This window comes from Devosia geojensis (genome assembly GCF_000969415.1).
Lineage (GTDB): Bacteria > Pseudomonadota > Alphaproteobacteria > Rhizobiales > Devosiaceae > Devosia > Devosia geojensis.
The window spans coordinates 1-56057 of record NZ_JZEX01000039.1 but is presented as its reverse complement, the minus strand read 5'-3'; the positions used below and the strand labels follow the sequence as shown (position 1 = coordinate 56057).

The 56057-nt window shown below is 66.0% G+C and carries 54 protein-coding genes (1 of these 54 running past the window's edge); 28 read left to right on the top strand and 26 right to left on the bottom strand.

The window, feature by feature from the left end; all coding sequences use genetic code 11:
- The 4 genes from VE25_RS02490 to VE25_RS02475 all read right to left on the bottom strand — a co-directional run.
- Positions 1 to 540, bottom strand: the 5' portion of a protein-coding gene (locus VE25_RS02490) for a carbohydrate ABC transporter permease (RefSeq protein WP_046107004.1). The gene continues 375 nt to the left of window position 1, outside the view; the window shows 540 of its 915 coding nt (coding positions 1–540); the start codon lies at positions 538 to 540; its stop codon lies beyond the left edge, outside the window.
- Positions 541 to 807: 267 nt separating this feature from the next.
- Positions 808 to 2079, bottom strand: a complete 1272-nt coding sequence (locus VE25_RS02485; protein ID WP_046107003.1) for an ABC transporter substrate-binding protein — start codon at positions 2077 to 2079, stop codon at positions 808 to 810.
- Positions 2080 to 2096: 17 nt separating this feature from the next.
- Positions 2097 to 3710 carry an FAD-dependent oxidoreductase gene (locus tag VE25_RS02480; RefSeq protein ID WP_046107002.1) on the bottom strand — a complete coding sequence of 538 codons (1614 nt, stop codon included), beginning with the start codon at positions 3708 to 3710 and terminating at the stop codon, positions 2097 to 2099.
- On the bottom strand, positions 3707 to 4741 hold the full coding sequence (locus tag VE25_RS02475; protein WP_046107001.1) for a LacI family DNA-binding transcriptional regulator: 1035 nt from the start codon (positions 4739 to 4741) through the stop codon (positions 3707 to 3709). Before VE25_RS02475 ends, VE25_RS02480 begins: the two co-directional genes overlap by 4 nt.
- Before the next feature lie 213 nt (positions 4742 to 4954).
- Between VE25_RS02475 and VE25_RS02470 the strand changes: the two genes are divergently transcribed.
- Positions 4955 to 5227: a hypothetical protein gene (locus VE25_RS02470; RefSeq protein WP_046107000.1), complete on the top strand. Its 273-nt coding sequence runs from the start codon at positions 4955 to 4957 to the stop codon at positions 5225 to 5227.
- 5 nt (positions 5228 to 5232) lie between these two features.
- Here VE25_RS02470 and VE25_RS02465 read toward each other — a convergent pair whose 3' ends face one another.
- The 4 genes from VE25_RS02465 to tsaB form a co-directional block, all read right to left on the bottom strand.
- On the bottom strand, positions 5233 to 6033 hold the full coding sequence (locus VE25_RS02465; protein WP_052731676.1) for a lysophospholipid acyltransferase family protein: 801 nt from the start codon (positions 6031 to 6033) through the stop codon (positions 5233 to 5235).
- A 3-nt stretch (positions 6034 to 6036) separates the two neighbouring features.
- The gene (locus tag VE25_RS02460; protein ID WP_244466848.1) at positions 6037 to 6432 is read right to left on the bottom strand and encodes a Fur family transcriptional regulator; all 396 of its coding nucleotides are present in this window, start codon (positions 6430 to 6432) and stop codon (positions 6037 to 6039) included.
- Positions 6433 to 6535: 103 nt separating this feature from the next.
- Positions 6536 to 7018, bottom strand: coding sequence for a ribosomal protein S18-alanine N-acetyltransferase (gene rimI / locus VE25_RS02455; protein ID WP_046106998.1), 483 nt, complete (start codon positions 7016 to 7018; stop codon positions 6536 to 6538).
- Positions 7018 to 7626, bottom strand: a complete 609-nt coding sequence (gene tsaB / locus VE25_RS02450) for a tRNA (adenosine(37)-N6)-threonylcarbamoyltransferase complex dimerization subunit type 1 TsaB (protein WP_046106997.1) — start codon at positions 7624 to 7626, stop codon at positions 7018 to 7020. Before tsaB ends, rimI begins: the two co-directional genes overlap by 1 nt.
- 135 nt (positions 7627 to 7761) lie before the next feature.
- On the opposite strand from tsaB, the gene lnt reads away from it, so the two are divergent.
- From lnt to VE25_RS02425, 6 genes are all read left to right on the top strand, one after another.
- On the top strand, positions 7762 to 9360 hold the full coding sequence (lnt, locus tag VE25_RS02445) for an apolipoprotein N-acyltransferase (RefSeq protein ID WP_046106996.1): 1599 nt from the start codon (positions 7762 to 7764) through the stop codon (positions 9358 to 9360).
- Between the two features lie 138 nt (positions 9361 to 9498).
- Complete coding sequence (gene metK / locus VE25_RS02440; RefSeq protein WP_046106995.1) at positions 9499 to 10755, top strand: methionine adenosyltransferase; 1257 nt, start codon at positions 9499 to 9501, stop codon at positions 10753 to 10755.
- Between the two features lie 67 nt (positions 10756 to 10822).
- Positions 10823 to 11080: a DUF433 domain-containing protein gene (locus tag VE25_RS02435; RefSeq protein ID WP_201776031.1), complete on the top strand. Its 258-nt coding sequence runs from the start codon at positions 10823 to 10825 to the stop codon at positions 11078 to 11080.
- Position 11081: 1 nt separating this feature from the next.
- Positions 11082 to 11378 (top strand): DUF5615 family PIN-like protein, encoded by a 297-nt coding sequence (locus VE25_RS23665; RefSeq protein WP_160299941.1) that lies wholly within the window; start codon positions 11082 to 11084, stop codon positions 11376 to 11378.
- Between the two features lie 15 nt (positions 11379 to 11393).
- Positions 11394 to 12101, top strand: coding sequence for a tRNA (guanosine(46)-N7)-methyltransferase TrmB (gene trmB, locus VE25_RS02430; RefSeq protein ID WP_046106994.1), 708 nt, complete (start codon positions 11394 to 11396; stop codon positions 12099 to 12101).
- A 253-nt stretch (positions 12102 to 12354) separates the two neighbouring features.
- Complete coding sequence (locus tag VE25_RS02425) at positions 12355 to 12711, top strand: winged helix-turn-helix transcriptional regulator (protein WP_046106993.1); 357 nt, start codon at positions 12355 to 12357, stop codon at positions 12709 to 12711.
- Between the two features lie 115 nt (positions 12712 to 12826).
- Here VE25_RS02425 and VE25_RS02420 read toward each other — a convergent pair whose 3' ends face one another.
- From VE25_RS02420 to VE25_RS21620, 3 genes are all read right to left on the bottom strand, one after another.
- A complete protein-coding gene (locus VE25_RS02420; protein WP_046106992.1) occupies positions 12827 to 13099 on the bottom strand; it encodes a hypothetical protein in 273 nt (90 codons plus the stop codon).
- Positions 13100 to 13315: 216 nt separating this feature from the next.
- Complete coding sequence (locus VE25_RS21625; protein ID WP_052731674.1) at positions 13316 to 13639, bottom strand: alpha/beta fold hydrolase; 324 nt, start codon at positions 13637 to 13639, stop codon at positions 13316 to 13318.
- Complete coding sequence (locus VE25_RS21620; RefSeq protein ID WP_052731673.1) at positions 13621 to 14013, bottom strand: alpha/beta hydrolase; 393 nt, start codon at positions 14011 to 14013, stop codon at positions 13621 to 13623. The genes VE25_RS21625 and VE25_RS21620 overlap by 19 nt, the downstream gene beginning before the upstream one ends.
- A gap of 195 nt (positions 14014 to 14208) precedes the next feature.
- Between VE25_RS21620 and rimP the strand changes: the two genes are divergently transcribed.
- From rimP to infB, 4 genes are all read left to right on the top strand, one after another.
- Positions 14209 to 14823 (top strand): ribosome maturation factor RimP, encoded by a 615-nt coding sequence (gene rimP, locus VE25_RS02410; RefSeq protein ID WP_046106991.1) that lies wholly within the window; start codon positions 14209 to 14211, stop codon positions 14821 to 14823.
- Between the two features lies 1 nt (position 14824).
- Positions 14825 to 16423, top strand: coding sequence for a transcription termination factor NusA (gene nusA / locus VE25_RS02405; RefSeq protein ID WP_046106990.1), 1599 nt, complete (start codon positions 14825 to 14827; stop codon positions 16421 to 16423).
- Between the two features lie 29 nt (positions 16424 to 16452).
- Positions 16453 to 17067, top strand: a complete 615-nt coding sequence (locus VE25_RS02400; RefSeq protein WP_046107047.1) for an RNA-binding protein — start codon at positions 16453 to 16455, stop codon at positions 17065 to 17067.
- A 79-nt stretch (positions 17068 to 17146) separates the two neighbouring features.
- Positions 17147 to 19894 carry a translation initiation factor IF-2 gene (infB, locus tag VE25_RS02395; protein ID WP_046106989.1) on the top strand — a complete coding sequence of 916 codons (2748 nt, stop codon included), beginning with the start codon at positions 17147 to 17149 and terminating at the stop codon, positions 19892 to 19894.
- 135 nt (positions 19895 to 20029) lie between these two features.
- Here infB and VE25_RS02390 read toward each other — a convergent pair whose 3' ends face one another.
- The 3 genes from VE25_RS02390 to VE25_RS02380 are packed head-to-tail and all read right to left on the bottom strand — an operon-like array spanning position 20030 to position 24104.
- A complete protein-coding gene (locus VE25_RS02390) occupies positions 20030 to 22297 on the bottom strand; it encodes an ATP-binding cassette domain-containing protein (RefSeq protein WP_046106988.1) in 2268 nt (755 codons plus the stop codon).
- A 54-nt stretch (positions 22298 to 22351) separates the two neighbouring features.
- Positions 22352 to 23104: an ABC transporter permease gene (locus VE25_RS02385; RefSeq protein WP_046106987.1), complete on the bottom strand. Its 753-nt coding sequence runs from the start codon at positions 23102 to 23104 to the stop codon at positions 22352 to 22354.
- Positions 23105 to 23144: 40 nt separating this feature from the next.
- Positions 23145 to 24104 carry an ATP-binding cassette domain-containing protein gene (locus VE25_RS02380; RefSeq protein WP_046106986.1) on the bottom strand — a complete coding sequence of 320 codons (960 nt, stop codon included), beginning with the start codon at positions 24102 to 24104 and terminating at the stop codon, positions 23145 to 23147.
- 181 nt (positions 24105 to 24285) lie between these two features.
- Here VE25_RS02380 and VE25_RS02375 point away from each other — a divergent pair, with 181 nt between their 5' ends.
- Positions 24286 to 25062: a TetR/AcrR family transcriptional regulator gene (locus VE25_RS02375; protein WP_046106985.1), complete on the top strand. Its 777-nt coding sequence runs from the start codon at positions 24286 to 24288 to the stop codon at positions 25060 to 25062.
- A 121-nt stretch (positions 25063 to 25183) separates the two neighbouring features.
- Here the strand turns inward: VE25_RS02375 and VE25_RS02370 are convergent, their stop codons facing one another.
- The 6 genes from VE25_RS02370 to VE25_RS02345 all read right to left on the bottom strand — a co-directional run bounded on the left by VE25_RS02370 (position 25184) and on the right by VE25_RS02345 (position 32094).
- Positions 25184 to 25978, bottom strand: coding sequence for an alpha/beta fold hydrolase (locus VE25_RS02370; RefSeq protein WP_046106984.1), 795 nt, complete (start codon positions 25976 to 25978; stop codon positions 25184 to 25186).
- A gap of 98 nt (positions 25979 to 26076) precedes the next feature.
- Positions 26077 to 26703, bottom strand: a complete 627-nt coding sequence (locus tag VE25_RS02365; protein ID WP_046107046.1) for a L,D-transpeptidase — start codon at positions 26701 to 26703, stop codon at positions 26077 to 26079.
- Positions 26704 to 26914: 211 nt separating this feature from the next.
- Positions 26915 to 29044, bottom strand: a complete 2130-nt coding sequence (gene pnp, locus VE25_RS02360) for a polyribonucleotide nucleotidyltransferase (protein ID WP_046106983.1) — start codon at positions 29042 to 29044, stop codon at positions 26915 to 26917.
- Between the two features lie 358 nt (positions 29045 to 29402).
- Complete coding sequence (rpsO, locus tag VE25_RS02355; RefSeq protein ID WP_046106982.1) at positions 29403 to 29672, bottom strand: 30S ribosomal protein S15; 270 nt, start codon at positions 29670 to 29672, stop codon at positions 29403 to 29405.
- A 177-nt stretch (positions 29673 to 29849) separates the two neighbouring features.
- Positions 29850 to 30269, bottom strand: coding sequence for a VOC family protein (locus tag VE25_RS02350; RefSeq protein ID WP_046106981.1), 420 nt, complete (start codon positions 30267 to 30269; stop codon positions 29850 to 29852).
- A gap of 82 nt (positions 30270 to 30351) precedes the next feature.
- Complete coding sequence (locus tag VE25_RS02345) at positions 30352 to 32094, bottom strand: sensor histidine kinase (protein WP_046106980.1); 1743 nt, start codon at positions 32092 to 32094, stop codon at positions 30352 to 30354.
- A 191-nt stretch (positions 32095 to 32285) separates the two neighbouring features.
- Between VE25_RS02345 and VE25_RS02340 the strand changes: the two genes are divergently transcribed.
- Complete coding sequence (locus tag VE25_RS02340) at positions 32286 to 33470, top strand: serine hydrolase (protein ID WP_046106979.1); 1185 nt, start codon at positions 32286 to 32288, stop codon at positions 33468 to 33470.
- A 116-nt stretch (positions 33471 to 33586) separates the two neighbouring features.
- Here VE25_RS02340 and VE25_RS02335 read toward each other — a convergent pair whose 3' ends face one another.
- The gene (locus VE25_RS02335) at positions 33587 to 34759 is read right to left on the bottom strand and encodes a hypothetical protein (protein ID WP_046106978.1); all 1173 of its coding nucleotides are present in this window, start codon (positions 34757 to 34759) and stop codon (positions 33587 to 33589) included.
- Between the two features lie 17 nt (positions 34760 to 34776).
- Complete coding sequence (locus tag VE25_RS02330; protein WP_046106977.1) at positions 34777 to 35757, bottom strand: aldo/keto reductase; 981 nt, start codon at positions 35755 to 35757, stop codon at positions 34777 to 34779.
- A gap of 218 nt (positions 35758 to 35975) precedes the next feature.
- Here VE25_RS02330 and VE25_RS02325 point away from each other — a divergent pair, with 218 nt between their 5' ends.
- The 10 genes from VE25_RS02325 (at position 35976) to alaS (ending at position 48905) form a co-directional block, all read left to right on the top strand.
- Positions 35976 to 37019 carry a GntR family transcriptional regulator gene (locus tag VE25_RS02325; protein ID WP_046106976.1) on the top strand — a complete coding sequence of 348 codons (1044 nt, stop codon included), beginning with the start codon at positions 35976 to 35978 and terminating at the stop codon, positions 37017 to 37019.
- Positions 37020 to 37052: 33 nt separating this feature from the next.
- Positions 37053 to 38588 carry an ABC transporter substrate-binding protein gene (locus VE25_RS02320; RefSeq protein WP_046106975.1) on the top strand — a complete coding sequence of 512 codons (1536 nt, stop codon included), beginning with the start codon at positions 37053 to 37055 and terminating at the stop codon, positions 38586 to 38588.
- 62 nt (positions 38589 to 38650) lie between these two features.
- The gene (locus VE25_RS02315; RefSeq protein ID WP_046106974.1) at positions 38651 to 39826 is read left to right on the top strand and encodes a M24 family metallopeptidase; all 1176 of its coding nucleotides are present in this window, start codon (positions 38651 to 38653) and stop codon (positions 39824 to 39826) included.
- Between the two features lie 43 nt (positions 39827 to 39869).
- Positions 39870 to 40850 carry an ABC transporter permease gene (locus VE25_RS02310; RefSeq protein ID WP_046106973.1) on the top strand — a complete coding sequence of 327 codons (981 nt, stop codon included), beginning with the start codon at positions 39870 to 39872 and terminating at the stop codon, positions 40848 to 40850.
- Positions 40851 to 40856: 6 nt separating this feature from the next.
- Entirely contained in the window at positions 40857 to 41711 is an 855-nt protein-coding gene (locus tag VE25_RS02305) for an ABC transporter permease (protein WP_046106972.1), read from the top strand.
- Positions 41712 to 41729: 18 nt separating this feature from the next.
- Positions 41730 to 42674: a succinylglutamate desuccinylase/aspartoacylase family protein gene (locus VE25_RS02300; protein WP_046106971.1), complete on the top strand. Its 945-nt coding sequence runs from the start codon at positions 41730 to 41732 to the stop codon at positions 42672 to 42674.
- A 185-nt stretch (positions 42675 to 42859) separates the two neighbouring features.
- Complete coding sequence (locus tag VE25_RS02295; protein ID WP_046106970.1) at positions 42860 to 43861, top strand: ABC transporter ATP-binding protein; 1002 nt, start codon at positions 42860 to 42862, stop codon at positions 43859 to 43861.
- Positions 43854 to 44825 carry an ABC transporter ATP-binding protein gene (locus tag VE25_RS02290; RefSeq protein WP_046106969.1) on the top strand — a complete coding sequence of 324 codons (972 nt, stop codon included), beginning with the start codon at positions 43854 to 43856 and terminating at the stop codon, positions 44823 to 44825. Before VE25_RS02295 ends, VE25_RS02290 begins: the two co-directional genes overlap by 8 nt.
- 9 nt (positions 44826 to 44834) lie before the next feature.
- The gene (locus VE25_RS02285) at positions 44835 to 46070 is read left to right on the top strand and encodes a metal-dependent hydrolase family protein (protein ID WP_046106968.1); all 1236 of its coding nucleotides are present in this window, start codon (positions 44835 to 44837) and stop codon (positions 46068 to 46070) included.
- A 192-nt stretch (positions 46071 to 46262) separates the two neighbouring features.
- Positions 46263 to 48905 carry an alanine--tRNA ligase gene (gene alaS / locus VE25_RS02280; RefSeq protein ID WP_046106967.1) on the top strand — a complete coding sequence of 881 codons (2643 nt, stop codon included), beginning with the start codon at positions 46263 to 46265 and terminating at the stop codon, positions 48903 to 48905.
- Positions 48906 to 48966: 61 nt separating this feature from the next.
- Here the strand turns inward: alaS and VE25_RS02275 are convergent, their stop codons facing one another.
- On the bottom strand, positions 48967 to 50592 hold the full coding sequence (locus VE25_RS02275; RefSeq protein ID WP_046106966.1) for an aminotransferase class V-fold PLP-dependent enzyme: 1626 nt from the start codon (positions 50590 to 50592) through the stop codon (positions 48967 to 48969).
- 195 nt (positions 50593 to 50787) lie between these two features.
- On the opposite strand from VE25_RS02275, the gene VE25_RS02270 reads away from it, so the two are divergent.
- From VE25_RS02270 to VE25_RS02250, 5 genes are all read left to right on the top strand, one after another.
- On the top strand, positions 50788 to 51045 hold the full coding sequence (locus tag VE25_RS02270) for a hypothetical protein (protein WP_046106965.1): 258 nt from the start codon (positions 50788 to 50790) through the stop codon (positions 51043 to 51045).
- The gene (locus VE25_RS02265; protein WP_046106964.1) at positions 51045 to 51344 is read left to right on the top strand and encodes a hypothetical protein; all 300 of its coding nucleotides are present in this window, start codon (positions 51045 to 51047) and stop codon (positions 51342 to 51344) included. Before VE25_RS02270 ends, VE25_RS02265 begins: the two co-directional genes overlap by 1 nt.
- An 83-nt stretch (positions 51345 to 51427) precedes the next feature.
- Positions 51428 to 51760 carry an I78 family peptidase inhibitor gene (locus tag VE25_RS02260; protein WP_052731671.1) on the top strand — a complete coding sequence of 111 codons (333 nt, stop codon included), beginning with the start codon at positions 51428 to 51430 and terminating at the stop codon, positions 51758 to 51760.
- A 115-nt stretch (positions 51761 to 51875) separates the two neighbouring features.
- Positions 51876 to 52454: an ATPase AAA gene (locus tag VE25_RS02255; protein WP_046106963.1), complete on the top strand. Its 579-nt coding sequence runs from the start codon at positions 51876 to 51878 to the stop codon at positions 52452 to 52454.
- Positions 52455 to 52462: 8 nt separating this feature from the next.
- Positions 52463 to 53701, top strand: coding sequence for an NAD(P)/FAD-dependent oxidoreductase (locus VE25_RS02250; RefSeq protein WP_046106962.1), 1239 nt, complete (start codon positions 52463 to 52465; stop codon positions 53699 to 53701).
- A gap of 134 nt (positions 53702 to 53835) precedes the next feature.
- Here the strand turns inward: VE25_RS02250 and VE25_RS02245 are convergent, their stop codons facing one another.
- The 3 genes from VE25_RS02245 to tolQ are packed head-to-tail and all read right to left on the bottom strand — an operon-like array spanning position 53836 to position 55978.
- Positions 53836 to 54843 (bottom strand): energy transducer TonB family protein, encoded by a 1008-nt coding sequence (locus VE25_RS02245; RefSeq protein ID WP_046106961.1) that lies wholly within the window; start codon positions 54841 to 54843, stop codon positions 53836 to 53838.
- On the bottom strand, positions 54844 to 55275 hold the full coding sequence (gene tolR, locus VE25_RS02240) for a protein TolR (protein ID WP_046106960.1): 432 nt from the start codon (positions 55273 to 55275) through the stop codon (positions 54844 to 54846).
- Between the two features lie 16 nt (positions 55276 to 55291).
- Positions 55292 to 55978, bottom strand: coding sequence for a protein TolQ (gene tolQ / locus VE25_RS02235; protein ID WP_046106959.1), 687 nt, complete (start codon positions 55976 to 55978; stop codon positions 55292 to 55294).
- Between the last annotated feature and the right edge of the window lie 79 nt (positions 55979 to 56057).

Below are 56057 nucleotides of genomic sequence, written 5' to 3'. Positions count from 1 at the left end.
GCCGACGTTCTTGAACACCTGGACGACGACGACCGAGATCATCGCGGTCGTCGGCGTGCGCAGCCAGTTCGGCCCCTCGATGCCGAAGGCCGAGAGCATGCCGTTGATGCCGCCATTGTTCTGGAGGAGGAAGCTCCAGACGATCGTCCAGGCGACGAGCGAGACGACGACGGGCGAAAAGAAGAGGGTGCGGAAGACGACGATGCCCTTGAGCTTCTGGTCGAGCAGCACGGCGAGCAGCAGCGCGAGGCTCAGGTTGAGGACGACGAGGCCGGCCGAGAAGATCGCCGAAGCGGTGAGGACCTGCGGGAGCGATGGGTCGGCCAGCAGCATCTGGTAGTTGGCGGCGCCGACATAATTGAAGCTGTTGGCGAGGACGTTCCACTCGTGCAGCGAGTACCAGAAGACGAGGCCCAGCGGGATCAGCACGAAGATGACGATGCCGATGAGCTGCGGGGCGATGAAGAGATAGCCCGCCGCCGCATCGCGCCGGGCGATGGTCCAGAAGGGGCGGGTTTCTTTTTCGGTGGCCAAACTCATCTATCGGTTCCTTCGTCTCCCTCCCCCTTGTGGGGAGGGATCAAGGGTGGGGGTGGCGACTTCATCGAAAGCCGCGGCATACCCCCACCCTGCTCGATCACGGACTTAGCTGGAGCTAAGTCCTATCTCGCTTCCCTCCCCACAAGGGGGAGGGTGAGTGCGGTGGGTGTGGCACGATTGTGCCATTGCACCGGGTTCCACCTCCCCCTTGATGGGGGAGGCCGGGAGGGGGTGGGGCAGTGTGCACGATGCCGACCCCCACCTCGATCAGCGCGCCAGCAGCGGGCCGACGCTGTCGCAGACGGACTGCAGCACGGCGGGCACGTCCGCGTCCGGCACCCACATGGCATCGAGACCCGAGCGGACCGTCTGCTGGATCTGGGCGAAGTTGGTGTGGCCGGGGAGCACCGTGCCGGTCGAGATGCCGGCGATGACGACAGTCTCGAGCTGCTCGGCCGAGAGCAGCGGGTTGGTGGCCGCGAGGGTGTCGGCATTGAGGAGGCTCGCCCGGGCCGGCGGGAAGAACTGCGCGAGCTTCTGGCTGTTCTCCGGGTTGGTCATGTAGGCGAGGAACTCGACAGCGACCTGCGTATTCGGGCGGTTGGCGAAGGCGCCGACGCCGGCCTGGCCGACGACGGCATAGGCGCCGATCGGGCCTTCCGGCAGCGGCACCAGATCCCAGTCGAACGGATCGTCCTTCGGCAGGAGCGAGGCGCGCGAGATCTGGGTGATGGTCATGGCGGCGTTGCCAGCGAAGAAATCGACGTTCTCACCGGGGCCGGGCATGGCGCCTTCGGCAAAGATCGCCTCATGGATGCGGGTCAGCGCCTCGACCATGGGCGCATCGGTGAAGGCGCAGGTCTTGCCGTCCTCGCTCCAGGGCGAGGCGCCCCAGCCGTTCCAGATCGAGGCGAGGTTCTGCCAGGTCTGGTAGTTGAAATCGCGAACGATGAGGCCGTCCGCCTGCCCGCCGTCGGCGACCGCCTTGGCGGTGGCGAAGGCGTTCTCCCAGGTCCACTCGCCGTTGGCGATGAGCTCGGCCGGAGCCGTCGCGCCGGCGGCGGTGACGAGGTCGTTGTTGACGAAGATGGCGAAGGGAGAGGTGGAGAACGGATAGGCGTAGAGCTGCCCGTCGCGGGTCCAGAGCGCCGTCGCCTGCTCGGTGACGTCTTCGAGGTCATAGCCCTCGGTCGCCGCGAAAGCGTCGGTCAGCGGAGCGAGGGCGCCGGAGTTGACGAAATCGGCGGCGGTGGTCTCGAGGATCCAGGCGAGATCCGGCGGGTTGCCGCCGGCGATCTGGGTGGTCAGCGTCGTCGTGTAGTTCTCGAACGGGATCGGCTCAAAGGTCACGGTGACGTTGGGGTGCGTCTCCTTGAAGCCCGCGGCGATCTCGTTGAACATCGCCAGGTGCGCTTCGTTGGCGCTCCAGATGGTCATGCGCAGGTTGACCGCATCCTGCGCCCACGTGACGCCGCTGGCGGCGAGGGGGACGAGTATGCCGGCTAGGGCCGCCGAGGCCTTGAGATAGGTGAGTTTCATGAGTTCCTCCTTTGATCTTAGTATCCACGCACGTCCGGCCAGCGGATCTCGATCCCCTCGCCGTAGAGACGGGCCTGGAAGTCGGTGAGACGGGCATCGTTTTCCTGCACCTGATGCGGTGTGAGCCCGTTGTTGAGGCAGTGGGCCGCCAGGAGCCCGGCGACTTCGCCGACGTTCCACTCGACCGGGTGCAGCCGGTAGCAGCCATTGGTGATGTGGGTGGTGCCGAGACTCTTGCCGGCCGGCAGCAGGTTCTTCATCCGCCGCGGCAGCAGGGCGCCGAGCGGGATCTCGAACGGGGCGGACTCGACGTCGACATAGTTGTCGCCGCCCGTCGAAGGGTGGAGGTCGATCCGGTACATGCCGATGCCGACGCTGTCGCGATAGCTCTTCGACAGCGCATTGCCATGGACCGACATCGAGACGTCCTGCTCGACGATGCGGGTGACGGGCAGGATGCGCCGGCTCTCGCGGATATAGGGCGCCATGGCGAGGCCGTGGCCGGTGCCGGTGACGTCGCCGCGCAGCCGCAGGCCTGGGAAGCCGACGCCGCCATCGGTACGCGGCGCCTCGGTCTGCAGCCAGTAGAAGACCGAATAGGAGAGCTCGGCGGCGGCCTTCAAATGCCGCGCCTTCTCCTCCTCGGAAACGTCGATGATGGTGCCGTCCATGTAGTCGATCATCGGCCAGTTCACGAGGCAGATGTCCGACGCATAGGCGCCGGGCATGAAGTTGCGGCGCGCAGCGATGCGGCGGAAGGTCCAGAGGTTCCCGTCGCCCGGATTGCGGCGCTGGTCGGCGTCGACCAGCAGCGGATCGTCGTCCGGATTGGGCGTGAACGAGCGCTCGACGATGTCGAGCGTGCGCGGGTGCGGCGCCCTCCAGCCGAGCAGGGGGCCACCCCAGAACTCGGGCTGGTAGGCGCGCCAGTAGTCGTAGTTAGCGGGCTTTTCGATGACGTGGCTGCCCTCGAGGTGGTCGATGGCAAAGCAGACCGAAACGGCCTGCACGTTGTCGGGCTGCGCCTCCGCCGGAGCGCTGGGCTCGCCGGTGTCGGACTGGGCTTCGAACCCCTTGGCGTATTCGGTGCCGGTCAGCGGCAAGAGGTCGCCGAGCTCGGTGGCGTCGATGACATAGGATGCCGAAACGGTGATGCGCTCGCCGCTGTCGCGGTGGACAAGGGTGATGGCGCGCACGGTATCGCCATCGACGTCGGCGGCGACGGGGCGGTAAGGCTGCAGGACGGTCAACTGCCCGCCGCCCCGCCAGGGCGCGAGCATGGCTTCGAGCACGGCAAGGCCGACGCGCGGCTCGGCGCAGAGGCGGCTCACCCACCCGGCGCCGGGATTGAGGTCGCCCCAGGCGCGGCTCTCGGCGGTCAGCGGATAGTGGTCCCGGTAATACTGGCGGATGCCGTTCCTGAGCTTCCTATAGGAGCGGGTGACGCCGAACTGCTCGACCCAGGAATGCTCGTCGGGCGGCACGGCCTGGCTCGTCAGCTGCCCGCCAATCCAGTCGTATTCCTCGCTCATGATGACGGTGCGCCCCGAGCGCAAGGCGCCGAGCGCCGCGGCGACGCCGCCGAGGCCGCCACCGACGATGAGGATGTCCGCGGAAAGTTCTTTGCTCATCTGGTCTTCTTGGATCCTGGAGTAATCGGGCCGAGGGTATCGCCCTCGAAGGGTTCGCACGGGAGCAGCACCTGCTCGATGGGCGCATCGCCTTCGACGCGCCGCACGAGCATTTCGGTGGCGGCGTACCCCATGGCCTCGCGCGGAATCGCGAAGGAGGTGAAGCGCCGGCCCGGTTCGTCGGCGCGGATGTGGTTGCCGAGGACGACGATGGAGAGATCGCCGGGTACCGAGATGCCGCGCTCGCGCGCCACCGCCTCGATGCGGATGGCATCGGCAAGCTCGGTGACGAAGACGCAGGTGGCTTTGGCCGCGAGGAGCATGTCGAGCGTTTCGGCGGGCGGGCTGGCGACGGCAAAGTGCGTGGCGACGAGCTCGGCGCCATCGAGCGCGCGGTTGAAGCCGAGCCAGCGGTCGATAGTGGATTCAGCGCCCTCCGAAAGGCCGACATAGCCGATGCGGCTGTGGCCCAGCGCCTTGGCGCGCGCAACGAGAGCGAAGGTCGCCGGCGCGTAGTCGCCGCCGACATAGGGCACGGGCCCGCCGGCATCGTCGCGGCGCCCGACCGCGACGAAGGGGAAGTCGCCCGAAACCAGCCGCGCCAGTTCATCGCGGTCGAACTGCCGGCCGAGGATGATGCAGCCGTCGGCGAGGCGCAGGCGCACGTTCTCGCCGAAGATCCTGCGGTTGCTGCCCGCGCCGGTGAGCAGCAGCAGGTCGTAGCCGAGGGCCTGCGCCGCCTCCTCGATGCCGAGGAGGAAGGGCGTGAAGAAGTCCGCCTGGGCCGAGGGGAAGGCCGGCTCGTAGGTGAAGACGCCGAGGATGCGGTTGAGCCCCTTGACCATGCGGCGCGCCACGGGATCGGCGACGTAGCCGGTGTCGCGGATCACCTTTTCCACGCGTTCGCGGGTTTCGGCCGGAATGCGCGACTGCGCGGCGGGCGCGCCGTTGAGGACGAGCGATACCGTCGCCTGGCTGACCCCAGCCAGTTGCGCGATATCCTTTTGCGTCAGTCGCTTAGCTGCGGCCATCGCCTCTCTCGTTGTTGCTAATACGTATTATCAGCTAATGCGTATTAGCCACGAGGCAAGCCTTGTGTCAAGCGGGCTGAAGAAGTCGCCACGGCGCTTCCGGGAAACTGAAGGGGTGCGTTGTGTCATTCAGGCTGAACGCTCGGTTAACTTTCCGCCAGTTTTTGGTGCCTAGAGTGCGACTCTGGGGGCTCCTTCACGGGAGCTTGAGACTTGACGTTCAAACTCATAGACATCGCGGTATCGGAGCGGCACGCCCATGCGCGTATCGAAGGGCGCGTGGTTGGCGTGGTGCGTGCGGTGCTCAGCGAAGTGCAGGAAGGCTACGCCCAGGAACACGACATCCATGTGAATGTGTGGGCCGAAGTTACGCCGGAAATGAGCGAGGACGATATCGACATGGCCCTGATGCTCAAGGCCAGCGACATCATCACCCGCGTCAAGGCGCGCCTCGATCCAGGCAAGCCCCCGCTGGCCGCCGAGTAGGCTCTCTAAGCCTTGACCGGCAGCGGCAGCCCCCGGTTGAGCGCAACCAGCATGTGCCGCACCTCGTTCTCGGCCGTCTTGCTCACCGCCTTGCGATTCGTTCCCTGGGTGAGGGGCATCGGCGCGCCGAAGGCGACCGTAACTTCCTTGGTGCCGCCGGTCAGGATTTCGCGGATGTTCTGCTTGACCGATTTCGACTTGATCCAGGCGATGAGCGACCGCTCGTTGCGCGAGACCGGCAGTCCCTGGAGCTTGGTATAGGCGACGGTCAGCGGCTGAATCAGCACGTCGCCGGCGCCGGCCTCTTCCATGGCATGCTGAGCCGCCCCGATCAGTGCCGACCGGAAGGGCAGCACATGCGTGCCGATGTCGGACTGACCCTCGGCAAAGAGCAGCACGGCGTTGCCCGCCGCCATGTGCGAGCCCATCTCACGGCTCGTGCGTCCGGCATCGCTCCGCTTGGTGCGGTCGACGTAGATGGTCTTCTGCAGGTTCGCCATGAACCCGACGAACGGCCATTGCCCGACCTCCCGCTTGGCTACGAACGTCACGTTCGCGACCGACCCGATGGCGATGATATCGGTCCATGAGATGTGGTTGGAAACCAGGAGTGTCGGACGGCCGGTCGCCGGCTGTCCGATGACGGTGACCTTCAGCCCTAGGAATATGCAGCCGACTCGATGAAAGGCGCGCGGCAGCACCTGCCAGAACGGCAGCCGCAGGGCGACGATCACGGCCTGCGACGGGATGACCACCAGCATGAACGGGATATAGATGAAAATGAAGAAAAGGCTGCGGAAGACCACCTGCTATCTCTCCTTGTCCGCCCCGCTCTTGGGCTCGATCGGCACTGCATAGAGTTCGAGCCGGTGATCGACAAGCCGGTAGCCGAGCTTGCGCGCGATCACCTCCTGGATGGCCTCGATCTCCTCATTGCGGAATTCGATGACCTTGCCGGAACGGATGTCGATGAGGTGGTCGTGGTGCTCGTCGGGGATGAGCTCGAAGCGGGCCCGCCCGTCCTTGAAGTCGTGCTTGGTGACGAGCCCGGCCTCCTCGAAGAGATTGACCGTGCGGTAGACCGTCGAGAGCGAAATGCGCGGATCGACCGTCGAGGCGCGCCGGTAGAGCTCCTCGACGTCGGGATGATCGGTGGCCGCCTCCAGCACCTGGGCGATCACGCGCCGCTGGTCGGTCATGCGCATGCCGCGCGCCGTGCAGGCTTCTTCCAGGGTGAGGTCCGGGTGGGTCTTGGTCACCTCGCGGCCCTCCATCATTGGTTCAATATGGTAGTCTTCACTCAGCGGGTTAGCCAAGATCGCGGCTCATGACAAGCGCAGTCGCCGCCGTGCCGTCGGCCCGCGCGTAATAGCCGCGCCGTTCGCCCACGCGCGAGAAACCCTCGCGCTTGTAGAGGCGCACGGCGGCCGCATTGTCCTCGTCCACCTCCAGGAACATGCGCGTTACCGGTGTATAGGAGAGATCGTCGAGCGCCGCGTGCATCAGGGCGTGTCCGATTCCCTTTCCCCGCCAGCGCGGCGTGACGGCGATTGTGAGCAGTTCCGCCTCGTCGGCGGCAAGCCGCAGCATGGCAAAGCCCGCGATGCGGTGGCCGGCATCGCACGCGACATAGGCCGGCGTGGTGCGCGGATCGGCGAGATAGGCGGCGAATTCCTCCCGCGGCCAGCCGCGGTAGAAGGCGGCCGCATGAAGTTTGGCCAGCGTCTCGGCGTCCGCGGCGGTTCCTGGTTCGATATGCAGCCCGTTGGGGGCGATCCAGAGCCTGTCCACTAGAGTCTCGCGATGCGCTTGGCGGTCTGCGGTTTGGCATCCGCATCGCGGATATAGGTCGCTTCGGGCGGAAACGCCACCGGGTCGGCTTGGGCGGCGAAACGTGTGACGAGCGCGATGTCGGGGTAGGGGGTCTCGATCACCGTTCGGCCTTCGGCAAGGGCCCGTGCCCTGGTCATGGGCAGGATCTGGGCCGGGGTCTCCGGCACGCCGGGCGCGGCAAAAGCCTGGAAATAAGCTTCCTCCCGCCGCGCATCGAGGAGGACGCAAAGCGGCTTTTCTGCCGTTCCGGAAAGCGAAACGGCAAGGAGCGAGGGGATGCCGATGGCGGGAACGCTGCGGGCAAGCGCGATGCCGCGTGCCGCGGAAAGCCCGATTCTGAGCCCCGTGAAGGAGCCGGGTCCCGTCGTTGCCGCAACCCGTTCGAGGTTTTCGTAGCCGAGCCCATTGCGCCTAAGAAGCGTGGCGATTCGCGCAAAGATCAGTTCGGCGTGGCCGGTGCCGATCTCGTCGATCGAAACATCGACCGTCCCGTCGGCCTTGAGCAGCGCCAGCTGCAGACGGGGCGCCGCAGTATCGATGGCAAGGGTGACGGGCGGGTGCTGCAAGGTCGTGACGCTCCTGTCCGGCTGGCTTACCCCCGAGCCAATCGCTCTGCAAGGGGCGGGTGCCCGCCTTGACGCTGGCACGACCGCCAGCGACCTTGCGGCCATGCGCGCTGATTCGCTTATCGGTTTTCCGCGATGACCTGGCTGGCCGAAACCGCCATGCTCGCTCATGGCTGGCGGCGGTTCCTGCTGCTCCTCGTCGCGGGCGCTATCGCCGGGCTCTCGGTGCCGCCGCTTTTCGTTCTGCCGGCGCTTTTCATCGCGATGCCGCTCTGGGTGTGGTGCCTCGACGGCGCCGAGAGGCGTAAAGGCCTCGCCCGCCTTTTCGGTCCCGCCTTCGTCATCGGGTTCGCCTTCGGCTGGGGCTATTTCACCGTCGCCTTCCACTGGCTAGGCGCCGCCTTCTTCGTCGATGGCGGGGTGATGCTCGTCCTCATGCCGTTCGCGATCCTCGTGCTTGCCGCGCTCATCGCATTCTTCTGGGGTCTCGCCTCGGCCTTTGCCCACATCTTCTGGTCGCACGGCCCCTGGCGCATCGTGACGCTGGCGACGTTCCTGACGATTGCGGAATGGGCGCGGGGTCACTTGCTGACCGGCTTCCCCTTCGATCTCCTGGGCTATGCCCTCACCCCCACTGCCGAGATGATGCAGCTCGCCTCGGTCATCGGCATCTATGGGCTGACTTTCCTCGCCGCGCTCCTGGGTTTGACGCCGGCGCTGATCTGGTCGGCGGACGGGCGGCCACTGACCCGCCGTCTCGCCCCTTTTTTCCTGGCGCTGGCCGTCATCGCCGCGCAACTGGGCTATGGCTACAACCGGCTCGAGGGCACGCCGGTCGTCGAGCGCGACGATTTGCGCCTGCGTCTCGTGCAGCCGCTCGTCTACGAGCATGCCGATTGGGGGAACGTGAACCCGGCCGCGATCATCGACCGGTTGATCACGCTCTCCGAAATGCGCATGGGGCCGAATGATCCCGGCATCGAGGCAGCGACCCATGTCGTCTGGCCGGAATCGGCGTTGCCCTTCTTCCTCAGCCAGTACCCGGAGGCCCTGGCGCGTATCGGCCGCATGCTGCCGGACGGCGTCACGCTCCTCACCGGCGCTTCGCGCGTGCCCTTCGAGGCTGCGCCCGGTACGCCACCGTTCAATGCCATCCTTGCCATCAACGACGCCGGCGAGATCGTTTCGAGCTACGACAAGGCGCACCTCGTGCCCTTCGGCGAGTTCCTGCCCTTCCAGGAGTTCTGGGCGCAGTTGGGCATCAAGCAGTTCGTGCCCGGCGCCGAAGGCTGGGCGGCGGGGGATCCGCGCCGCCGGCTGATGCAGGTGCCCGGCACGCCACCCTTCCTTGCTCTCATCTGCTACGAGATTCTCTTTTCCGGCGACCTCGGCGATACGCAGGAAACTCAGTTCCTCTTCAACATCACCAACGATGCCTGGTTCGATGGTTCGATCGGACCGGCCCAGCATGCCCATCATGCGCGCGTGCGCGCCGTCGAGGAAGGCATGAGCCTCGTGCGCGCCGCCAATTCCGGGGTGACCTTGGCCACCGATCCGCTGGGGCGCGTGACCGGTGCGCTTGCCCCCCGCGAGATGGCGGTGATGGAGGCCGTCGTCCATGAGCGGCTGGAGCCGACCCTTTTTGCCCGGTACCGCTACTGGCCGCTCTTGGTGATCCTTGTGCTAGGCCTCCTCGTTGCGGTCGCCAGCTCCCGCCGGCGCTCGCGGCAATGAGCATGGCTTTCCAAATCCTGCCTGCTGATCATATCAAGCTTTCTTTATATCCGGCTTGACCGCGAGCCGCTTGAGTGCCAAAAACCATGCCGAACTGGGCGAAATGTCGCCTTTGGGCGCAATTTTGAGGGTCTTGGCGTGGCACGCTCCTCCTATCTCTTCACCTCCGAGTCCGTTTCCGAGGGTCATCCGGACAAGGTCTGCGACCGCATTTCCGATGAGATCGTCGACCTCATCTTCAAGGAAGCCAAGAAGACCGGCATGGATCCGGCCCAGGTTCGCATCGCCTGCGAGACGCTGGCGACCACCAACCGTGTCGTCATCGCAGGCGAGGTGCGGGTGCCCGAAACGCTGCTGAAGAAGGACAAGGACGGCAAGGTCCTCAAGGACGCGGCCGGGAACCCGGTGGTCAATCCGGCCAAGTTCAAGTCCACCGCCCGCAAGGCCATCCGCGCCATCGGTTACGAGCAGACCGGCTTCCACTGGAAGACCTGCCGCATCGACGTGCTGCTGCATGGCCAGTCCGCCGACATCGCGCGCGGTGTCGACGAGGCCGGCAACAAGGACGTGGGCGCCGGCGACCAGGGCATCATGTTCGGCTATGCCGCGCGCGAGACGCCCGAGCTCCTGCCCGCCCCGATCTACTATGCCCACAAGATCCTTTCGGTCTTGACCGATGCGCGCAAGGCCAACAACGGGCCGGCGGGCGTGCTCGGCCCCGATGCCAAGAGCCAGGTGACGGTCAAGTACGAGAACGGCGTGCCGGTCGGCGTCACCCAGATCGTGCTTTCGACCCAGCATCTCGACGAGAACCTGACTTCCGCAGACGTGCGCAGGATCGTCGAGCCCTATATCCGCGAGGCCTTGCCGCAGGGCTGGATTTCCGACGAGACCATCTGGCACATAAACCCGACCGGCAAGTTCGTCGTCGGCGGGCCGGATGGCGACGCGGGCCTCACCGGCCGCAAGATCATCGTCGACACCTATGGCGGCGCGGCCCCCCATGGCGGCGGCGCTTTCTCGGGCAAGGACCCGACCAAGGTCGACCGTTCGGCGGCCTATGCGGCGCGCTACCTCGCCAAGAACGTCGTCGCCGCCGGCCTTGCCGACCGCGCCACCATCCAGCTTTCCTACGCCATCGGCGTTGCCCAGCCGTTGTCGATCTATGTGGACCTCCACGGCACCGGCAAGGTCGAGGAGTCGGCTGTCGAAAAGGCCCTCGCCAAGGTGATGGACCTCACCCCGCGCGGCATCCGCACCCATCTCGACCTCAATCGCCCGATCTATGCCAAGACGTCCGCCTATGGTCATTTCGGCCGCAAGCCCGGCCGCGACGGCTCGTTCTCGTGGGAGAAGACCGACCTCGTCAGCGCGCTCAAGGCCGCGGTGAAGTAGCAGGCCTCGTTTACGCCGGAATGCAAGTTGCTTACATTCTGCCGGTACGAGACCTAAGGAGAGCCAGATGGCTGGGCCCGTGGCGAATACCCGATCGGCGCATGAAATCAGCGACCGCATCGTTTTCGACCCCCACGTTTGTGGGGGCCGACCTCATATCCGTGACACGCGCGTGCGGGTCAGCGATATCCTTGCCGCGCTCGCTCAGGGTGAAAGCGTTGCCGATATCCTCACGGATTTCCCGTACCTCGATGAGGAAGATATAAGGGCCGCCCTCCAGTATGCAGCCGGATCGGTCGACCACCTGGTGCTGACCGCTGCCTGACATGCGCTTTCTGCTCGATGCGCAACTGCCGCCGGGTCTCGTCGGCCCGCTTATGCAGGCGGGGCACGAATGCGTACATGTCACCAAGCACCTGGCGGGCGACGCCAGCGACATGGCTGTTGCCGAGCTGGCCAGCGCACTTGATGCCGTGCTCATAATCTTTCCGCGCGCGGCATCCTCAAAGTGCCGCGGGTCGGGGTCAGATGCGGCAACATACTACGCGTGGGCTCTGGGGACGTCTCGAGCCGCTGCTGTCCACCATCACCGCCGCCATCGAGGAAGGGCAGCGTGTCGTTGAGATACGATAATTTCCATGAGTGACCACCAGCTTCCCAAAACCGTCGACGGCGCGCCCCGCGCCTTTTTCGGCCGCCGCTCGGGCAAGACCCTGCACGAGGGTCAGCGTACCCTTTACGATACCCTGCTGCCCAGGCTCGCCATCCCCGAGGATGAAACGCCGGTCGACCCTAGTAAGCTCTTTCCCGCCACCAAGGCCTTCGTTCTCGAGATCGGCTATGGCGGCGGTGAACACCTGGCGCGGCAAGCCCGCGAGAACCCGGATATGGGCTTCATTGGCTGCGAGGTCTTTACCGGCGGCATTGCCAAGCTCTTGCAGGCGATCGAGCGTGACGGGCTCGTCAATGTCCGTCTTTATACCGACGATGCGCTCAAGCTGCTCCTGCGCCTGCCCGACGCGGCCTTCGAGGCGGTCTATCTCCTCTATCCCGATCCCTGGCCGAAGACCCGCCACCACAAGCGCCGCTTCGTCTCGCCGGTGACGCTTGGAGAGCTCGCCCGCGTCATCCGCCCCGGCGGCGCCTTCCACTTCGCCACCGATATCGAGGACTATGCCAACTGGACGCTGGCTCACATTCTGCGCCAGTCCGCCTTCCGGTTCGCTCCGGATCGACCGGGCGACTGGCACGAGCCCTATCCGGGCTGGCAGCCGACCCGGTACGAGCAGAAAGCCCGCCGGGAAGGGCGTCTCAAGAGCTACTATTTCAGTTTCGAGAGATGCTGAACGAGTATTGATCCTCGGCAAGATCGACGCTCGTGTGGAACTTTTTCTCGACCGAGTCTGGACCCGGTTAAGGGCAATACCCATATCAAGGATGTGGGGGCGGGGCCGTCCGTTTGCGGGCGGCGCGCCCTTTATTGTTTTGCGATGTTTGCAGTCGCGTGGCTTCGGCCGCGCAAACGTTTTTGTCCGGAGTAACCCAATGTCGAGTTCCGCCAGGCCCGCAATCCGTCATAGCCTATCCGAAGAGAGGTTGATGGTCCGGCCCAGCAAGTGGACCCTCATCGTGGTGACGAGCCTGCGGGAAGAGCGGTTGCGCTTCAACGAGTTGCGCCGCTCCATCGGCACCATATCCCAGAAGATCCTGACGACGACGCTGCGCGAGCTGGAACGGGACGGGTTCGTCAGCCGCACGCTCTACGCCACCATTCCACCCCGCGTCGAATACGAACTGACCGATCTCGGCCGGGATCTCCTCAACCTCGCCGATCAGCTCGAAGTCTTCTTTCGCGCTCACCGCGCCCAGGTCGAAGAGGCGCGCCGGCGTTTCGACGCAGCCAATCGCACGTCCGCGCGTATCGTCATTTCGCCGCTGAGCCAGGAAATCTTCTAAAGACCCTCTGAGATCGCGCCTTTGGCGCGACGTCACAGGACCCGTTGCATGCCGCCCTTTCGAGGCGGCAGGACGCCGTCGGTTTGAACCGGCGGCGTCCGTTTGCCCGGCATCGTTACAGCGTTACCGGCTGAAGCGACGTCTTGTCGAAGAACTGCATGCTCTGCGAGCCGTCCTGGTTGACGACGAACGCGCGCCACACGCCGTTCCAGTCATCGACGCCCGTGGTGGTCACGCCATTGCGGCTCAGCTCGAGCTGGGCGATCTGGGCGTCATGCAGGTAAGAACCGCTCTCGGTACCGTCGCCTGCGGTATCGGCCATGGCCGGCACGGAAACGCCGACGAGGGCGGCAGCGGTAGCAAGGGCGACAAGGGAGGTCTTGATCATTTTGGGTGTTCCTTTCTTTCGAACACCCTGGAGATGAGTATCCCCGGATTTTTGCGCAAGTGACAAAAAACTGCAATATTGCTCTTGAAGTATGTGCGTCCCTTCATAGAGTTTTTCCAAGGAAATTCAGGCTCCTAAAGGTAACCTGGTTTCCTCGGCGACACTGAGTTGCATAAGCGTTTCCATTTCCGCCGCCGGCCTTGCGACCGGTTTCCCTCAGGCTGAAAGCCAGTCGGCGATCGCCCGGCTGACCGCCTCCGGCTGCTCGATGGGCACGAAGTGTCCGGCCCCCGCGATCTCGACGTAGCGCGCACCCCTGGCGCCTGTCGCGATCTCGCGCGCTGCTTCCACGCCCGTCACCTTGTCAGCCTCCCCGACGATGACCCATGCGGGTATGTCGATGCCAGGAAGATCCGCCCGGGAATCCGCTCGTGCAAGGATCGCTTCTTGTTGGGCTATGAACATGTCGGCGCCGTTGGCGAGCGCCATGCGCCGGTGCGTGGCGCGCAGTTCCACATTGCTCAGATTGTCCGGATGCACCGCGTTCCGAAGGCGGCCGGCGGGATCGAGTCGAATTTCCCGGCCCTTGCAATGGCAATCTGGCGCAGCCGGTTCTCGCGCTGTTCGGGATTGTCGAGCCGGGCGGAGGTTGCAAGGAATGCGATCCGCTCGATCCGCTCGCGCGCCTGGCGCAGCATTTCGAAGGCGATGTAGCCGCCCATCGAATAGCCCAGCAGCGCAAAACGCGGCGGCGCATCGGCGAGGATCGCGGCGGCGATTCCGGCAATACTGCCGCCCCGCCGATGGTCGGCGATCGTCACCGGGCCGAATGCCCATGCTGCTGGTATCTGACGGCTGAAGACCTCGGCGGTGCAGTTGAGGCCGGGAACGAGAAGGACGGGCAGGGCGGTCATGTGCTACTCTTGGCAAGGAGGGGCACCGGGGTGGATAGCGCGTCCCTCGTCGGCCCGCCAGCCTGCGCGCAGGGCAGGGCGCCCGCAACCCTTGCCCTTCGCGCCAAAGCCGACTATATAACGGCTAACATCTCTGGCTTTTATGCAGAGTGGGTGCCGACCGGCCCCGCTCTTTTTTGTTACTAGAAGGACCCGATGGGCTTCGATCTCAAAGAGAAGCGCTACATCAAGGAAACAGGGCTCGAGGCGCGCATCGCCGCCATCGTCGAGCCGGTCGCCAACGACCTCGGCTTCGCGCTGGTGCGCGTCAAGGTGACGCCCGAGAACGGCGCGACGCTCCAGATCATGGCCGAGGACGAGAACGGGCGCTTTACCATCAACGATTGCGAAGCGCTCTCCAAGGACCTCTCGCCCGTCCTCGATGTGGAAGATCCGATCGACCGCGAATACCACCTCGAGGTCTCCTCGCCCGGCATCGACCGGCCGCTGGTGCGCAGGCGCGATTTCGAGACCTATATCGGCCACGAAGCCAAGGTCGAGCTCGCCGATGCCCTCGAGGGCCGCAAGCGCTTCCGCGGTCTCATCCAGGCGGTGGACGACGAGACCGTCACCATCCGTCTGCCGGATGCCCCCACGGGCACCGATCCTGATCATCGTCTGCCGCTGACGATGCTCGCCGAAGCCAAACTGGTCATGACCGACGCCTTGATGGAAAAGGCGCGTAAGGATCAGGAACTCAATCCCATCGACGACGAGGACACCGAGGTCGTCGAATATGAAGAAGACGAATCCTCCGAGGAGTTGAACTGAAATGGCCGTTAGCGCGAACAGGCTGGAACTGCTGCAGATTGCGGACGCCGTCGCCCGCGAGAAATCGATCGACCGCATGGTCGTGATCGAGGCCATGCAGGACGCCATCGAGAAGGCCGCCAAGGCCCGCTATGGCGCCGAGACCGAGATCAAGGCCGAGATCAACCCGCGTTCGGGCGAATTGCGCATGTGGCGCCTCCTCGAGATCGTCGACGAGGTCGAGGAGCCCTCCCGCCAGGTCAACCTCAAATACGCCCAGTCCAAGAACGGCAACGCCAAGATCGGCGACTTCCTGACCGAGCCGCTGCCGCCCATCGAATTCGGCCGCATCGCCGCCCAGTCGGCCAAGCAGGTGATCGTGCAGAAGGTGCGCGACGCCGAGCGCGACCGCATGTACGAGGAATATTCCGGCCGCATTGGCGAGATCGTCAACGGCACGGTCAAGCGCGTCGAATACGGCAACGTCATCGTCGACCTCGGCCGTGGCGAAGGCATCATCCGCCGCGACGAGCTGATTCCGCGCGAGCAGTTCCGCTACGGCGACCGCGTGCGCGCCTATATCTATGACGTGCGCCGTGAACAGCGGGGCCCGCAGATCTTCCTCTCGCGCACGCACCCGCAGTTCATGGCCAAGCTCTTCATGCAGGAAGTGCCCGAGATCTACGACGGCATCATCACCATCCGCTCGATCGCGCGCGATCCGGGCAGCCGCGCCAAGATCGCCGTGACCTCGTCGGATTCTTCGATCGATCCGGTCGGCGCGTGCGTGGGTATGCGCGGCAGCCGTGTGCAGGCGGTCGTCGGCGAGTTGCAGGGCGAAAAGATCGACATCATTCCCTGGACCGACAACATCGCCGATCTCGTCGTCTCGGCGCTGCAGCCGGCCGATGTCGCCAAGGTTGTGCTCGACGAGCAGGCCGAACGCATCGAGGTCGTGGTGCCCGACGAGCAGCTTTCGCTCGCCATCGGTCGGCGCGGCCAGAACGTGCGGCTGGCCAGCCAGCTCATCGGCTGGGACATCGATATCCTGACCGAACAGGAGGAGTCCGAGCGCCGCCAGAAGGAATTCACCGAGCGTTCGGCTCTCTTCATGGAGGCCCTTGACGTCGACGAGATGGTTGCCCAGCTATTGGCTTCCGAAGGCTTTTCCTCGGTCGAGGAGCTCGCCTATATCGAACTCGACGAAATCGCTTCGATCGAAGGGTTCGATGAGGAGACCGCGGCCGAAATCCAGAACCGCGCCGTCGAATATCTCGCCGAGATCGATCGCAAGTTCGACGAAGAGCGCGTGGCGCTCGGCGTCGAGGACGAGCTCTACGAGATTTCCGGCCTGACCGCCGCCATGCTCGTGGCGCTCGGCAAGGAAGACATCAAGACGGTCGAGGACTTCGCCGGCTGTGCGGCCGACGATCTCGTCGGCTGGACCGAACGCAAGGACGGTGAGCTCAAGCGCTTCGAGGGCACCTTCAAGGATTTCCCCGTGTCGCGCGAGGAAGCCGAGGAGATGATCCTGCAGGCCCGCCTCAAGGCCGGCTGGATCACCGAGGACGAGCTCGCCCAGCAGCAGGGTGAGGCTGGCGACGAAGAGGCGGCGGTCTAGGAGCCTGGCCCGAGCGGAGGGCGTTGTTCATGCCCCGAAGCGAGGCGACCACCAGGCTCTGTGCCCTGACGCGGACCGAAAAGCCGGTCACGGATCTCATCCGGTTCGTGCTCGGCCCCGACGGCACCATAGTGCCCGACACCGAGGCGCGCGCTGAGGGGCGGGGCGTCTGGATCACCCTCGGGCGCGAGGCAGTAGCAGAGGCTTCAAGAAAGAAGGTCTTCGCGCGCAGCCTCAAGGCCGAGGTCAAGGTGCCCGACGATCTTGCGGGTCTGACGCACCTGCGGCTCGAGCAGCGCTTTGCCGCTGCGCTTGCCATGGCGCGCAAGGCCGGCCAGCTCGTCACCGGCGCCGGCAAGGTCAAGGCGGCGATCGAGTCGGGCGATATCCTCGCGCTCATTACCGCGAGCGACGCGGCCGAGGATGGGCGCAACAAGATGGCCCAGGCCCGGCGGGCCTTGGAATACGCGGCCGAAGAGGCTGGAGAAACGGCATTTACCGTGCCGCATCTCGAATTGCTAAGTTCGGACCAATTGGGTTTGGCACTTGGCCTGGAAAATGTGATACATGCTGCCCTCACGACTGGGGCGGCAGCCCAATCGGCGTTGGACAAGGGCCTGAGGCTGGTCCGCTACGACGCCTAAACCCGGGTAGAGACGACACCGGCGCCGATAGGGCGGAGGGGTCGATCTTTGCCGTAAATGAAATAGAGACGCGAATTTCATGGCTGATAACGACGACAAGCGCACCGACGACACTTCCGGCGCTGGCGGCAAGAAGACGCTGACACTGAAGGGCGGTCCCGGTCTCGGGAACCGTCCCGGCATGTCGCGCTCGTCGCGCACGGTCGTTGTCGAGAAGCGCACCCGCCGCGTGCCGACCCCTGGTGCGCCCGGTGGCCCGGGACAGCGTCCGCAGGGTGCCGGCGCGCCCGGGCAGTCGGGCCGTCCGCAAGGTGGCCGGCCCATGCAGCAGCGCGCGCCCGGCGGTGGCCTTTCGGCCGCCGAGGCCGAAGCGCGCCGCGTCGCGCTGCGCGAGGCGGCTGCCCGCCAGGCCGAGGACCAGGAACGGTTCGCTGCCGACGAGGCCCGCCGCATCGAGGAAGAGGCCCGTCGCCGGCAACTGCGCGAAGAAGCCGAGCGCCAGGAAGAGGAGCGCCGCCGCGCCGCCGAAACAGAGGCGCAGGCTGCCTCTCCTGCGGCTCCCGCCGAAGCTTCGGCTGCGCCTGCCGCGGCCGAACCGGCCGAGGACGCTCAGCGTCCGGGCGGTCCTAAGTCCGTGCGTTTCGTTTCCGGCCGTCCCGGCCAGCAGAACCGTCCGCCTCCGCGCCGCGAGGCTCCGGCTCGTCCGGGCGCCGATGCGCGTCCGGCCGGCGAGCGCCGGCCTGCGGGCGAGCGCCGCACCAGCAGCGGGGGCATGGCGCCCATCGCCAACGTGCCGCCGGCCCCGCCCAGCGAAGCGGATGGACGCCGCACCCGCACCGCCGCGCCCGTCAACCGTGCTTCGGTCACCGAGGCCGAGCTCGAGAACGCTCGCCGCGCCTCTCGCGGGGTGGAGCGTCCTGCCCGTCGTTCGGGCGAGGAAAGCGGGCGCGCGCGCCTGACCGTCGTCAACGCAGGCGCCGAGAGCGATCGCGACCGCGGTCCTTCTCTCGCCGCCATGCGCCGCCGCCGCGATAAGAAGATGGGCCGCAACCAGGTTGCCCAGCCGAAATTGAGCCGCGAGGTGATCATTCCGGACGCCATTACCGTCCAGGAGCTGGCCAATCGCATGGCCGAGCGCGCGGTCGACGTCATCAAGATCCTCATGGCCCAGGGCCAGATGGCCAAGATCAACGATGTGATCGACTCCGATACCGCCGAGCTCATCGCCATCGAACTCGGCCACACGGTCAAGCGCGTTTCGGAAGCCGACGTCGAGGAAGGCCTGTTCGACGTTCCCTCGCAGGACAATCCGTCGGACCTCAAGCCGCGCCCGCCGGTCGTGACCATCATGGGCCACGTCGACCACGGCAAGACCTCGCTGCTCGATGCCATCCGCCACGCCAACGTCGTCTCGGGCGAAGCCGGCGGCATCACCCAGCACATCGGTGCTTATCAGGTCGCGCAAGGCGGCCAGAAGATCACCTTCCTCGACACCCCGGGCCACGAGGCGTTCACCGCCATGCGCGCCCGCGGCGCCCAGGCGACGGACATCGCCGTACTGGTGGTGGCCGCCGACGATGGCGTCATGCCGCAGACCATCGAGTCGATCAAACACGCCAAGGCCGCGAACGTGCCGATCATCGTTGCCATCAACAAGATCGACAAGCCGGCGGCCGATCCGAACCGGGTGCGCACCGAGCTCCTCCAGCATGAGGTGTTCGTGGAAACCATGGGCGGCGACGTGCTCGACGTCGAGGTGTCGGCCCATACCAAGCAGGGCCTCGACAAGCTGCTCGAAACCATCCTGCTGCAGGCCGAGGTGCTCGAGCTCAAGGCCGCCCCGGACGGGCGCGCCGAGGGCCTCGTCATCGAGGCCAAGCTCGATCGCGGCCGCGGTGCGGTGGCGACGGTCCTCGTCCAGCGCGGAACGTTGCGGGTCGGCGACATCCTCGTAGCCGGCACCGAATTCGCGCGCGTGCGCGCGCTCATCAACGACAAGGGCGAGCAGGTCAAGGAAGCGGCGCCCTCGACGCCGGTCGAGGTCCTCGGCTTCAACGGCGTGCCTTCGGCCGGCGACCGCTTCTCGGTGGTCGAGAGCGAGGCGCGCGCCCGCGAGGTGACCGAGTACCGTCAGCGCCAGATCCGCGAGCGCACCGCCGGCGGCGGCGCCACCAGCCTCGAGCAGATGATGAACCAGCTCAAGGCCTCGGGCATCGCCAAGTTCCCGCTGATCATCAAGGGCGACGTGCAGGGTTCGGTCGAGGCGATTGTGGCCTCGCTCGAAAAGCTCGGCACCGAGGAAGTCTCCGCCCAAATCCTGCACCAGGGCGTGGGCGGCATCACCGAGTCCGATGTGACGCTGGCGACCGCGTCCAGCGCCATCATCATCGGCTTCAACGTACGCGCCAACAAGCAGGCCGCCGAGCTCGCCACCCGCGAAGGCATCGAGATCCGCTACTACAACATCATCTACGACCTGGTGGATGACGTGAAGTCGGCGATGTCGGGCCTGCTGGCGCCCGAGCGGCGCGAGACCTTCATCGGCTACGCCGAGATCCTGGAGGTGTTCAACATCTCCAAGGTCGGCAGGGTCGCCGGTTGCCGCGTCACCGACGGTATCGTCGAGCGCGGTGCGGGCGTGCGCCTCCTGCGCGAGAACGTCGTCGTCCACGAAGGCAAGCTGAAGACCCTCAAGCGCTTCAAGGACGAGGTCAAGGAAGTCCAGTCGGGCCAGGAGTGCGGCATGGCCTTCGAGAACTACGAGGATATCCGCGCCGGCGACGTCATCGAATGCTTCCGCGTCGAGACGGTGCAGCGGACACTCTAGTCCTGCAACTTCCCGGGAACTCAAAACCCCCGCGCAATCCCTGCGCGGGGGTTTCTGCTTCTGGAGACCTTTCAGGATGCTCCGCGCCACATGCGGAGGAACCGATGGACGTCGGCGGCAGCTCGCAGCGTTTCTCTAGCCGCTTTTGTGTCCACGTTCGACAAGGTGCCGGCCGGTCAGCGAGTGAGCGGCGTGGACGAGGTCCGCTGGCACGCCTTCGAACACCACCGCGCCCCCGTCATGACCGGCGCCCGGCCCCAGATCGATCACCCAGTCGGCCCTGGAGATCACGTCAAGGTTGTGCTCGATGACGATGACGGTCGAGCCCTGGTCGACCAGCCGGTCGAAGAGGCCGATGAGCGTGTCGACGTCGTTCATGTGCAAGCCCGTGGTCGGCTCGTCGAGCACGTAGATATTGCCCTTCTTGCCGAGCTCGGCGGCGAGCTTCAGGCGTTGCCGCTCGCCCCCCGAGAGTGTCGAGAGCGGCTGGCCTAGGGTGAGGTAGCCGAGCCCCACGTCCTCGAGACCCTTGAGAATCTTGGCTATGGCCGGCTCGGAAAAGAACGCGCAGGCGTCGGTCACCGCGAACTCGTAGACGTCGCTGATGGATTTGCCGCGCAGGTCGTAGGCCAGCACCTCCTCGGTGAAGCGTTTGCCCTCGCATGTCTCGCAGGTCGTCACCATCGGGTCGAGGTGCGCGAGGTCGGTATAGATCACACCCAAACCGTTGCAGTCGGGGCACGCGCCCTTTGAGTTGGCCGAGAACAGCGAAGCCTCGACAGTGTTGGCCTTGGCGAAGGCCTTGCGCACATGGTCGAGGATACCGGTATAGGTCGCGGTGTTGGAGCGGCGCGAGCCGCGGTTGAGGTTCTGGTCGATGATGACGGTCTCGGCGTAGGCCTTGGGCAGGCATCCCTGGATCAGCGAAGATTTTCCGGATCCTGCGACCCCGGTGACGGCCGTCAGCACGCCGCGCGGTATCGAAACAGTGACGTCCCTGAGGTTGTTGAGGATTGCGTTGCGGATCTCTAGCGCGCCATCGGGTTTGCGCACCGTCTCCTTGATCGGCTGGTATTTGCGCATGTGGTTGCCGGTCAGCGTGCCCGAGGTCAGCAGGCCGGCGTAATCGCCTTGGTAGACCACTTCACCGCCTTTCGAGCCGGCGAACGGGCCCATGTCCACCACATGGTCGGCGATGGCGATCATGTCCGGCTTGTGCTCGACGATCAGCACGGTGTTGCCCTTGTCACGCAGTTGCTGCATGAGCCCCGCCAGCCGCCCGACATCGTGTGGATGCAGCCCGACGCTCGGTTCGTCGAAGACATAGGTGATGTCGGTGAGCGAAGAACCGAGGTGCCGCACCATCTTGACCCGCTGGCTCTCGCCTCCGGAGAGGGTCGAGCTTTCGCGGTCGAGGCTGAGATAGCCGAGGCCGATGGTGATGAGATTCTCGAGCCGCGCCGCCAGAGCATCAAGCATGGGCCCGACCGACGCCGCCTCGATCGAGCGGATGAATGGCGCGAGATCCGAGACCTGCATGGCCGAGCAATCGGCGATCGACTTGCCTTCGATCCGGCTCGAAAGCGCGGCAGCATTGAGCCGTGCGCCCGCGCAGGCCGGGCAGGTCTTGCGGGTGAAGATGCGGTCGTATTCGACCCGCACATGCGGTTGCAGGCCCTCCGGGTCCTTGCTGCCAAGCCCCTTCTTCAGCTTGACGACGATGCCCTCATAGGTGAGGCCGATCTTGCCCACCTTGATCTTGCGGCCGTCGTCGAGGTTGAAGAGGTTCTCGCGCTCCTCCCGCGTGTACTGGCGGATGGGCTTGTCCATGTCGAAGAGGCCGGAATTCTTGTAGATCTCCCAGTACCAGGTATCGACGGCATAGTCCTTGGGCAGGAGCGCGCCTTCGTTGAGCGATTTGCTTTCGTCGACCACCGCGTCCATGTCCATGGCGGCCACCTGGCCGATGCCTTCGCACTCCGGGCACATTCCGCGCGGGTCGTTGTAGGAATATAGGTTCGGCGAGCCGAGGTGCGGCTGCCCGAGGCGCGAGAAGAGGACGCGCAGCATCTGCGCCGCGTCGGTAACGGTGGCGACGGTCGAGCGGGAATTGCCGCCGAGCCGCTGCTGGTCGACGATGATGGCGGCCGAGATGTTCTGCAGCGAATCCGCGTCCGGCTGTCCGTAATGCGGCATGAACTGCTGCACGAAGGCAGGATAGGTCTCGTTGATGAGGCGCTGGCTCTCGGCCGCTATCGTTCCGAAGACCAGCGAGGATTTGCCCGAGCCGGACACGCCAGTGAAGACGGTGATCGCGCGCTTGGGGATATCGAGCGAGACGTTCTTGAGGTTGTTTTCCCGAGCGCCGCGGATTTCGATGGAGCCGTAGAGCGTGTCCGACATGGATCTTCCTGAAAATTGGGGAACCGGCAGCGGAGGACGTGCCGGAAGGAGTGACTAGAGAGAGGCCCGCTTGATGACCCGCGAGCCGACAGCCAGCCCGACGATCAGCACGGCTACGACCACCAGCGTACCGTTGAGCGCGGCGGGCGTGAAGAACTCGCCGACGAACAGCGCCCGCTCGGCCTCAACCACATAAGTGAGGGGATTGAACCGCGAGGCGGTGTAGAGCCAGCCGGGCGCCATCTCCATCGGCAGCAGCACGCCTCCGAGCAGCATCAGCGGCAGCGCCACCGACTGGCTGACCATGTAGAACATCGAGGTGTCGTCCTTGGCGGCGACCGCCAGCGCATAGGAGAGCGCCGCGACGCCAACCCCGAAGAGGCCGAGGAGCACGAGCCCGTAGAGCATCTCGAGTGGAAAGAGCTGCAGTCCAAAGGGGATGGCGATGATGATCATCACCACCGCCTGAAAGACCAGCGGGAAGAGCTCCTTCAGCGCCCGGCCTATCAGCAGCGCCGGCCGGCTCATGGGTGTCGCGAGGAACCGTTCGAGCACGCCAGAGAGCAGTTCCTCGGTCAGGCTCCAGCCGACCATCGCCGTGCCAAAGAGCGTGAGCATGACGATCATGCCCGGTATGAACCATTGCAGCGGGGAGGGACCGTCGATCCCGATGCCGCCGAGCAGCGGCACGAAAAGTCCGATATAGAGAAGCGGCTGCACCAGCCCGAAGGCGAGCCACACCCAACCGGAAACAAGAGGCTTCATTTCACGCGCGAACGAGGTCCATACGTCAGCTACGAATGTCATTTCGGTTCTCCCTGCCAAGCGCATTTTCAGGATGTGATGATCAAGCGACGGCGGTTTCGCGCAGCGACCGGCCGGTGAGGCCCAGGAACACGTCATCCAGCGTCGGGCGCTTGACCGAGGCGGTCGCAACCTGCGCCCCGACCTCGTGCAGGCGGCGGATGAATTCGGGCAGGATCGCCTCGCCCTCGCCGACGGTCACGGTCACCGCGTGGCCCGAGACCTCGGTCTCGCGGGCGCCAGGCAGGTTGGCGGCCATGCCCGCGGCCTGCTGGGCCTCCGCCGTGCTCGTCAGCCGCACCATGATGCGGTCGCCGGCGAGGTCCGCCTTCAGTCGCTCTGGCGTGTCGTCGGCGATGAGCCGGCCATTGTCCATGATCATCACCCGCTCGGCCATGGTGTCGGCCTCGTCGAGATAGTGGGTGGTGAGGAAGATGGTCATCCCCGTCTGCTTGCGCAGCTTCAGGATATGTTCCCAGAGGTTGGCGCGGCTGTGCGGATCGAGGCCTGTGCTCGGCTCGTCGAGAAAGAGGATCCTGGGTTCGTGCATCAGCCCCAGCGCCACGTCCAGCCGCCGCTTCTGCCCGCCCGAAAGCGTCGAGCCGATCCGCTCCTCGAGGCCCTTCAACTCCAACATCTCGATGAGTTCGCCCGCGCGCCGTCTGGCCGTCGCCGCGTCCATGCGCTGCGCCCGGCCTTGCGTCAGCAGTTCGTCGCGCACCTTGTAGTATTGGCCTGCGCCGCTTCCCTGCCCGACATAGCCGATCTGCCGGCGCACCGCCGCCGGGTCGACGATCACATCGATGCCCCCGACATTGGCCGAGCCCGAGGTCGGCGGCAGCAGCGTCGTCAGCATGCGCACCGACGTCGATTTGCCGGCCCCGTTGGGTCCGAGGAACGCCACGAGCTCGCCCTCGGCGACATCGAGGGAAAGGCCGCGTACCGCCTCGACCGGGCCTGCTTTGGTCTTGAAGGTTCTAACGAGGTCTCGGGCATGGATCATGGCTGGCGCTCCCTTGGGCTTGACGCGGGCACACTCGCCCAACCCTCCTGACATGTCGTGTCAGCAGGCTGGATTTCGACAAAGCTCGACAATTCCGCGCACAGGTCTTATATAATCCTGTGCAGCGTACAAAGTTTAGCAAAACTGCGTGCGGTGTAAAGAGTTATTTTCGGGAGACGACATGTCCGAAGAGATCGCCGGCCGGGGCGACCCGTTGAAGGTCCTGCACCTGCTCTGGGGCAAGGATGAAGGCGGTCGGCGCGGACCCAAGCCCAAGGCACGGCTGGAGGACATCATCGCCGCCGCGATCGCAATCGCTGATACCGAAGGGCTCGCCGCCGTCAGCACCCGCCGCGTCGCCGAAGCCGTCGGCATCTCGCCCATGTCCTTCTATACCTACATTCCCGGCAAGGCCGAGCTCCTCGATCTGATGCTCGATGCCGCCGCCGGCGATCCCGAGGGCAAACAGGCTCCCGCGTTCGAGCCGCACGCCTGGCGCGATAATCTCACCTGGGTCGCCCGCTCCTACCGCGATCATTTCCTGCGCCATCCCTGGCTGCTCGAGCTCTACACGCATCGCCCGGTGCTCGGCCCCAACACGCTCCTCGGCTACGAGGTCGCCCTCAGCGCCGTCGACGGTCTCGGTCTCGACGAGGTCGAGATGGACATGTGCGTGACGCTGATGGCCAACTATGTCTACGGTGCCGTGCGCGACGTCGCCCGCAGCCGCCGGGTCAAGGAACTGACCGGCCTGACCGACGACGAGTGGTGGATGACGATCGAGCCTTTTCTCGAGACGATCGATTTCTCGTCCTATCCCGTCTCCTCGCGCATCGGCCCCGTTGTCGGCGAGGAGTACGGCCTCGGCGATCCGGACCGCGCCTTCGCCTTTGGCCTCGAACGCATCCTCGAGGGCATCGGTCTGTTGATCGAGCGCAAGGCAAGGGGCCCCCGCTGAGCGCGATCGGCTAAGCACGATGTATCACCCTCCCCTTAAGGGGAGGGCGGCTCCCGAAGCAGGGCGGGTGGGGCTGGTCCGCTGGCGCGGATAACCGCCGTACCAACAGGGGAGAGGAGGTTCATCCTCCCAGGAACTCGGCGATTACCGCTCCGACGACATGCGGGTCGTATTCATGGCTCTGTCCGGAGAGCGTCTTGCGGCTGGCATTGGGTAACCCCCTGGCCACCCAGTCGGCGCCTGATTTCATGAACGGAAAGCTCGCGTCGCCGTCGACCACCAGCACGGGCATGCGGGCTTTGGCCCAGCGGTCGGGGTAGCGGTCGCCGTCGGTCGCCTCGGCAAGGACGCGGTAATCGTGCTCGAGCGTCAGGCCCACCGCCTCGTAAGCCGGCCATGCCGGGCTCTGCTGGAAGCCCTCGATCGCCTCGGGCGGCATGCCGACGCCGGCCATGAACTTGGCCATCATGTCGCCCGCCCGTCCCTCGGCCGCGAGCGCCGCCATCTCGGCATGCTCTTTCCAGGAGGTTTCCGAACTCTGCTCGACATCGATGGGCGGCTCGTACATCACCACGCCCGTCACCTTGTCGCCGAGTACGGCGGCCGCCTCGAGCGCGAGCACCGCTCCCGAAGACATGCCGAAGAGTGCGGCGCGCCCGCCATGGACGTCGATCAAAGCTTCGATGTCCTCGATTTCGCGGGCGACCGCATAGGGCGGCGTATCGCCCGATTCACCGCGCCCGCGCCGGTCGAAGTTGATGACGGTAAAACGGTCGGCCAGCACTCCGGCCATGACGGGCGTGGTCTCGTCGACCCCGCGATACTGCGTGGCACCGGCAACGAGGATCAGCGCCGGGCCGCTCCCCTTGCTGTCATAGCCGATGGCGGTTCCATCTTTGGAAGTGACCTTGGGCATGCGCGCTCTCCCTGCCGTTGCTGTCGTTCCTGGTTACGACGAAGCAGCAGGGAGCGAATCGACAGGAAGGGCGAAAATTGCGAGCCGGCGTGATGCTCCTACTGGAGCACCACCACCCGGGCGCCCGACGGTACGCGCTCGTAGAGGTCTATGATGTCCTGGTTCATCAGGCGGATGCAGCCCGAGGAGACATTGGTGCCGATGGTATAGGGCTCGCGCGTGCCGTGAATGCGGAAATGCGTGTCGCGGCCGCCGCGGTAGAGGTAGAGCGCGCGTGCGCCCAGCGGGTTGTCGATGCCGCCTTCGAGGCCGTTGCGGTACGGCCCGTAGCGATCCGGCTCCCGCCGGATCATGTTGGCCGTCGGCGTCCAGCGCGGCCACTGGGCCTTGCGCCCGATCCGGGCCGTGCCCCTGAATTGCAGCGCCTCCTCGCGCCCGACGCCGACGCCGTAGCGCATTGCCTTGCCGCCGGGCTGTACGAGATAGAGGAACCGGTTGGGGGTATCGACGACGATGGTGCCGGGCGGCTCCGAAGTGGAGTACGAGACCTCCTGCCGCCAGAACTGCGAATCAATGCGTCTGAGGTCGACGGCCGGCACCGGGAACGGCTCATTGGGCATAGGGCCGTACATCGACAGGTAGCGCCGGTCGATCACGTATTCATGCACTTGCGGGCCACGGGCGGAACTGGCGCAGCCGGCCAGAGCAATGGGCAGGCCGAGCATGAAGAGACGGCGGTTTATCAAGACGAATCCCTGGAAATTTTCAGCAATGGCAAGGAGCTAAGCCGAGGTTTGCACGCCTGTCGAGTGCAAGCGGGCAACGGATAGCAAGGAAAATTGGTTCCTCGCGCCCAAGTGAACGTTTCTGCCTGTTGCAGAAAAGAAAAAGCCCGGATCGCAAATCCGGGCCTTTTGATTCGAAGTCGAAGGAACTTTATTCGGCCGCCGTTTCGGCGCGTTCCTTTTCCTTGCCGGTCTCCTGGTCGACGACCTTCATGGAGAGGCGCACCTTGCCGCGCTCATCGAACCCGAGGAGCTTGACCCAAACCTTGTCGCCTTCCTTGACGACGTCGGTCGTCTTGGCGACGCGCTGGTCGGCGAGCTGGCTGATGTGCACCAGCCCGTCCTTGGCACCGAAGAAGTTGACGAAGGCGCCGAAGTCGGCGGTCTTGACGACGGTGCCCTGGTAGATCTCGCCTATTTCCGGTTCGTCGGTGATCGAGCGGATCCACTTGACCGCGGCTTCGATCTGCTTGCCATCGCTGGAGGCGACCTTGACGGTGCCGTCGTCCTCGATGTTGATCTTGGCGCCGGTCTTCTCGACGATCTCGCGGATCACCTTGCCGCCCGTACCGATCACTTCGCGGATCTTGTCGGTCGGGATCTTGAAGCTCTCGATGCGCGGGGCGAACTCGCCCACTTCCTCGCGGCTCGAGGTGATGGCCTTGGCCATTTCCCCGAGGATGTGCATGCGCCCGTCCTTGGCCTGGTCGAGGGCGATCTTCATGATCTCCTCGGTGATGCCGGCGATCTTGATGTCCATCTGCAGGCTGGTGACGCCGCTTTCGGTGCCGGCCACCTTGAAGTCCATGTCGCCCAGGTGATCCTCGTCGCCGAGGATGTCGGAGAGCACGGCGAACTTCTCGTCCTCGAGGATGAGGCCCATGGCGATGCCCGCCACAGGGCGCTTCATCGGCACGCCCGCGTCCATCAGGGCAAGCGAGGTGCCGCAGACGGTCGCCATCGAGGACGAGCCGTTGGACTCGGTGATCTCGGAGACGACGCGGATGGTGTACGGGAACTCCTCGACCGAGGGACGGATCGGGTTGATCGCGCGCCAGGCGAGCTTGCCGTGGCCGATCTCGCGGCGTCCGGGCGAGCCCATGCGGCCGGCTTCACCCACCGAATAGGGGGGGAAGTTGTAGTGCAGGAGGAAGTTTTCCTTCTTGGTGCCCTCGAGCGAGTCGACGAACTGCTCGTCTTCGCCGGTGCCGAGGGTCGCCACCACCAGCGCCTGCGTCTCGCCGCGTGTGAAGAGCGCCGAGCCGTGGGTGCGCGGCAGCACGCCGACTTCCGAGACGATCGGGCGCACGGTCTTCAGGTCGCGCCCGTCGATGCGGTAGCCGGTGTCGAGAACGTTCCAGCGCACGATCTTGGCCTGCAGGCTCTTGAACACGGCGCCGACGTCCTCGGCGGAGATCGAGCCGGCCTCGATGCGCGCGCCGTAGAATTCCTTGACCTTGTCCTTGGCGGCGTCGACCGCGGCGTACCGGTCTTCCTTCTTGGTGATCTTATAGGCGGCCCTGAGGTCCGCCTCGATGAATGCGAGCATCTCGGCCTCGATGGCCGAGAAGTCCTCGGGCTCGAAATCGCGCGGTTCCTTAGCGGCGAGCTCGGCGAGCTTGATGATCGCCTCGATCACCTTGCGGCTCTGCTCGTGGCCGAACATCACGGCGCCGAGCATGACGTCCTCGGAAAGCTCCTGAGCTTCCGATTCCACCATCAGAACGGCGTCTTCGGTGCCCGCCATCACCAGGTCGAGCTTGCTGTCGGCGCGGCGGTCGACGGCAAGGTTGAGGACGTATTCGCCGTCGACATAGCCGACGCGCGCCGCCCCGATCGGGCCCATGAACGGGATGCCCGAGATGGTGAGCGCGGCCGAGGCCGCCACCATCGACAGGACATCCGGGTTGTTCTCCATGTCATGCTGGAGAACGGTGACGATGACTTGCGTCTCGTTCTTGTAGCCTTCCGGGAAGAGCGGGCGGATCGGCCGGTCGATGAGGCGCGAGACCAGGGTCTCGTTCTCGGTCGGGCGGCCTTCGCGCTTGAAGTAGCCGCCCGGGATCTTGCCGGCGGCGAAGTACTTTTCCTGGTAGTTGACGGTCAGGGGGAAGAAGTCCTGGCCGGGCTTGGGGGACTTGGCCGAAACCACCGTAGCGAGCACGACGGTCTCGCGGAGCGTTGCGAGAACCGCTCCGTCCGCCTGGCGGGCCATCTTGCCCGTTTCGAGCGTCAGCGGCTGGCCGCCCCAGTTGAGTTCTACCTTGTGATGATCGAACATCTTTTATCGTCTTTCATGTCTGCCCGCACGCGCGGCTTGTGCAGGGCGTAGGCCTGCATGCGCGTCCGGTGTGCCCGCCCGGCCCCGCACCCCATGTGCGTGGGCAGGCTTGAAGGGCACCGTTACGGCCCGGCGGCCGGAACATGAGCAAGACGACGAGACGCTCCCAGAAAATCACCATGCCCGGGCCTGAGGGCCGAATGGGCAATTCCGAGAGCGGCCAATGATCCTGCCATGCTCCGTACTCTCTGACGCGGACCTTAAGTCCGCGCTGCCGGTTCTACGCGGCTTCATCCGGAACCCGGATGGAAAAGATGCGGGAGCCGGACCGGCCCCCGCATCGTAGTTTCGTTGCCGTCTAGCGGCGCAGGCCCAGCTTTTCGATGAGGACCTTGTAACGGGCTTCGTCGGTGCGCTTGACGTAGTCGAGCAGGCGCCGGCGGAGCGAAACCAGCTTCAGGAGGCCACGCCGGGAGTGATTGTCCTTGGTGTGGGTCTTGAAGTGTTCAGTGAGGTTGGCAATGCGCTCCGACAGGATCGCGACCTGGACTTCGGGCGAGCCGGTGTCGTCCTTCTTGGTCGCATATTCCTTGATCAGGGCGGCCTTGCGGTCCGCTGCAATCGACATCGGGTTATCCTTTCGGGAAAGAGGATCGAGCCGCCCCGGCCGGGATGTCGTCCAGGCGGGGCCACGATGGCTTCTGCTTTAGGAGCAGGAAGCGTGCGCGCGATATACGCAAGTTTCGCCCTGAAGGCCAGAAGTTTTCTCTTTCGGCCATTTCTGACGCCCTGGGGCCCAGCCGACCTAGCCCTGCGGCTTTCCGACGGCATCCACCATCCACTGGACACCGAACTTATCCAGGCACATGCCGAAGGTGTCGCCCCAGGGTGCTTTTTCGAATGGCACGGTCACCGTTCCGCCGGCAGAGAGCTTGTCCCAATAGCCGCGCAGCTCCGCTTCGTCCTCGCCGCTAAGGGAAACCGAGATATTGGTGCCGGGTTTGTAGTCCATGCCCGGAGGCGTGTCGGACGCCATCAGCGTCAGCCCATTGGGCGTTTCCAGCATGGAGTGCATGATCTTGTCTGCATCCGCCGGGTTTTCGCTCATGCCGAAGTCGCCGAACGTACTGATGGTGAGCTCGCCCCCGAAGACCGAGTGGTAGAATTCGATCGCCTCCCGGGCTGTGTCGCGAAAGCTGATATAGGGGTTGAGACGAGTGACCATTGGGATCCTCCCTTTCGTCTGCTGCACCGGTCCGGATTATTCCTCGTGACGTGGTGAAAAGCAAAGGCGGATGCCGCCGCGGTCAGGCGTCCTCTTCTTCCTCTTTCTCGGCTTCACCCGCATAGTCCGGGTGGAGCGAGGCCATGGGGATGTCGAACCGCCATTCGATGCCGTCCGGGTGCAACTGCCGCTCGACCTCGGCGCCGAGCGCGCCGCCGACCATCGATTTGAGCACGGTGGTGCCAAATCCCTTGCGTTGCGCCGGATCGGTCTCGTCGGATTGAGAAAAGGGGGCTGCCTGCGTGTGCTCGCGCCAGCGGAAGGCGAGCCGGTCCCCCTCGATCTGCCAGGACACCTCGAGCCTGCCCTTGTCGTTGGAGAACGCGCCGTACTTGGCCGCATTGGTCGAGAGCTCGTGGGCCGCCATGCCCATGATCTGCGCGGCCTGTGCGTTGAGGCGCACCGGGCCGCCGGTCAGCTTCAGACGCTCGCCGTCCGAGGGACCGAAGGGCGCGATCTGGCGGCTCAGCAGCTCGTTGAGGTCGACGCCCACGCGTCCGTGGGTGAGCAGCAGGTCCGTCGAACTTGCAAGGCCGAGAATGCGTTTCTCGAAGCTCTGCACATAGTGGTCGATGTCCTCCTCGCCGCGCGCGGTCTGCTTGGCCATGGCCGCGATCACCGTCATCTGGTTCTTCGAGCGGTGCGCGAGCTCGCGCATCAGGAACCGCACCTCCGCCTCGGCCGACTGCCGCTGCGTCGAGGCTTCGGCGAGCGCCTGCGACACTTCCGCGATCTCGGCGACGGGGTAGGGCTTGGCCTCGACGCCCTCGCCGCGTCCGAGCCGGCGCGCGTCGCGCGCAAGGCCCCGCACCGACGAGCCGATCCGGCCCGTGACCCAGTAGAGGGTCACGATGATGAGCGCGGCCAAAATGACGGCGCCCGCCATCAGCGAGAGCAGCGCATCGAGAAGCGGGCGGGTGATGACCTCGACCGGCGCCCAGGAAACGAGCCGCCAGCCCGTGAGGCCCGAGCGCTGGATGACAGTCTGGTAGGCGTCCCCGTTCGCGGCCACCTGCTGCCAGCGGGTCGAGAACGGTTGGTTGAGCGCGTCGAACTGGGTGAAGATCTCGCCCGTCCCTCCGGCGCCGAACGAGGCGGCGATCACCTGGCCGTCGGCATCGAGCAGCGCGCTCGACCAGCCGTCCGGCAGCCGGTTGGTCAGGAGCGCCTGCGCGATGTTGTCGGCGCGCTGGTTGAGGGCGATGATCTTGCGCCCATGGGGGCCGAGGTCGATCGGAAGGAGGATGTTGTAGGTCCAGTCCTGCGTGACCGGATTGCGCACCAGGTCAGTGATGACCACCGCATCGGTCTCGAAAGCGCGCCGGATGGTATCCTGGTCGGCGATGGGGGGAACGACCTCGCCGAAGGGGGCGTCCGTCGACATCAGCGTCGAAAGATCGGCGTTGACGATGAAGAGATTGGCCCGGCTGCTCGCGAGCGCCGTCTGTGCATAGACGTGGAAGGAGCGGAAATCCCCCTCATGCAGCGCAGCCGAGGTTTCCAGCACCCGCAGAGTCGTGATGTTGGCGTTGATCTCGCGCTCGACTGCCTGCACCAGCGAGCGGGTCGTGGCCGAGATCAGCGTTTCGATGGTGGTTTCCTGCGCCTGCTGGTTGCGCTGCATCAGCAGGCCGGCGAAGACGAAGGAGGGCACCAGCGTGATCAGCGCCAGCACCAGCAGATAAGCCGCGATGGACCAGGGCTGGCGCCGTTTACCGGCGTCCGCCGGGGCGCTCGCGCTTTTGGTCTCGGTGAGTGTGGCCATGATCCGCTTATTGCCGGTAGTATGTGTGGGCACACCATAAACGTGCTGGCCGCGCGCGACCAGCACACGTTGGCGCTAACTTTGTCCGCGCAATCCACAAGCGCGTTGGTGTGGCGGGGATTCGGGGCTGGCAAAGTTTGTCGGGTCAGCTAGCCTCACTTATATCCGGTGTGCGTTAGTAGGAGTTTTCGATGAGCCGGTTGCTCGCAGCGGTGCTGTTTGCCGTCCTGGCCCTGGTTGGATCTGCCCATGCTCAGGAAGGAGCCGTGTCGTCCGAAGAGCAGGTGATTCTGGATCTCCTCGGGCCCGATCCTGTTACGGCCGAGCAGTTCACGCCTGAATTCCTCGCCCAGGTGCCGCTCGCTCAGGTCGAACAGCTCCTCTCCCAGATCAAGGCGACTATCGGCGCGCCCGAGGAGGTGCGCTCGAGCGCGGACGGCTTCGAGGTCGAGACGCGCACCCACACCATGCCGGTCCAGATCACCCTCGATGCCGATCGGCGCATATCGAGCCTTCTTTTCCGCGCGCCGGTGCAGAAGAATGCCTCGGTCGCCGACATTGCCGCGCAGTTCGATAGTCTCGAAGGCTCCGTCTCCTATCTCGTCCTGCGGGACGGCGAGGTGCTTGCCGAGCGTGGTGCCGATACGCCCTTGGCTGTCGGTTCGGCGTTCAAGCTCGCGGTCCTGGCGCTCCTCAACGAGGCGATCGAGCGCGGCGAGCACAGTTGGGACGAGGTCGTGCGGCTCGAACGCCGCCACATCTCGCTGCCGACCGGCATCATGCAGAATCTGCCCGCAGGCTCGCCCGTGACCCTCCATACGGCCGCCGCCATGATGATATCGATCAGCGACAACACGGCGACCGACCTCCTCATCGACGTCGTCGGGCGCGAGGCGCTCGCACAGAAGCTGGGCGTCGATTTCGCGCTGACGACCCGCGAATTCTTCTTCCTCAAGGGGGATCTGGAGACGCGGGGCCGGTTCCTGGCTGCTTCCCCCGAGGAAAAGGCGGAGATCGCCCGCGAGATCGCGGGCCGGCCGATGCCGGCGCTCAACCCCAATCTGTCGCTGCACGACGAGGGGGTCGAGTGGTATGTCCCGGCCCGCCGGCTCTGCGAGCTCATTGCCGAGGTCGCCGATCTCGACGTGATGACCATCAATCCGGGCATCGCCACCCCGGGCGATTGGGCGCGCGTCGCCTACAAGGGCGGCAGCGAAACCGGCGTGCTCAACTTCACCACCCATCTCGTCGGCCGCGACGGCAGCCAGACCTGCGTGGTGATGACCATCAACGACGACAGCGCCATTTCGGCGACCACGCCGACCTCGATCTACGCCTCGATCCTGGCCGCCCTCGCGCCGCAGAGCGAGGAATAGTGGCACGAATCCTGGAGCGAGTCAGGTTTTATCGGAATCGGCGGTTTTGCGCTCCCTCCCCCCTTAAGGGGGGAGGGAGCCGGATGCCTCCCGTTTCCGTCAGAAACTGACAGAGTCTAGGCGGCCCCCCGCCAGTGCGCTTTGAGCGTCGCCGGCGTGTGCATGTTGCCGTAGAGGTATTGCCAGAAGGCGGTGCGCTCCTCGGGCTTGACCGTCCGCCACACCTCGTGCACCGCCACGTCCCCGCACCAATAGGCGTAGACGAACGGGGCGCGCAGGTTGTGCGAAAGGAAGGCGAGGCGCGAGCGGGCCGTCACCGGATCCTGGAAGCCACCCAGCGCGATCACCGGCACGATCTCGTCGAGCGTCTTACCCTCTTCGTGCATCATCCAGGCGGCGTTGCAGCGTAGCGCCCCGCGTAGGCGCTGCAGCGCGACACCGAGCTCGTCGCCCGGCCCCTCGATCCAGTCGAGGAAGAAGAGCCCATTGTCGGCGATACCCTCGAAGAGGGCGCTGCTTGCCGAGCTGGTGACGACCTGGGCGGCATCGAGCGGCATGGTGCCCTCGGCGACGCCCGTTTCGCGCAGCTTCAGGTGCACGAGATGGCCGGGGAACACCTCGTGGGTGGCAAGGTGCTTTAAGGCAAAGCGCGTGTAGGGGAAGTCGAGGTTCATCAGAACCTTGCGGGTGGGATAATCGCAATAGGCCGAGAACGGCGCGGCGCTGACGCCCTCCGGCTCCATCCACTCGCTGTCCATGGGGTACATGACGGCAGACACGCGCTCGCGTGCCTCGCGGGTCAGATCCCGCATGGTGTCGAGCACGTTGTCGACCGGCACGCGATTGTCTGCTTCCCAGCGCGCGAGGTCGTCGGCCAGTTCGCTGCCGGAATAGCCCATCTCGTCGAGCTTGGCCCGGATCGTTGCGCGGTAGCCGTCGAGGATCGCCTGGTCGACCAGCCGCGTGTCGACCCGGATCTGCCGACGCACGCGGTCGGCGAACGAGATCGGCTCTTCCTTGAAGGTCGTGACGAGCGCGAGCAGCGAGTCGATCATCTCGGCGAGATAGTCGCGCCGCAGCGGGCTCTGTGCTTCCGCGTCGAGCCGAGCAAGGAGTGCTCGCAGCGCCGCCTCCGCCTCGTCATAGTCGCGCAGTGGCCTCGGCTCGACCTCGGCGACCGCGACGGGGATCAGTCCCTCGCGGTCGAGGAAGCCGTCGCTGCGCGGCGCATTGCGAAAGAGCCGGTCGATGCCGGCGGTGAGTTCGGCGAGGTCCCGCCCCAGTTGCATCGCAAATCTCCTGAAGGTCAGAAGTGGCCGGCGACGGCCTTGGGCCGGTAGGGGGCTTCCATCTCGGCGACGTCCTCATCGGTCAGCTTGACGTCGAGTGCCCCGACCGCATCGTCGAATTGATGCAGCTTGGAGATGCCGACGATGGGCGCGGTGATGCCCGGTCGGCTCGCGACCCATGCGTAGGCGATCTGCGCCATCGGCCGCCCGTGGCGTTCCGCCACGCGCTTCACCGCCGCGACGATCGCCTCGTCCTCGGGCGTGCGGTCGCGGTCATAGAGCCGCACCGCCGTGCTGTCGGTCTGCGCGCGCGTCGATTGCGCCGCCTCGCCTTGGCGGCCGGCAAGGCGCCCGCGCGCCAGCGGACTCCACGGGATGACGCCGATGCCTTCCGAGCGACAGAGCGGCAGCATCTCGCGCTCCTCCTCGCGGTAGAGGAGATTGTAGTGGTTCTGCATGCAGACGAACGGCGCCCAGCCTCGGGCACGCTGCAGCCCAAGCGCCTTCATGAACTGCCAGGCGTGCATGGAGGAGGCGCCGAGATAGCGCACCTTGCCGGCCCGCACCACGTCGTTGAGGGCATCGAGAGACTCTTCAAGAGGCGTGTCGTAGTCGAAGCGGTGGATCTGGTAGAGGTCGATGTAATCCGTCCCCAACCGCTTGAGGCTTGCATCCACCGCCTCGAAGACGTGCTTGCGCGACAGGCCCTTGTCGTTGGGGTCCTCGGTCATCGGGTTATAGAGCTTTGACGCGATGACGAGCTTATGTCGGGGAACGCCCGAAAGCACCTTGCCGACGATCTCCTCGCTCGCGCCCTTCGAATACATGTCGGCGGTGTCGAAGAAGTTGATGCCGAGGTCGAGCGCCTTCTCGATGATCGGGCGGGAGGCGGCTTCGTCGAGCACCCAGGGCTGCCAGTCGGGGGAGCCGAAAGTCATGCAGCCGAGCGACAGGCGCGAGACTTTGAGACCCGTACGGCCGAGATTGACATAATCCATTAGAACACCTCCTCCTTCGGGAAAAGTTCGCGGGCGGCACCTCGCGTCCCATGTATCCACCTGCATACGAAGTGAGGAACGCCACGTCCAGCCTCTGGTTCGACAGCGATTGTGCACAGACTTTCGGCGAATGCAAACTGTGTACAAATTTTTGCCAGACACTATTGCGCTCTGCGGACGGGATGAATACGGTTAGGTGTACTGACGGACTAGAACACATGTTCCCCATCGACGCCTCCAGCATCGACAAGTCCCTACCCGTTCCCGTGGGCACGCAGCTCTATGGGCTCTTGAGCTATACGCTCGCCTTCGGCGACATGCCGTACGGGACCAAGCTGCAGTCGGTACGCCAGCTCGCCGCCGAGCTCGGCATCGCGCCGATGACCGTCACCCAGGTTTACCAGCAGTTGCGCGATGCCGGTCTCATCGAGATCCGCCAGGGGCTCGGCGCCTTCACCGCGCGCCATCCGCTTGCCGTTCGCGACGAGAAGCTGCCGATCAATGCATTGCGGTCAGATATCGAGACGATCGTGGGCAAGGCCGAGGCGCTCGGCATCTCCACCATGGAGCTCGTCTCCATGATCAACGCGCGCGCCCAGCTGCGCCGGCCGAATGTGGGCCTCTCCCTGGTGTTCGTGTGCATATTCGAGGGGCCCGGGCAGGACTATGTGGACCAGATCCGCAGCGCCCTTACCGCCTCCGACACGATCAAGCTCGTCACTCTCGAGAGCCTCAAGGTGCCCGGTCCGCAGCGCGAGGCGTGCCGCGCGGCCGATCTCGTGCTGACCTTCGTCCATCGCGAGGCGGAGGTGAAGGCATTGATCGACGTGCCGGCAGAGCAGGTTCTTGGCCTGCGCTTCATCCCCTCGCAGCGCACCCGGCAGAACCTCGCCGGTCTTGACCCGCGCGCGCGGGTCGCGGCGGTCACCCACTTCCAGGAATACATCGCCATCATGCGCCCGAGCGTGCGCGAGTTCGCCCCGCATGTGGCGGACGTGCGCGTGACCTGGTCGTCGTCGCCGGACCTCGGCGAGGTCATCACCGCCTGTGACGCGGTGATCTACGCCTCGGGCGCCGATCACGTGGCCGATCTCGCGCCGCCCAACGTCCAGTGCTTCGAATACCGCCACGCGCCGGACCCCGGCGCGCTGGAAACCATTCTGGTGCCGCGGCTGACTGAGCTGCGTCAGCTTCGCGCCGGCCAGGAGAACGGAACGGACGGGGAGACGGCCGAGGGGGCCGTCCGCCGCAGGTCCGCTTAGCCCCACGCAGACCAAGACAAAAGGGAACAGGGAATGAACAAGTTTCTCATCACGGCCAGCGCCATTGCCCTCATGGCGTTCGCTGCTCCGCTCGCCGTTGCGCAGGATGCCGATACCCTCGTCATCGGCACCGACGTCGATGCGGGCACGCTCGACCCGCGCCTGACGCGCGACACCACCGCCTCGCGCACCGCCGACCTCATCTATGCCGGCCTCGTCCACATCACCCCGACCCTGGAGGTGGTGCCGGACCTCGCCGAGAGCTGGGAGAACCCGGACCCGACGACGTTCATCTTCAAGCTGCGGCCGGACCTGACCTTCTCGGATGGCTCGCCGCTGACCGCCGAAGACGTGGCTTTCACCTATTCAACCATTATCGATCCGGACTTCAACGCGCCGCAGCGCGCGCTCTATACCCCGATTGCCTCGGTCGAGGCTGTCGATCCGCAGACGGTCAAGTTCACCCTCTCGGCCCCTTACGCGCCGCTCCTCACCTACATGGACATCGGCATCGTGCCCAAGGCCCTGGTCGAGGGCGGGCATGACCTGGCGCTTCAGCCCATCGGCGCCGGGCCGATGAAGCTCGTCTCCTGGAACCGCGGCAGCGAGATCGTGCTCGAGGCCAACGATACCTACTGGCGCGGCGCGCCCGAAATCGAGAACGTGACCGTCCGTATCATCGGCGACAACTCGGCCCGCGCCCAGGCGTTCGAAGCCGGCGACCTCGACGTCATCCAGTCCCCGCTCTCGCCGCAGGACATCGAGCGGCTGGCCAATGACGATCGCTTCGGCAACGCCATCATGGCCGGTCTTGGCGTCAACTACATCAACTTCAACACCAAGGACCCGTTGCTCACCGACCCGAAGATGCGGCAGGCCTTCTCGATGCTCATCGACCAGGAAACGATCGTCAACGACATCTACAAGGGCGTCGATCAGGTGGCGCACTCCATCATCCTGCCGTCCTCCTGGGCCTATTCGGACGCGATCTCGCAGCCGACCTTCGACCTCGAAGGGGCCGTGGCTCTCTTCAACGAGCTCGGCTGGACCGACAGTAACGGCGATGGTTTCCTCGACAAGGACGGGCAGGACCTTGCGGTGACCCTCGCCACCCACAGCGAGGACCCCAACCGCGTCCAGACCATCGAATACATGCAGGCGATCTTCGAGATGGCCGGCGTCAAGGCGACGGCGCAGATCACCGACTGGCCCTCGTTCTCGACCAACTATGTGCAGCAGGGCCAGCACCAGATCGCGCTCCTCGGCTGGCTCAACATCGTCGATCCCGACCGGCTGATGTTCGCGCAGCTGACGACGGACGGCTCGACCAACTGGGGCGGCTATTCCAACCCGCAGGTTGACGCTCTCCTGCAGGAGGCCCGCTCGACCCTCGACCAGCCGGCCCGGGCAGAGGCCTACCAGCAGGCCGCGACCATCCTTGCCGAGGAGCTGCCCTACTTCATCGTCTCGGCCCAGGGCTACCAGCTCTTCTACGCCAAGGACCTGCCCGTCGAGGTGCAGGCGACGCCCCGCGGCAACTTCCGCGGCCTCATCGGCTTTACCGACTGACCCTGCCTTAAGCCGGCGCACTCCCGTGCGCCGGCCGCTTTTTTCTTTCGCGCGAGTTGCCGATGACGTTCCACCAGGTTCTGAGTGCCGAGTTCTACGAGAAGGTCCACGCCGATATCCGCAAGCGCATGGACGCGGCGGACATCGACCTCCTCCTTCTCGATTCCAACGACGACGTGATCTATACGACCGGCTTCTCGCACTATACGACCGAGCGGCCGGTGGTCTTCGCCATCACCCGCGACGGGGCTTGGCTGCTGCTCCCCAAGCTCGAGGAAGCGCATGCGGCCCACCAGAACATCGCCGCCGAGCCCATCGTCTATTTCGAGTTTCCCGGCGTCGACCGGCCGTTCGACGTGCTGGGCCGCGCCTTCCCGGAGATGAAAGGGACGGTGGCTTATAGTCACGCCATCTCGCTCGCCCGCGTCGGGCAGATCGAGGCGGCGTTCCCCAATGCCAGGCGCGTCATCCCGACCGACATCGTCCAGAAGATGCGGCTGGTGAAATATCCGCAGGAGATCGCGCTCCACCGCGAGGCGGCGCGCATCTCCGACGAGATGGTCGTCGCGGGCGTCGGGCTCATCGCCGAGGCGATGCGGGCCGGCCGCGAGCTGCCGAGCGAGATCGAGATCGAATCCTTCGTCTCCCGCCACGCCATGAAGATCATGCACGAGGAACACGCCGACGTGATGCTCGTGCAGGGGCTGGCGAGCGGCCTCGTCTATTCGGGCGCGCGCTCGGCTTTTCCGCACGGCATGCCGACCGGCAACCCGGTCAAGCGCGGCGAGAGCATCATCCTCTCGCTCGGTTGCCGGGTGGGCGGGCGCGCCGCCGAGAGCGAGCGCACGCTCTTCATCGGCGAGCCGACCAGCGAGCAGCAGGGTCATTACGCGGTCGCCTATGAGGCGCAGCGCATGGCGACGGCGGCGCTGATCGCCGGCAAGACCTGCGCCTCGGCCGACAATCTGGCGCTGACCTATATCCGCGACAGCGGCATGACCGACTATCTCCTCCACCGCGTCGGCCACGGCATGGGCATCATGTTCCACGAGCCGCCATGGGTGGAGGCTGGCGACCAGACGCTCCTCGAACCCGGCATGATCACCTCCAGCGAGCCGGCGATCTTCGTTCCCGGCTTTGCCGGCTACCGCATCGCCGACACGGTGCTGATCACCGCCGACGGGCCCGACAGCATGACGCACTATCCGCGCGCGATAGACGACGTCGTCATCGGCTGATCGCTTCCGGTTTGGTTTTGATTTCAGGAAAGGAGCCGACGACATGTTCGCCTATGTAGTCCGCCGGCTGCTGCTGCTCGTGCCCATGGCGATCGGCATGGTCGTCGTCACCTTCGGCCTGCTGCTCATCATCCCCGGCGATCCGGCCGCGGTGCTGCTGGGCCAGGACGCAACGCCCGAGGCGATCGCCAATCTGCGTGGTGCCCTCGGCCTCGACGATCCCTGGTATGTCCGGCTCTGGGACTATTTCGCCGGGCTCCTGCAGGGTGATATGGGCCGCTCGATCTTCCTGAACCAGGCGGTGTCGCAGATCATCATGGGCCGGCTGGGCGCGACCATCGAGCTTGCGGTCGTGGCGCTGATCATTGCCACCCTCATCGGCCTCACCCTCGGTATCGTCGCGGCGATGCGCCAGGGCTCGCTGGTCGATACCCTCACCATGCTCTTCGCCCAGCTCGGCGTCTCGATGCCCGTCTATTGGCTGGGGCTCCTCTTGATGCTGCTCTTTGCCGTGCAGCTCGGCTGGCTCCCCGCCATCGGGCGCGGTCCACCGATGATCGACGCGATCGGCGCGGCGCTGACCGGCCGTCCGGGCGTCCTCTGGGATTCCCTGCGCCACATCGCGCTGCCGGCGCTGGCGCTCGCCGCCAGTTCGGCCGCGATCATCTCGCGGCTGGTGCGCGCCTCCATGCTGGAGGTTCTGCGCGAGGACTTCGTGCGCACCGCCTACGCCAAAGGCCTGCGGCGCGGCCGCGTGGTGGTGCGCCATGCGCTCCGCAATGCGCTCCTGCCGGTCCTCAGCGTCATCGGCCTGCGCTTCGGGGCCCTGCTCGGCGGCGCCGTCATCACCGAGTCGATCTTTGCCTGGCCGGGCCTCGGGCAGCTGACCATCGCCGCCATCTCGCAGCGCGACCTGCCGCTGATCCAGGGACTGGTGCTGACCTTCGCCATCATCTTCGCCCTGGTCAACCTCGTCGTCGACCTCCTCTATGCCGCGGTCGATCCGCGCATCCGCCTGCGGTAACCGCCCATGCGCCTGCCCAAAGCCCTCCGCAACACCTCCCTCGTCATCGGCGCCGCCATCTCGCTCGCCATCATCCTCTGCGCGATCTTTGCGCCCTATGTCGCGACCCACGGCGTCGAGCAGATGGACATGCGCAACCGCTTCGCCGGCCCCAGCATTGAGCATCTCCTCGGCACCGACAATTTCGGGCGGGACCTCTGGTCGCGCATGGTGTTCGGGGCACGCGTATCGCTCTCCATCGCGCTGATCTCGGTCGCCTGCTCGGCCGTCATCGGCACGGTCGTCGGGCTCGTCGCCGGCTATTTCGGCGGCTGGGTCGACCAGGTGCTGATGCGGGTGACCGATATCTTCCTCGGCTTCCCGGCCATTGTCCTGGCGCTCGCCATCGTCGCGGTGCTGGGGCCGGGCATGTTCAACGTCTCGCTCGCCATTATCGTCGTCGCCTGGACCGAATACGCACGCGTCGTGCGCTCGACGACGCTGGTGCTGCGCGAGCAGAACTACGTGCAGGCGGCCAAGGCCCTCGGCGCCAGCCCTGCCCGCATCATCTTCCGCGAGATCCTGCCCAACGCGCTGGGGCCGATCATTGTGCTCGCTTCCCTCGGCCTCGGCACGGCGGTCATCTCGGAATCGGCGCTGAGCTTCCTCGGCTTCGGCCTGCCGCCGCCGACCCCGACTTGGGGCTGGACGCTCTCCTACGGCACGCGGTTCATGCGCGATGCGCCGTGGCTCTCCATCGTTTCGGGCGCGACCATCATGGTCACCGTGCTCGGATTCAATCTCCTCGGGGACGGCCTGCGTGACGTCCTCGACCCGCGCCAGCTCTCGCGCGGCGGAGGCATGGCCGCAAAGGCCAGTTAAACCAAAGGACTTTCTTGAATGGTCAAATCGATCAACCAGCTTCGCCCCAAATTCACCACCCACGCCGACGGGAGCGACGCCGTACTCTATATTCATGAGCTCGTGGGCGAGGAGGACGGCCCGACCATCGGCATCTCGGCGGCCATCCACGGCAACGAGAATACCGGCTCGCAGGCCGTGCTCGAGCTCTTCCGCATATTGCGCAACCTGCCGCTGAAGGGTCGCATCCTCTTGCTGCCGGTCGCCAACCCTTACGCCTTCGCCGTCAACGAGCGCTTCTCGACCATCGACAAGGTCGACCTCAACCGCCAGTTCCCCGGCAACCCCAAGGGCACTTACAGCCAGCAGCTCGCCCATGCGCTGACCCAGGAATACCTCAACGTCATCGACGTCCATATCGACCTGCACTCGGGCACCGACCGGCCGACCGTCGACTACGTCTATATCTGGAATGACGAGAAGCTCTCTCGCGCCTTCGGCTCGCGGCTCCTCTATCGCCCGGTCGAGAACAAGCAGGGCACGGTTTTCGGCGGCACCACCAAGTCGGTGACCATCGACACGCACAACATCCCCGTTGCGGTCATCGAGCTCGGCGGCGGCATCGTCGACCAGGGGCCGTACGTCAAGCGCACCGTCGACGGTGTGCTCAATATGCTGAAGACCCTCGGCGCCATCCCCGGCGATCCGTGGCAGAACCCCGAGCAGATCGTCGTCAACGAGCTTGCCGGCATCCGCCCAAGCCAGGCTGGCTGGCTCGAGCCCCTGTGCCCGGCCAATGGCGAGTTCATCAAGGGCGGTGAGCTCCTAGGGCGCGTGGTCAGCCCCTACACCTTCGAGGTGCTGGAAGAAATCCCGACGCCCTTCGAGAACGGCGTGATGATCATGCAGCACCTGACGCGCAACCTCGTCGCCAGCGGCGACTACGGCTTCATGGTGGGCAACCTCGAGGGCGCGACCGACTAGAGACGGGCAGATATGGCATTTTCTCTCCTCCCCCGATTGTCATCCCGGCGAAAGCCGAGACCCAGTACCCACGGATCTGGCGGCTCACGCACGACGAGCGGGAGGGGGATGCCCGGCAGGAGTCGAAGCGATATCGTTTACTGGGTCCCGGCTTTCGCCGGGATGACAGTCGGAGCAGGATCGCAATGAGTATCTCTCCATCCGCCTCGCAGGTACCGATCCTCGCGGTCGAGGGTCTCGACATCGAGATCCGCGGCCCCAACGGGTCCTTTCCGGTCGTCTCGGAAATGGCGTTCACCGTCAGGGCCGGCGAGACGCTCTGCATCGTGGGCGAAAGCGGCTGCGGCAAGTCGATGACGGCGCTTTCGCTGCTGCGCCTGCTGCCCGAGGCGGCCCATGTCAGCGCGGGAAGGATCCTGATCGAAGGCGCCGATTTCCTCACCATGGGCGAGCGGCAGGTGGAGGACTGGCGTGGCGAGAAGATCGCCATGATCTTCCAGGAACCGCTGACGGCGCTGAACCCGGTGCTGCGCATCGGCGAGCAGATCGCCGAGGCCGTGCGCCAGCATCGCCGTTGCTCGCACCGCCAAGCGCATAGGCGCGCGATCGAGGCCCTGACGCTGGTGCAGATGCCCGATCCCGAGCGGCGCGCCGGCCAGTTCCCGCACGAGCTCTCGGGCGGCATGCGCCAGCGGGCGATGATCGCCCTCGCGCTCGCCTGCGACCCCAAGATCATCATCGCCGACGAGCCGACGACAGCCCTCGACGTCACCATCCAGGCGCAGATCCTGGGGTTGATCTCGGACCTGCAGAAGCGCCTCGGCACCGCGCAGATCCTCATCACCCACGATCTCGGCGTCGTCTCCGAGGTCGCCGACCGGGTGATCGTCATGTATGCGGGCCGCAAGGTCGAGGAGGCCAGCATCTACGACCTCTTCGACAATCCCATCCACCCTTATACCATCGGCCTCATGGGCGCCGTGCCGCGCAAGGGCGCCTCGGCCGAGGACGGCGATCGCCTCGCCGACATTCCGGGCACCGTGCCGCCGCTCTGGAACCTGCCCAAGGGCTGCGCCTTCGCCCCGCGCTGCCCGGGCGCCTCCGAGCGCTGCCGCCAGGAGCGCCCGCCCCTGACGGAAAAGCGGCCCGGCCACTGGGCTGCCTGCTGGGAGCACGACGATGCCTGATACCGCCCCACTCCTCAGCGTCGACGACCTCGAGGTCCATTTCCCGATCAGGGCGGGGGTGCTGCGCCGCCAGGTCGGCGCGGTCAAGGCCGTCGACGGGGTGAGCTTTACTTTGAAGCGCGGCGAGACCCTGAGCCTTGTCGGCGAGAGCGGCTGCGGCAAGTCGACGACGGGCCTGGCACTGATGGGCCTCGTGCAGCCGACCGGCGGAAAGGTGCGATTCGACGGGCGCGAGATCGCCGGTTTTCGCCGCAAGGAGCTGCGCGACTACCGGAAGCGCATGCAGATCGTCTTCCAGGACCCGTTCTCGTCCCTCAATCCGCGCCAGAAGGTGCGCGACATCATCCGCGCGCCGCTCGACATCCACGGCATCGGCACGAAGGAGGAGCGCGAGGCGGCGGTCGCCGACCTGATGGCGCGCGTCGGCCTGCGTCCGGACCAGGCGGACAACTATCCGCACCAGTTCTCGGGCGGGCAGCGCCAGCGCATCGGCATCGCCCGCGCGCTCGCCTTGAAACCCGACATCATCGTCGCCGACGAGCCGGTCTCGGCCCTCGACGTCTCGGTGCAGGCGCAGATCCTCAATCTCCTTGCCGACCTGCAGCGGGATTTGGGCGTTGCCTATCTCGCCGTCTCGCACGACCTCGGCGTCGTCGAATACATCTCGCACCGGGTGGCGGTGATGTATCTGGGGCGCATCGTCGAGATCGGCCCCAAGGAACGCATCTTTTCGGCCCCGCAGCACCCCTATACCGAGCTCCTCATGCGCTCGGCCCCCTCGCACGATCCGCGCCACCGCCACAGCTTCAGCGCAACGAGCGACGACATCCCGAGCGCGACGAAACGCCCCTCCGGCTGCGCCTTCCACACCCGCTGCCCGCTGGCGACGGACCTTTGCCGGCGCGTCGACCCGCAACTGACCGCCCGCGACGACGGCCGCGAGCTCGCCTGCCACCACCGATAGGAACCCGACATGAGCCAGAGCTATCTCTTCACCGGCGGCCGCATCCTCGATGCGGAGGCGGGCCAACTCCTCGACGGGCAGAGCGTGCTGGTGACCGGCGATCGGATTGTCGCGGTGGGCACGGACGTCGCGGCGCCCGGCGACACGGTCGAGATCGCGCTCGGCGGGCGCACGCTGATGCCCGGGCTCATCGACTGCCATGTGCATGTGGTGGCCGAAACGCTCGACCTCTGGTCCAATATGATCGCGCCCTCCTCGCTTGCAGCCCTGCGCGCCGCACGGGTGATGAACGAGATGCTCATGCGCGGCTTCACGACCCTGCGTGATCTGGGCGGCGCCGACATCGGCCTCACCTGGGCGGCGGAGCAGGGGCTTTTCACCGGCCCCCGCCTCGTCATCTGCGGCAAGGGGCTGACCACCACCGGCGGCCACGCGGACCTGCGCAAGCGCACCGACGACCGGCCGGGGATCTTTTCGGAGCGCGTCGGCTCCATGGGGCTGATCGTCGACGGCGTCGACAATGTGCGCCTGGCCTGCCGCACCCTTATCAAGGAGGGCGCGCACTTCATCAAGGTGATGGCCAATGGCGGGGTCTCCTCGCCCAACGACCCTATCCATTCGATCCAGTATTCGCGGGACGAAATCCTCGCCATGGTCGAGGAGGCCGAAAATGCAGGTCTCTACGTTTCCGCCCACGTCTACACCGACAAGGCGATCGGGCGCTGCGTCGAGCTCGGCGTCCACTCGCTCGAGCACTGCAATCTCATCGAGCCGGAAACCGCAAGGCTCGCGGCGCAGAAGGGCTGCATCGCCGTGCCGACCCTCGTCGCCTACGACGCCCTGGCGCTCGAAGGCGAGGCGCTCGGCCTGGGCGCTGCCGAATTTGCCAAGATCGAGGTGGTGAGGAGCGGCGGATTGCGCTCGCTCGAGATCATGCGCGACGCGGGCCTGCCCATGGCCTTCGGTTCGGACCTCCTTGGGGAACTGCGCAAGTACCACTGCATGGAGTTCGAGCTTCTCGCCAAGGTGCTCACCCCAGCCGAGATCATCCGCTCGGCAACCGTCATCGGCGCCCGCCTCTGCCGGCTCGAGGGCGAGGTCGGCGTCATCGCGCCGGGCGCCAGCGCGGACCTGCTGGTCGTCGATGGCGACCCGCTCGGCGACATCGGTCTCCTGCAGGGCGATGGCGCCCACATGCCGGTCATCATGGCGCGAGGCAAATTCGCCAAGAAGGCGCTGAACTAGCGCCGGGCTCGAAGTCGGCGCGGCTGAAGGGGGCGTCGAGCAGGCAAGGATCGCAACACCGGGGACGCGTCCCGGAATCGGGCACGAAAGCGCCGCGGCGATGCTGGACGAGCCGCGGTCTGCACGATAAAAGCCATCGATTGTTCAAGGGGCGCCGGTGGGGTGCCCGATCCCCGCGACGAAAGCCTGGTGATGACGAGCGTTAGCGATATCCGGTCGAGTTTTGTCGAGTACTTCGCGCGCGAAGGCCACGAGGTGGTGGCCTCCGGTCCGCTGGTGCCGCGCAACGATCCGACGTTGATGTTCACCAACTCGGGCATGGTGCCGTTCAAGAACGTCTTCACCGGCCTGGAGAAGCGCCCGTACTCGACCGCGACCAGCGCCCAGAAATGCGTGCGCGCCGGCGGCAAGCACAACGACCTCGACAATGTCGGGTTCACCGCGCGTCACCACACCTTCTTCGAGATGCTGGGCAATTTCTCGTTCGGCGACTATTTCAAGGAACGCGCCATCGAGCTGGCCTGGGGGCTCATCACCCGCGACTTCGGTCTGCCCAGGGACCGGCTGATGGTCACCGTCTACGAGGACGACGACGAAGCGCATGCGCTCTGGAAGAAGATCGCCGGCTTTTCCGACGACAGGATCGTGCGGCTGGGCGCCAAGTCGAACTTCTGGCAGATGGCCGATACGGGTCCGTGCGGCCCCAACTCCGAGATCTTCTACGATCACGGCGAGAGCGTTCCCGGCGGCCCGCCGGGCTCGCCCGATGAGGACGGCGACCGGTTCGTCGAGATCTGGAACCTCGTCTTCATGCAGTTCGAGCAGCTTGCCGATGGGTCGCGCACCCGTCTGCCGCGCCCCTCGATCGATACCGGCATGGGGCTCGAGCGCGTGGCGACCGTGCTGCAGGGCGTGCACAGCAACTACGATATCGACCTCTTCAAGGCGCTGATCGCTTCGGCTGCCCAGGTCACCGGCACCGAGCCCGGCGGGTCAGGCGTCACCAGCCGCCAGGTCATGGCGGACCATCTGCGCGCCATGTCCTTCCTCATTGCCGAGGGCGTGCTGCCCTCCAACGAAGGGCGCGGCTACGTGCTGCGCCGCATCATGCGCCGCGCCATGCGGCATGCGACGCTGCTTGGCGCCAACGAGCCGGTCATCCACAAGATGGTGCCGGTGCTGGTGCGCGAGATGGGCCAGGCCTATCCCGAGCTCTCGCGCGGCGAGGCGATGATCACCGAGACCGTGCGGCTTGAAGAACAGCGTTTCCTCAAGACCCTCGGCCGCGGCCTGCAGATCCTCGCCGAAGAAAGCGAAGGCCTCAACGAAGGCGCAACGCTTTCGGGCGAGACTGCCTTCAAGCTCTACGACACCTACGGCTTCCCGCTGGACCTCACGCAGGATGCGCTGCGCACCCGCGGCATCGGCGTCGACCAGGCCGGGTTCGATGCGGCCATGGCCCGCCAGAAGGCCGAGGCCCGCAAGAACTGGGCGGGGTCCGGCGAGGCGCGCACCGACGAGGTGTGGTTCGCCGTCGCCGACCAAGAGGGTCCGACCGAATTCCTCGGCTACGAGACCGAAACGGCCGAGGGCGAGGTCCGCTTGCTGGTCAAGGACGGCGCGCAGGTCGACACGCTCGCTGTCGGCGAGGAGGGCTTTGCCGTTCTCAACCAGACACCGTTCTACGGCGAAAGCGGAGGCCAGATCGGGGATACCGGCACGATCCGCGGCGAGGATGTGTCAGCCGATGTCCTCGATACAGTCAAGTTCCACGGCGTTTTCGCCCACAAGGTCAGTGTCACCGCCGGCACGCTCAAGGTCGGCCAGGCGCTCGAGCTCGTCGTCGACCACGCACGTCGCTCGTCGATCCGCGCCAACCATTCGGCGACCCACCTCCTGCACGAGGCGCTGCGCCAGGTTCTGGGCGACCATGTCGCGCAGAAGGGCTCGCTCGTCGCGCCCGACCGGCTGCGCTTCGACTTCGTCCATACCAAGGCCATGACGCCGCAGGAGATCGCCGAGGTCGAGGACATCGCCAACGCGATCATCCTGCAGAATGCTCCGGTCGAGACGCGCCTGATGGGCGTCGAGGAAGCCAAGGAATCGGGCGCCCGCGCGCTCTTCGGCGAGAAATACGGCGACGAGGTGCGGGTCGTGTCGATGGGCGAGCCGGTCGGCAATGCGCTCGGCTGGTCGGTTGAGCTCTGCGGCGGCACCCATGTGCGGCGCACCGGCGATATCGGTCTCGTCTCGATCCTACGCGAGGAAGGGGTTGCCGCGGGCGTGCGTCGCCTCGAGGCGATCACGGCCGATGCCGCGCGTCATCGCGGCAACGCCAATGTCGCCATCGTCAACTCGGCCGCGTCCCTGTTGCGCGCCGGCCCGCATGAGGTGCTCGATCGCATCGAGGCGTTGCAGGAGCAATTGAAGCGCTCTGAACGCGCGCTTTCCGAGGCGCGCCAGAAGCTTGCCATGGGCGGCGGAGCAGGGAACGGTCCGGCGCAGACCGAGACGATCAACGGCGTCACCTTCATCGGCCGCATCGTCGAAGGCCTGCAGCCCAAGGACCTGCGCGGCCTCGTCGATCAGGCCAAGAAGCAGGTGGGCTCAGGGGTTGTCGCCATTGTCGGCGTCACCGAGGACGGCAAGGCGGGCGTCGCCGTCGGGGTCACCGACGATCTCGTCGCCAAGGTCTCGGCGGTCGACCTTGTCAAGGCCGGTTCCGCCGCGCTCGGTGGGCAGGGCGGCGGCGGGCGCCCGGACATGGCGCAAGCGGGCGGCCCCGACGGCAGCAAGGCCGACGAAGCCATAGGCGCCATCCGCGCCGCGCTTTAGGCAGAAGTCCCGAGGTATCATCGAAGCGACGGCGGTGGGCGCTTGCCCTGCCGCGCGCCGATCAGGCGGCGTCGCCGGCGATGCTGAACCAGCGCGCCGCATCCGGCGGCGCGGCGGGGGCCTCGACGGCCGGCAGCGTCGCCGCGATCCGTTCGGCTTGGGCCAGGCATTCGACAAAATCGGGGGCTGCTTCGGCCGGCCGGTCGGGCGTCCCGCTCCAGCCGCAGAGATCGGTGAAGCCGAGGGCGGGTTCGCGCGTTTGCCCGCCATGGCGCCAGCGGCCGGAGGCCGTGTCGCAGGTATAGGCGGCGAGGAACCGATGACCATGGCGGGCGATGAACTTCACCGCTTCGAGGATGAAGCCGGTCTCGTCCGCATCGAGGAAGAAGTTGAAGTTGAGCCGAACCCAGCCCGGCCGATAGGCGCTGAGGCCCTGGCGGACGAGGCCGTCATATTCGGCCGCGCGCGTGTCGTCGATGCCGAGCAGGTCATGGGCATAAGGTCCGGCGCACGAGCACCCGCCCCGCGCCTGGATGCCGAAGAGGTCGTTGAGCAGCGCGACGACGAAATTGGGGTGGAGATACCGCGCACCGTGGCGGATGTTGAAGGAGAAGATGGCGAGCCGATCCAGGTCTGCAGGACCGAGGACCTCGATATCCGGCTTGGCTCCCCAAACCTCGAGCACGCGTGCAACCGTCGCCCGTTCGATGGCCTCGATGGTGTCGGCGCCGATATCGGCTTTCAGCTGCATGACCATGCCGGCGCGGATATCGCCGACGACGTTGGGCGTGCCCGCTTCTTCGCGCCGCTCCTCGTCAGCGACGTAGCGGTGGGTACGGGCCGTGACATAGGCGACGGTGCCGCCGCCCGGCACGCTCGGAACCGGCGCATGTAGTAGGCGCCTGTCGGCGACCAGGACGCCCGACGCGCCGGGGCCGCCGACGAACTTGTGCGGTGAGAGGAAGATCGCGTCTATGTGGTCGTCCGCTCCAGGCATCGTCTCGCCGATGTCGATGGGCAGGTATGGGGCCGCGGCGGCGTAGTCGGCGAAGAACTCGGCCCGGTGCTGGTGGAGGAGCCTGGCGAGCGCGCGCATGTCGGTGCGCAGCCCCGTGACATTCGACGCCGCCGAGAAGCTGCCGATACGGCGGGCGGCATCCTTATGAGCCGTCAGCTCCCGCTCGAGCGTCGTCACGCAGAGCCGGCCCTCTCCGTTAAGGGGAATGCGCACGACCCTCGCCCCCGACTCGCGCCAGACGAGATCGTTGGAATGGTGTTCGTAGGGCCCGACAAAGACCACCGTATCGAGCGCTTCGGAGCCGCGATGGCACAAGCCCAGAACGCTCGCCAGCTTGTTGACGGCGGCCGTGGCGCCCGATCCGCAAAAGATCACGGCATGCCGCTCGTCCGCTCCCACCGCCCTGCGGATGGCGGCGCGTGCCCCCTCGCGCAATCGCGTCGTCTGCAGGCCCGTATAGGAGGTTTCGGTATGGGTATTGGCGTAGGTCGGCAGAACCTGCCTGGCGACCGACGTCTCGATGAAGTCGAGCGCCCGACCCGACGCCGTATAGTCGGCATAGACGAGCCGACGCGCCCCGAAGGGGCCTCTGATAGCTGCCTTGTCGCCGACAAGGGCGTCGCGAACGCGACGGATCAGGTGTTGCGAACGGGGCGGGATGAACTGCATGCGAACCTCTCGTAGGTATAGTGTGCCTTTATTTTGGATTTTTGAAGCATAAAATCATCTTCAGTTAGTCCGATGAGGGAAAAATATCCGAGTTCGTGCGCTGAGGCGAAACGCGAACGACCTTGCCGCCGGCGGGAACCCGGTTGGCCGCTTCGCATTGACTCTTGAGAACTGATGCCTGCAAGGAGAACGATCATGCCTTTGCCCAGCCTCAAGGATCAGGCCGGTGGCAGGGATAGGCTCCTGCCCATGCATATCGCCCATAACAGCCTGCTGTCGGCGCGCGAGAAGCTCGATCTCCTAAACGAGATGAAAGCAGGCGCGACCGGGGCTCTCGAAGACGGTGGAGATATCGGATTCGACCCTGCCGAGATCGACGCGGCGATCGCAGAGGTCCGCCGCGGCGTGCAGGACGGGGTTGGCAGCGAGACCGTCCTCAAGGGAGATTTCTGATGCCTGATCCGAGGGAAGAACGCCAGCCTGAGGTGGCTAAGGTCGACAGGCTGGTCGACGAGCAGGGCTCGCCCATCGAGGTGCCGGAGAACTCGGGCCTCAAGCCTGCCGACCTTGCCGAGGCCAGCGTCGGGGCGACGAGCCCGACCAGATGGTGGGCGTATGGACTCGTCGGCCTTGCCGTAGTCATTGCCATCCTCTTCCTGCTGCAGATTTTTTCCGGCGCGCCGAGCACCGAGGTACAGCCCGGCACGCCAGTCTCCGAGCCCGTCGTCGAGCCGCCGGCTGCCCCGCAATAGACCATGGTTTTGCCTGATCCGACCGCTAGACCAATGGCGATTGGTCCTGGACCAGCCAGATCGTCACGAGGAGGAGATCGACCATGATGGCATCATCGAAGTTCGGCCGGCTTGTGGGGGGCGTCGCGGTTCTGGCCGCGGCAGTTGCCCTTTCCGGCTGCATGAGCGCGCGCTCGGACCAGTCGTTGCCCGGCATGGGGCCGGACGATTGCGGGGCCAGCACCCTGCAGTCGCGCATCGGTCAGCCTGTCGTGCAGGGCGCCGGCGGCACCAGCATCGGCGGCGTCGCCGTCAACGCGCCGGGCGCCATCCGCGTCATCGCGCCGGGTCAGCCGGTAACGCAGGACTACAGCACCGGCCGGCTCAACCTCGACGTCGATGCGTCCGGTCGGCTCGTGCGGCCCTGGTGCGGCTGACGAGGTATTCGCAAAAGCCAGACCCTCAATGCTTTTCAGCCTCTGGCCCGGCGCGTCGCGCCGGACATAATGTGATGCGTTTTCCGCGCCGCCAACAGCACAGAGTCGAAAAGCGATGCCGCAGGTCACCTTGCCGCCGGATCCCTGGCAGAACGTCACCACAAAGGGCGGTCTTCCGGCCGACGAGGTGATCTCGGGCCTCCAGAAATGCCTAAGGCGGGGACTGACCGAAGAGGCTCTGCTCATCGCCTATGAGATGTATGTGACGAGCGCCGAGCTCGAGGAAAAGCTCTGGTCGCGCCTCTGCGTCATCGCCGTCGAGGACGTCGGCATGGGCACGCCCGATCTGCCGGTGCTCGTCGAGACGCTCTATCGCCAGCACGAGCGATACCCGCGCCCGGTCGGTGACCGGTTCCTCTTTGCCGCCCATGCGGTGCGCCTCATCGCACAAAGTCCCAAGGACCGCACCAGCGACGACATGGTCAACTTCGCCCGGCTCGAGAACGCCGTACGCGGCAAAGCTCCGGAGATCCCGGACTTCGCCATCGACATGCACACGCGGCGAGGCTGGCAGATGGGGCGCGGCTACGAGCACTTCATGACCGAGGCCTCGCGGGTCGAGAACGCCATTGCGGGCGATCCTTCCTACCGCGAGCGCATTCTGGCGGCGATCGCCGCCGGCGAACTCTCCTGAGCATCGCCATGCGCGCCGATGTGCTGGTGCTGGGGGCCGGGATCGTTGGGGTGAGCGTTGCCGTGCATCTGGCTCAGCGGGGGCGGCAGGTGGTGCTCATCGACCGGCAGGCGCCGGGGCGGGCGACATCCTATGGCAATGCGGGCCTCATCCAGCGCGAAGGCGTGCTGCCGCGGGCGTTTCCGCAGGATTGGCGGGCAATCCTCAACTATGCGCGCAATGCCAGCACGGATATGCACTTTCACCCGTCGGCGTTGCCAACTCTGGCCCCGTTCCTGGCACGTTATTGGTGGCATTCGTTACCCGAACGTTACCGCAAGACGGTCATCAGCTATGCAACGCTGATCGAACATTCGGTGAGCGAGCATGCCCCGCTGATCGCGGCGGCCGACGCCGGGCATCTCGTCGGGAAGAATGGCTGGCTCTCGCTCTTCATGAGCCCCGAGGGGCGCGACAAGGCGTTCGCCGAAGCCGAGTGGATTGAAAGCGAATTCGGCATCGCGCATGCGCGGCTTTCGGGCGCTGAGTTGCGCAACCGGGAGCCGGGCGTGACTGCGGACTTCGCCGGGGCGCTGCACTGGCGCGATCCGTGGACGGTGCGGGACCCGGGCGGGCTGGTCGCCGCCTATGCGGCCTATTTCGAAAAGCTCGGCGGCCGGTTCATCACCGGCGATGCATTGCGGCTCGAGGCCACGGCGGACGGCTGGCGGTTGGGCGATGTCTCGGCGCGCGAGGCGGTGATCGCGCTCGGCCCCTGGGCGGGGGATCTGACGCGCCGGCTCGGCTATCGGCTGCCGCTCGGCATCAAGCGCGGCTATCACATGCATTTCGCGCCGGACGCGCAGCAGCCGCTGAGGCACTGGATGCTCGATACCGAGGGCGGATACCTGATGGCGCCGATGGCGATGGGCCTGCGGCTGGCGACCGGGGCCGAGTTCGCCCGCCGCGACGCGCCGGCCACTCCGGTGCAGGTCGAACGCGCCGAGCGGACCGCCCGCACCCGCTTCGCCTTCGGCGCGCGGCTCGACGAAAAGCCGTGGCTCGGCGCGCGGCCGATGACGCCGGACATGCTGCCGGTCATCGGTCCGGCCCCGCGCCACGAGAAGCTGTGGTTCGCCTTCGGCCATGCCCATCACGGACTGACGCTGGGACCGGCGACGGGTCGGTTGATCGCTGAGATGGTCACCGGGCAGGCGCCTTACATCGATCCCGCGCCGTTCTCGGCGCGGCGGTTCGGGCGGAGCTAGGCTCGCATTGTAAGACCCCTCACCCTCACCCTCTCCCCGAAGGGGCGAGGGGGTGGCATCGTGGCTGCGATGGTGTGTCGGCCGCTTGGCCGGAGCCGTCCTCTCCGTCCGGTTCGTGCTTCGCAGGAAGGAGCCTAGCGCACGAACGCCAGTGGCACGGTGAACGTCCAGCTCTGCCGGCCGGCGCCCGCGGGTATGGCGGGGAAGGGGGCCGCGCGCTGGACCGTCTCGATGCCGGCCGCGTCGATGGCCGCGTTCCCCGACGAGCGGGCGATGCCGATGCCGCCGGCCGAGCCATTGGCGGCGACGGTGAAGGTGACGTGCACCTCGCCGGCCGCCCCGCCGGCGCCCGAGGGATAACGCAGCGCGCGGCGCAGCTTGGCCACGATCTGGCTCGGGTATCTCGCCGTTTCGGCGTTCCCGCCCGAGCCGGTCGAGCCGCCCTGTCCGGCCGAGGAGCGGGATGCGACGGAATCGGCGTTGCTCTGCCCGCTATTGCCGGCTTGCGTGGGTGGCGTGCGGCGCGGTTCCTGCTGCGTCTGCCGAGGTGGTGGCGTTTCGCGGCGCGGCTGCGGCACGTAGGTCGGTTCGCTGCGCCTGGCGATGGTCAGCGTCTGCGGAACCGGCGCGATCTTGACGTCCTCCTCGGCGAGGGGTTCGACCGTTTGCGGGGCGACCGGCTGCGGCATGTCCGGAACGCTCGCGACCTCTATGGGCGCAACGCTTTCGGGCGAAACGGTCTGCGTCTCTGCCGCGAGAATGGTTTGGCTCGCTGCCGCCGGCTCGATGCTCTCGACGGTCTCTGCGCTCACCGGTTGGGCCGCCGCCGGCTCGGCCGTTTCGGCCTCGGTCATCTCTATGGGCTCGGGCGGTGCCGCCTGCTCCACCGGTTCGACGGGCTCCAGCGTCTCGGCCGTCACCGCAACGCTTTCGGCCGATCCGGCCGAGACGAGGGTGTTGGTGGCGCTGCTCTCGATGGTCTCGGTCGTGTTGGTCGAAACGGTCGCCAGTGAAATGATCTCGACCTCGACCGATCCCGCCGCCGGCGCATCCTCCACCGTTTCCGGCCAGGCAAAGCCGACAAAGGCCACGCCGACGATGGCGGCATGGGCAAAGAGCGAACCGGAAAGCGCCCGCCGCATCTAGGGGTTTGCTTCCGGCGCGGTGATGAGGCCGATCTTCTCGAAACCCGCGCCCGAGAGCGCGCCCATCACCCGCATGACCTGCCCGTAGGCGGCGGCCGTATCGGCGCGGATATAGAGCCGGTCGTCGGCGCCGGCGGCCACCTGCGCCTCGACGGTGGCGACTACCGCCTCGTAGGCGACGGGCTCGCCTTCGATCGAAATGGCCCCGTCCGCCGAAACCGTGATCGTAACGGGCCGGGCCTGCGGCTCCATCGCCCGCGCCCGGCTCTGCGGCAGGTCGATCGGCACGCCGACCGTCATCAGGGGCGCCGCCACCATGAAGATGATGAGGAGCACCAGCATCACGTCGACCATCGGCGTGACGTTGATCTCGCTGATCGGGGCAGCCTTGCCCCGGCGGCGTCCGCCGCCTCCGAGCGACATTCCCATTAGACGACCCCACCCATCAGGCAGCTCTCCCCGCATCGAGCTGGCGCGACAGCAGCGCCGTCAGCCGGTCGGCGAAGCCTTCGAGCCGGGCCGTCAGCTTGCCGGCGTCGGCCGAGAGCTTGTTGTAGGCGACGACCGCCGGAATGGCGGCCAGCAGGCCCAGCGCCGTCGCGAAGAGCGCCTCGGCGATGCCGGGCGCGACGACGGCGAGGCTCGTGTTCTCGGCCGCGGCGATGGCGGTGAAGGCGTTCATGATGCCCCAGACGGTGCCGAAAAGACCGACGAACGGACCGGCGCTGCCGATGGTGGCCAGGAACCCGAGGCGCTTTTCGAGTTCGGCGCTCTCCTCGGCGACGGCAAGGTCGAGGACGATCTCGAGCCGGCTCTGAAGGCTCCCGGCTGCGGAAGCCGCATGGCTCTTTTCCCACTCGTCCATGCCGGCCATGAAGACCGCGGCGAGCGCCGTCGGGTGCTTGCCCTCATAATCGCGCTTCAGCTCCGCCAGCGGCTTGCCCGAGGCGAAGGCTTTGTCGAAGACAGCCATGGCCCGGCGGGTGCTGGCGAACGTGGCGATGCGGTTGGCGATGATCGCCCAGCACCACACCGAGGCGAGGACGAGGCCGACCATCACGGTCTTGACCACCCAGTCGGCCTGCATGAAGAGGCCGATAAGGGAGAGTTCGTGTCCGGCTGCGGCTTCCATGACGGGGCTCCTAGTTGATTTGCCAAGAGGACGGAGCTGTCGGCTCCATCGCCTCCCTCCCCCTTGAGGGGAGGGAATG

Bases quoted from the DNA above. Each gene is read 5' to 3' on its own strand.
- VE25_RS02485 (WP_046107003.1), bottom strand. From the start codon at position 2,079: ATGAAACTCACCTATCTCAAGGCCTCGGCGGCCCTAGCCGGCATACTC.
- VE25_RS02480 (WP_046107002.1), bottom strand. From the start codon at position 3,710: ATGAGCAAAGAACTTTCCGCGGACATCCTCATCGTCGGTGGCGGCCTC.
- VE25_RS02475 (WP_046107001.1), bottom strand. From the start codon at position 4,741: ATGGCCGCAGCTAAGCGACTGACGCAAAAGGATATCGCGCAACTGGCT.
- VE25_RS02460 (WP_244466848.1), bottom strand. From the start codon at position 6,432: ATGCGCATGACCGACCAGCGGCGCGTGATCGCCCAGGTGCTGGAGGCG.
- lnt (WP_046106996.1), top strand. From the start codon at position 7,762: ATGACCTGGCTGGCCGAAACCGCCATGCTCGCTCATGGCTGGCGGCGG.
- VE25_RS02435 (WP_201776031.1), top strand. From the start codon at position 10,823: ATGGCTGGGCCCGTGGCGAATACCCGATCGGCGCATGAAATCAGCGAC.
- VE25_RS23665 (WP_160299941.1), top strand. From the start codon at position 11,082: ATGCGCTTTCTGCTCGATGCGCAACTGCCGCCGGGTCTCGTCGGCCCG.
- trmB (WP_046106994.1), top strand. From the start codon at position 11,394: ATGAGTGACCACCAGCTTCCCAAAACCGTCGACGGCGCGCCCCGCGCC.
- VE25_RS02425 (WP_046106993.1), top strand. From the start codon at position 12,355: ATGGTCCGGCCCAGCAAGTGGACCCTCATCGTGGTGACGAGCCTGCGG.
- VE25_RS02420 (WP_046106992.1), bottom strand. From the start codon at position 13,099: ATGATCAAGACCTCCCTTGTCGCCCTTGCTACCGCTGCCGCCCTCGTC.
- VE25_RS21620 (WP_052731673.1), bottom strand. From the start codon at position 14,013: ATGACCGCCCTGCCCGTCCTTCTCGTTCCCGGCCTCAACTGCACCGCC.
- rimP (WP_046106991.1), top strand. From the start codon at position 14,209: ATGGGCTTCGATCTCAAAGAGAAGCGCTACATCAAGGAAACAGGGCTC.
- nusA (WP_046106990.1), top strand. From the start codon at position 14,825: ATGGCCGTTAGCGCGAACAGGCTGGAACTGCTGCAGATTGCGGACGCC.
- VE25_RS02400 (WP_046107047.1), top strand. From the start codon at position 16,453: ATGCCCCGAAGCGAGGCGACCACCAGGCTCTGTGCCCTGACGCGGACC.
- infB (WP_046106989.1), top strand. From the start codon at position 17,147: ATGGCTGATAACGACGACAAGCGCACCGACGACACTTCCGGCGCTGGC.
- VE25_RS02390 (WP_046106988.1), bottom strand. From the start codon at position 22,297: ATGTCGGACACGCTCTACGGCTCCATCGAAATCCGCGGCGCTCGGGAA.
- VE25_RS02385 (WP_046106987.1), bottom strand. From the start codon at position 23,104: ATGACATTCGTAGCTGACGTATGGACCTCGTTCGCGCGTGAAATGAAG.
- VE25_RS02380 (WP_046106986.1), bottom strand. From the start codon at position 24,104: ATGATCCATGCCCGAGACCTCGTTAGAACCTTCAAGACCAAAGCAGGC.
- VE25_RS02375 (WP_046106985.1), top strand. From the start codon at position 24,286: ATGTCCGAAGAGATCGCCGGCCGGGGCGACCCGTTGAAGGTCCTGCAC.
- VE25_RS02370 (WP_046106984.1), bottom strand. From the start codon at position 25,978: ATGCCCAAGGTCACTTCCAAAGATGGAACCGCCATCGGCTATGACAGC.
- VE25_RS02365 (WP_046107046.1), bottom strand. From the start codon at position 26,703: ATGCTCGGCCTGCCCATTGCTCTGGCCGGCTGCGCCAGTTCCGCCCGT.
- pnp (WP_046106983.1), bottom strand. From the start codon at position 29,044: ATGTTCGATCATCACAAGGTAGAACTCAACTGGGGCGGCCAGCCGCTG.
- rpsO (WP_046106982.1), bottom strand. From the start codon at position 29,672: ATGTCGATTGCAGCGGACCGCAAGGCCGCCCTGATCAAGGAATATGCG.
- VE25_RS02350 (WP_046106981.1), bottom strand. From the start codon at position 30,269: ATGGTCACTCGTCTCAACCCCTATATCAGCTTTCGCGACACAGCCCGG.
- VE25_RS02345 (WP_046106980.1), bottom strand. From the start codon at position 32,094: ATGGCCACACTCACCGAGACCAAAAGCGCGAGCGCCCCGGCGGACGCC.
- VE25_RS02340 (WP_046106979.1), top strand. From the start codon at position 32,286: ATGAGCCGGTTGCTCGCAGCGGTGCTGTTTGCCGTCCTGGCCCTGGTT.
- VE25_RS02335 (WP_046106978.1), bottom strand. From the start codon at position 34,759: ATGCAACTGGGGCGGGACCTCGCCGAACTCACCGCCGGCATCGACCGG.
- VE25_RS02330 (WP_046106977.1), bottom strand. From the start codon at position 35,757: ATGGATTATGTCAATCTCGGCCGTACGGGTCTCAAAGTCTCGCGCCTG.
- VE25_RS02325 (WP_046106976.1), top strand. From the start codon at position 35,976: ATGTTCCCCATCGACGCCTCCAGCATCGACAAGTCCCTACCCGTTCCC.
- VE25_RS02320 (WP_046106975.1), top strand. From the start codon at position 37,053: ATGAACAAGTTTCTCATCACGGCCAGCGCCATTGCCCTCATGGCGTTC.
- VE25_RS02315 (WP_046106974.1), top strand. From the start codon at position 38,651: ATGACGTTCCACCAGGTTCTGAGTGCCGAGTTCTACGAGAAGGTCCAC.
- VE25_RS02310 (WP_046106973.1), top strand. From the start codon at position 39,870: ATGTTCGCCTATGTAGTCCGCCGGCTGCTGCTGCTCGTGCCCATGGCG.
- VE25_RS02305 (WP_046106972.1), top strand. From the start codon at position 40,857: ATGCGCCTGCCCAAAGCCCTCCGCAACACCTCCCTCGTCATCGGCGCC.
- VE25_RS02300 (WP_046106971.1), top strand. From the start codon at position 41,730: ATGGTCAAATCGATCAACCAGCTTCGCCCCAAATTCACCACCCACGCC.
- VE25_RS02295 (WP_046106970.1), top strand. From the start codon at position 42,860: ATGAGTATCTCTCCATCCGCCTCGCAGGTACCGATCCTCGCGGTCGAG.
- VE25_RS02290 (WP_046106969.1), top strand. From the start codon at position 43,854: ATGCCTGATACCGCCCCACTCCTCAGCGTCGACGACCTCGAGGTCCAT.
- VE25_RS02285 (WP_046106968.1), top strand. From the start codon at position 44,835: ATGAGCCAGAGCTATCTCTTCACCGGCGGCCGCATCCTCGATGCGGAG.
- alaS (WP_046106967.1), top strand. From the start codon at position 46,263: ATGACGAGCGTTAGCGATATCCGGTCGAGTTTTGTCGAGTACTTCGCG.
- VE25_RS02275 (WP_046106966.1), bottom strand. From the start codon at position 50,592: ATGCAGTTCATCCCGCCCCGTTCGCAACACCTGATCCGTCGCGTTCGC.
- VE25_RS02270 (WP_046106965.1), top strand. From the start codon at position 50,788: ATGCCTTTGCCCAGCCTCAAGGATCAGGCCGGTGGCAGGGATAGGCTC.
- VE25_RS02265 (WP_046106964.1), top strand. From the start codon at position 51,045: ATGCCTGATCCGAGGGAAGAACGCCAGCCTGAGGTGGCTAAGGTCGAC.
- VE25_RS02260 (WP_052731671.1), top strand. From the start codon at position 51,428: ATGATGGCATCATCGAAGTTCGGCCGGCTTGTGGGGGGCGTCGCGGTT.
- VE25_RS02255 (WP_046106963.1), top strand. From the start codon at position 51,876: ATGCCGCAGGTCACCTTGCCGCCGGATCCCTGGCAGAACGTCACCACA.
- VE25_RS02250 (WP_046106962.1), top strand. From the start codon at position 52,463: ATGCGCGCCGATGTGCTGGTGCTGGGGGCCGGGATCGTTGGGGTGAGC.
- VE25_RS02245 (WP_046106961.1), bottom strand. From the start codon at position 54,843: ATGCGGCGGGCGCTTTCCGGTTCGCTCTTTGCCCATGCCGCCATCGTC.
- tolR (WP_046106960.1), bottom strand. From the start codon at position 55,275: ATGGGAATGTCGCTCGGAGGCGGCGGACGCCGCCGGGGCAAGGCTGCC.
- tolQ (WP_046106959.1), bottom strand. From the start codon at position 55,978: ATGGAAGCCGCAGCCGGACACGAACTCTCCCTTATCGGCCTCTTCATG.